Below are 55,993 nucleotides of genomic sequence, written 5' to 3'. Positions count from 1 at the left end.
GTCGCCGCGATCCGTACGCAGTCCCGCCAGAGGTCGAGCGGCGCCGGCGGCGTGGCGGTGAAACCGTGGGTGTAGGCGAGCAGCTCACGGGCGCGCACGGCCGCGTCGGTGACCAGCTGCTCCAGCGGGTCGGCCCCGGCCGAGGACGCGTCCTGGCGCACGGGCGGCCCGGGCAGCGGCGGCAGCTCGGGTAGCGCCGCCGGCTCACGGCCGAAGACCTCCTCGGCGGGAGTGCCGTCCGGCAGCTGCGCCGCGGCGGCCTGCGAACCGGCCTCGGCTTCCTCCTCCGCCCCGTCGGCGTCCTCGTCCCCGAGACCGCCGACGATCGCCTGCATCAGCAGGACGGACCGGAGTTCCTCCCGCGCCTCCTGCGCGCCGCACCCCCGCAACAGGAGCAGCAGCATCGCGTCCTCGTCCAGCAGCCAGGACGCCTGGTAGCAGAGCGCAGCCGCGTGCTTGCAGGGGTGCTCGAACGCGTCACAGTCGCAGTCCGCCTCCAAGTCGCCGTAGCCGGGCAGCAGCCGCACCCGTGCGTCCTCCGCGGCCTCCAGCAGGTCGGGCGGCAGTTGCCCGGCGAGCAGCTCCTCGGCGACGTCCGGCCGCTCGGCGGCCTTCTCCCAGAGCGACTCCCACTCGTCCTCGTCGAGCTCCTCCAGGGTGAGCACCGTCTTGAATGGGGTGTCACCTTCATAGCTGGCGGTGGAGAGGCGACCGGGGCTGACCGTGATCGGCCCGAGCCGGCCGGTGCGCGCGAAGGCCCGGCCCTTCTTCAGCGTCTCCTCGTCCAGGGAGGTGTCCTCCAGCGCGTCCGCCCAGGCCTTGCCCCACCAGGACTGGCCGCGTGCCCGGCTGCCCCGGCGCGCGGCAAAGGCCGGAAAGCCCCGCGCGCCCGTCTCTTCCCCGCTCATCCCGCGCTCCTCAGTTCGACCAGGTTGGCCAGCTCGTCGTTGGTCAGCTGCGTCAGTGCCTGCTCCCCGGAGCCCAGCACGGCGTCCGCCAGGCCCTGCTTCGCCTCGAGCAGGACGGCGATGCGGTCCTCGACCGTACCCTCGGCGATCATCCGGTGCACCTGGACGGTGCGCGTCTGCCCGATGCGATAGGCGCGGTCGGTGGCCTGGGCCTCCACCGCCGGGTTCCACCAGCGGTCGTAGTGCACGACGTGGTCGGCGCGGGTGAGGTTGAGTCCGGTGCCGGCGGCCTTGAGGGACAGCAGGAAGACGGGCACCTCCCCGTCCTGGAACTGACGGACCATCTCCTCGCGGCGCGGCACCGGGGTGCCGCCGTGCAGCAGCAGCGTGGGGACGCCGCGCTCGCGCAGGTGCGCCTCCAACAGCCGTGCCATGGTGACGTACTGGGTGAAGACCAGCACGGCCCCGTCCTCGGAGATGATGGTGTCCAGCAGTTCGTCGAGCAGTTCCAGCTTGCCGGAACGGCCGGCCAGCCGGGCGCCTTCCGCCTCCTTGAGGAACTGCGCGGGGTGGTTGCAGATCTGCTTCAGACCGGTGAGCAGCTTGAGCACCAGACCGCTCCGGGCGATGCCCTTGGTGGCCTTGATCTGCGCCATGACCTCACGGACCTGGGTCTCGTACAGGGTCCGCTGCTCAGGGGTGAGGCAGACCGGGCGGTCCGTCTCGGTCTTCGGCGGGAGTTCGGGGGCGATGCCCGGGTCCGACTTCTTGCGGCGGAGCATGAACGGCCGGACCAGTTCGGCCAGTCGATGTGCGGTGGGGCCGTACTCCCCCTCCTCCCCCGGCGGCGGTCCGAACTCCGCGCGTTCCTTGCGTTCGGCCTCGATGGCGGCGATCCAGCGGCTGCGGAAGTGGCCGTGGCCGCCGAGGAGTCCGGGGGTGGTCCAGTCGAGGACGGCCCAGAGTTCGGAGAGGTTGTTCTCGACCGGGGTGCCGGTCAGGGCGATCCTGGCGTCGGCGGGGATCAGCCGCAGCGCCTTCGCGGTGCTGGAGTGCGGGTTCTTGACGTGCTGGGCCTCATCGGCGACGACCGCGCTCCAGCGGTGCGCGCCGAGCCGCTCGGCGTCCAGGCGCATGGTGCCGTAGGTGGTCAGGACGAAGCCCGAGTCGGCGCCGTCCAGGGTGCGGTCGGGGCCGTGGTAGCGGCGCACGGGCGTGCCGGGGGCGAACTTGCCGACCTCGCGCTGCCAGTTACCCAGCAGAGAGGCGGGGCAGACGACGAGGGTGGGGCCGGCGCTGTCCGGGTGCTCCTGGCGCAGCAGGTGCAGCGAGATCAGCTGGACGGTCTTGCCCAGGCCCATGTCGTCGGCGAGGCAGCCGCCGAGACCGAGCGAGGTAAGGCGGTCCATCCAGCGCAGGCCGCGCAGTTGGTAGTCGCGCAGGGTGGCCGCGAGCGCGGCGGGCTGCTCGACCGCTTCGCTGCTGCCGTCGGGTTCGGCCAGGCGCCGGCGCAGGGCGAGCAGCCAGTCGCTGGACGCGACCCGCACCTGTTTGCCGCCGATCTCGGTGTACCCGGTGAGGGCGACGGCGAGCGCCTCGATGGCGGTGAGCGGTTTGAGGTCGCGTTCGGCGGCCTTGCGGGCGAGGTCGGCGCCGATGAACACCCACTGCCCGCGCAGCAGGACCAGCGGCTGGTCGGCGGCGGCGATCTCGGCCGTCTCCTGCTCGGTGAGGGCTTCCCCGTCGAGCTCGAGCTGCCAGCGCAGGTCGACCGTGGCGCCACCGCCGAAGAAGGACCGCAGGTCGATGGGCGGGGTCCGCTCGCCGCCGACGACGGCACGGCTGGTGAGGGAACGGATGGCCTCCGCGGGCCAGAGCACCTCGACGCCGTGGGCGGCGAGCCGGCCGGCGGTTTCGCCGAGCAGGTCCTGGACCTCGTGGTCGGCGAGGTCCAGTGCGGAGGGCACCGGCAGCAGGCGGGAAAGGGGCTGCCAGACGTCGGCGGCCCGCCGTACGGCGAGGACGGTGTCGGCCTGGGCCCGCGGCCCGAACCCGGCTGCCTCGGCCGTGGCGAACAGCTCGTCGGCGTCGGCGCTGAGGGTCGGGTCGGCCAGGCTGGACACCTGGGGCACCAGGCGCAGGGCGGGCCGCCCGCCGTCGCCGGCGGCGGGCACCAGGTCCAGGCGCAGGGCCAGCCGCACGCCCGAGTCGAGGCCGGCGGAGATCTCCTCGGCCCAGGCGCGCAGCTGGGGGACGTACTGGGGTTCGACGGCGGCGAAGGCCGGGCGGCCGGTGGCGGCGGGTGCGGCGGCGGTGCGCGGCAGGGTGTCGGCGACCGCGTCGACGAAGGAGCGCAGCAGGGCGGCGGCGTCGGGCAGCAGCAGCGGGCCGCCCGGCGGGACGGGCAGCGGGACGGCGAGCGCCTCGGCCGGTGCCGCGGCGGCCAGCTCGCGCATGCGCCGGACGTCCTCCGGGGCGAGCGGGCCGGCGCGCCAGGTGTCGTAGCCGGTGGCGGAGACGCCGGGGAGCAGCCGTTCGCGGGCGGCGAGGTGCAGGCCGAGGGCGGTGGCGGCGCCCCAGAACGCGGCGGACGGGCTGGGGGTGACATCCGCGGTGCCGTTCGCGCTCCCGTCGGCGTTCGCTTCGGTGTGGAGCCGGCGGGCCAGGGTGAGGGTGGGCAGTGCCTGGGCGACGGTCAGGCGCAGAACCGGGCAGCGGCGTATGGCGAGGGTGCCGCCGTCGGCGGTGACCAGGTCGGCTTCGCCGGGTTCTCCGAAGGGCGGCTGTGCGGCGAGGCCGGGGCCGGCCGAGCCGTCGGGGTACCGGAACACGAGCCTTCCGGTACGCGCCGGATCGCCCGGCTCGAAGGCTACCGCGCACTGCGCCAGCAGGTCGGCCTGCTCACGCGACATCCACACCATCTGTTCCGCCCCCTGGTTCGTCGTCCGGTCAACGTCCGCCGTCCACACGGCGTTTCGCCCAGTTCTGTGCGTAGGCGTACCACAGAGGGGCGGTGCGGTGCACATTGAGGCTGTGTCCGGTGGCCGGAACGGCGAGGGCTTCCAGCCGGGCCTCGGGTCCGTACAGGGGGGCGGCGGAGGCCTTCAGCGCGGCCGAGCTGGAGCAGTCGGAACCCTGGCCACCGCAGATGAGCTTGTCGTCCTGGCCGACGACGACGAGTACGGGGACGCGGATCCGCTGGTTGAGGGAGATGTCGCCATAGGCCGGGTCGGCGGGGTAGACATCCGGTTCGGTGGTGAGTTCGTCGTGCAGCAGCACGTACGGTTCGGTGGTCCGGCGGTCGTAGAACCAGGCGGCCTTGCCGCCGGGCCGCAGGGCGAGGTAGCCGTCGTCGAGACCGCGCCGGGCCAGCAGCGGGTGCTGTCCGGCGGGCACGTACAGGTGTCCCATCTGCTCGAACGCCGCGGTGTTGGGCGGGGTGCCCTCGCCGGTGAGGATGAGTCCGTCGACGGCGTCGGGGTGCTTGACCGCGACCATGCGGGCCACCGTCGAGCCGAAGGAGTGGCCGACCAGGACGACCTTCCGGTAGCCGCGGTCGCGCAGCGTGCGGATGAGCTGGAGGGTCACCAGCTCGTGGGTGCTGTCGGTGAAGCGGGAGCTGTGCGGAGCGGAGCTGGCCCCGGTGCCCAGCCGGTCGAACGCCAGGACGGCGTGGCCGGCCCCGGCGGCGGCCTCCACGTAGGAGGGGCCGCCGGTCCGGCCGTGCACGGTCCAGTAGTCCCGGTTGTAGGTGCCGCCGTGCAGCAGCAGTTGGACCGTGGTGGCACGTGCGGCGCGCGGGGTGCAGAGCGTGCCGGCGATCCGTTGGTCGGCGGGGGCGCCCTCGGCGACGGCCACCTGGGAGGTGAACGGCGCGCAGTTCGCCCCGGTCGGCCCGCCGGAGTGGGCGGCTGATGCGGTGGAGGCTGCTGCGGGGCTTCCGAGCAGGGGCAGCAGAAGTGCGCCGGCAGCGGCTGTCGCCAGGGCTCGGAAGCTCAGGGCCATCTGATTCTCCTGGAAGGTCGGTGCGGGTGGTGCGGGCATGCCGAGGGTCGGCCGGTGGCCCGCTCGACCACGGCCGACTCGCTCGATTCCACGTCCGGTTCCTTTCGTACGGATGCGGATCAGTACGGTCCGCTGAACCCGGCGTCCACCCCGGTCAGTACGGGCACGGCGGCCCCGCCCCAGCCCACCAGGTCGAGACAGGCTTCGGCGATCTTCGCGGCGCTGGGGTGGAACGCCTCCTCCAGCGGCCAGGACACCGGAGCGGGGCAGTCGGGGGGAGTGATCCTGCGGACCGGGGCGCGCAGCTCGCCCGGGATGCGCTCGGCGATCACCGCGGCCACCTCGGCCGAGAAGCCGTAGCGTGCCCAGCTCGTGTCGGCCACCACGACGCGGCCGGTCCGGGCGACCGACTCGCAGATGATGTCCTCGTCCAGCGGCCGGATGCTGCGCACGTCCACCACCTCGACGCTGACGCCCCGCCCGGCGAGCAGGTCGGCGGCGCGCTCCGCCTCGTGGACCATCAAGGAGGCGGCCACCACGGTCACGTCGGTGCCGTGACGGACGATGCGGCCCACGCCGAAGGGCACGGGCGCGAGTTCCTCGGGCACCTCGCCCTCGATCGGGTAGAGCGAGCGGTTCTCCATCAGCACCACGGGGGTGTCCGCCTCCAGGGCGGCGGCCAGCAGGCCCTTGGCGTCGGCCGGGGAGGCCGGGGCGGCGACGTACAGACCGGGGAAGTGGCCGAACGTCGCGTGCAGGCTCTGCGAGTGGGTGGCACCCTGGCCCCAGCCGCGGCCGACGACACCGCGCATGACGACCGGCACACCGCCCTTGTCCCCGTACATGTAGCGCCACTTGGACGCCAGGTTGATCATCGCGTCCATGGCCAGGAACATGAAGTCGGCCCGGGTGTGCACCACGAGGGGGCGCAGGCCCTGGTCGGCTGCGCCGATGCAGATGCCGGCGACGGCGTTCTCGCTGTTGGGGGTGTCGATCACCCGCTGGGCGCCGAAGCGTTCGAAGGCCGGGCCGGTGGTGCCGTAGGAGCCCTTGTGGTCGTCGACGTTCTGCCCGGCGATGATGATGCCCGGGTCGGCCTCCATGGCCTGGACGGTGCCCTCGGCGATCGCCTGCCAGTACGTGAGCTTCCGTGTCATCGTGATCTCCTGTCAGCTCGCGTCAACCGGGCGCCCGTAGGCCCCGTCGGTCAGCCGGTCCGCACCGGGGAAGGGCGCCGCCTTGGCAGCGGTGACCGCGAGCCGCGTCTCGTCGCGGAACTCCTGGTCCCAGCTGGCGACTTGCTCTTCGATGTCCGGTACGTCGGCGCGCAGTGCCGCCGTGCTCCGGCGGACCGGGCAGCGCTCCAGCCAGCCCTCCACCTCGGACTCGGGGCGGTCGATCCCGGTGTCGAAGCCCGGGCCGACGTGCTCGCGCCAGCGGTAAGTGTCCAGCTCCAGGAGGTAGGGACCCTGGCCGGCCCGGCAGTGGGCGGTGGCCCGCAGCATGGCCTCGTGGACGAGGGACACGTCGTTGCCGTCGACGCGCTCGGCGGCGATCCCGTACGCCCGGGCCCGCTCGGTGATCCCGGTGGTCGCGGAGTTCGCCGGCTGGCGGGCGCTGAGCGGGGAGGAGATCGAGTAGGAGTTGTTCTCACAGACGAAGACGACCGGGATCCGCTGGACCGCGGCGAAGTTGAGGGACTCGTGGAAGACGCCCTCCTCGCTGGCTCCGTCCCCAAAAAAGGTGGCCACGACCTGCGAGGAGCCCTGCTTGGCCAGAGCCCACGCGGCACCGGTGGCCACGGAGATCATCTCGCCGAGGATCGCGGCCGATCCGGCGAAGCCGACGGCCCGGTCGGTCAGGTGCACGGACCCGCCGCGCCCGCCCGAGCAGCCCGTTTCCTTGCCGTAGAGTTCGGCGACCATGCCGGTGAGGTCCCCGCCCTTGGCGAGGTAGGCGGCGTGGCTGCGGTGCCCGGTGTAGACGAGGTCGTCCTCGCGCAGGGCGGCGCAGACCCCGACGGCGGCGGCCTCCTGACCTACCGAGAAGTGCACCGGGGTGCGCATCTCCTGCTCGTCGCGGTAGAGGTCCGCCAGCTCCTCCTCGATGCGGCGGATGCGCACCATGCCTCGGAGCAGCGCGGCTGGATCCGCCACCGGGTCCTCGGATGTGTTGGGGTTCGGCACGACCGACCCACCTCCAGGATCGACTGAACAACGGAGGATGATCATCCCCGCGCCTGGTCAAGCTCCCCTGGAGCCGGAGCGGAGCGGCGGGCGGGGCCCGCGCTCGACCGATCCTCCGCTGTGCCCGCCTAGCCTGCGCGGTGCCCGCGGCGCGGACGCGCCCGCGAGGGAGAGGGGAGCCGTAGATGGTTGTGGCGGAGAAGGAGCTGGGCCGCCGGCTCCAGCTCGTCCAGGGAATCCACTGGTTGTACGGGGCGCAGGGCGACCCGTACGCCGCACTGCTGCGCGGGCACCACGGCCCGGACCCGCGGGAGCCGTACGCCCTCAACCGGGAGGCCGGGCCGCTGTGGCGCAGTCGTCTGGGCACCTGGGTGGCCGCCCGGTACGCCACCGCCGCCGAGCTGCTGGCCCTGCCGGTGCCGGAGGGCGGCCCGCTGCCCGCGGCCGTGGCCCAGCCGCAGGTGGCCGTGGCCTGGAACCAGGGGCTGCCCGCCCCGGATCCTGCGGACCGGCCCGGCGCCGACCGGGTACGGGCCCTGGCGGGGCCGGCCTGCGAGCGGCTCCTGGCAGGGCTGCGCGGGAAGGTGGACCTGGTCGCCGAGGTCGCCGCCCGGGTCCCTGTCGAGGTGCTGGCGGACCTGCACGGTCTGACCGGGGCGGACCGCGAGCGGCTGGCCGAGGCCTGCGCGGCGGCCGCCCCCGCGCTCGATGCGGCGCTGGCGCCGCCGTCGTACGGGGACGCCGCCCGGCTGCCGGCCGCCGTCGCCGCCCTGCGCGGGCTGCTGGGCGAGGCGGCCGTGCTGCGGGTGGTGGTGGAGGTGCGCGCCGCGCAGGAACTCGTCGCCGGGGCGCTGCACGCGCTGGTCGCCGGGCCGGGGCAGTGGGAGCTGCTCGCCGACCGGGGGCCGGACGGGGCGGCCGCGGTGGTGGCGGAGACACTGCGTCACGACCCGCCGGTGAAGGTGCACGTGTTCACCGCGGCGGCGGACACGGAGGCGGCCGGGCAGCGGATCGCGGCCGGGGAGCAGGTTGCCGTCCTGATCGGTGCGGCCAACCGGGACCCGGAGGTCTTCGACCGGCCTGACGTCTTCGACCCGCGCCGGGCCGAGAGGGCCGGCGCCGACCCGCGGCTGCTGGTCCCCGCGCCGTACGGGGTGCCGCTGGAGCCGTTCGCCGGGATCGTCGCCGAGACGGTGGTGGTGGCGCTCGCCGCGGCCCGTCCCGGGCTGCGTGCGGCCGGCTCCGCGGTGCGGCGCCCGCGGACGCCGGTGACGGGGGGTCTGCTAACGGTCCCCGCCCTGTTCTGACCGCCGCCCCGGACAGATGCCGAGGGCCCCTGCGGTGGCGGATTCAAGGAATCGCGGCAGCACACGACCGGTGTGACAGACGCTCGGCCGGCGTTTCTCAGCCGAGCGTCTTGCGTGGGCGGCTGTCGGGGTCGGCGGCGCCGGCCCGGACGCCGGCGTTCTCCCGGAGGCGGTCGGCGACGTGGATGCGCCCGGTCTCGCTCGGACATCGCGATGAGACCGGCGGTTCGGACACAGGCAGCGGCGCCACCGGGTTGGCTGGTGGCGCCGCTCTGTTCTTCGTTGCGAGGAGGCTGCGGCCGTTGCGCCGTCGCTTGCCCGTGTGCTCGTCGACACCCGCGAGGCGGGCAGCTTCGATGCAGCCGGTTCCTTCGAGATCCCCGACAGGGTCAAGCTCGGGCGACGCGCTCGTACAGCGGGATGTAGAGGTTCGGGTCACTGGTGCTGAGCGCCTGCAGCGCCGCGCGGTGGGCGACGAACTCGGGCTTCTGCAGGGCCTTGCGGAAGGACTCCTCGTCCTCCCATTCGGCCAGGTTGGCGTACGCGTTGGGGTCGTCGGTGTGCCGCATCAGGCGGTGGCGGACGAACCCCGGCTGGGCGGTGAAGAACTCGGAAGTCTTGTCGAAGGCCTGCTCGAACTCCTCGGTCGGTCCGGTGACCGTGAAGCGGTTGATGAAGGTGATCAAGGTGTGGTCCTTTCTTCGGTATGGGTGGCCGGCCGGGTCAGCGGGCCGCGGAGGTCGGCTCGGCCGCGGACCGCACCAAAGGGCCGTCGGCGGCGGGGACGGCGCCGCGCCGCGGGATCCGGGCGAGCACCACGCCAGCCAGGATGATCGCCATGCCCAGCACCTCGCGGCCGGTGGGCTGGTGGTTCTCCATCACGACCATGCCCAGGGTGAGGACCACGGGCACGACGTACAGCACGCTGGAGGCCTTGGCCGCGCCCTCGTCGCGGATCAGCTGGGCGAAGCACATGTACACCAGCCCGGTGTTGAGGATGCCGAGCACGAGGAGCGCGCCGATGACGGCCGCGGAGAACTGCGGGGCGCGGTCGAAGCCGCCGTTGGGCAGGTTGATCGCGGCCCAGCCGACCCCGATGACCGCCTGCGAGGTGGCCAGCACCAAGGGGGGCATGTCCTGGCCGTCCTCGGCGGCCGGCTTCATCAGCTTCTCCATCAGCAGCATGGACCAGCCGTAGGCCAGCGCCGCGACGGCGTTGACGGCCGCGGCCGCCGAGAGCCACTGGGCACCCGCGTTCCAGGGCGCGTACAGGACCAGGACGCCGGCGAAGCCGACGAGCAGGCCCGCCACCAGCGTGGCCGGGATGCGGCCGGCGCGGCGGCGCACCAGGCAGAGCGCGACCACACACAGCGGCACACTCGCGTTGAACACCGAGACCATGCCCGTGTCGGTGCCCAGGGCGTCGTCCACGAGCTCGACCAGCAGCACGGGCAGCGCGTTGGCCAGGAAGGCGATGAACACCAGCCGGCCCCAGACGGAGGGCCGGCGCGGCAGCCGGGTGCCGCTGACCAGCAGCACGCCGAGCATGGCCACGGCACCGACCAGGATCCGGAAGAAGCTGAACTGCGCCGAGTTCAGGCCCTGGAAGACGACTTTGATCCAGAAGTAGCTAATGCCCCACATCAGGCCGACGACGCCGAAGCGCGCCATGGAGCCGAACCGCACGGCTGTTTCTCCTTTCTGTCAGGAGTCCGCGGTGCGCGCGGCGGCGGCACCGGAAGGTCGGATGAACAAGGCGGCAAGGAACGCGGCCACGGCGAGGCCGGCGCCGGCCACGAAGCCGGCCGACATGCTCTCCATGAACACGTGGCCTGCGGCCTCCTCGGCCGGGGCCCCGGCCGGCAGGGCCTGCTCGGCGCCGCGGCCGGCGTTGGTGCCGGCGGTCACCAGGATCGCGAGCCCCAGCGAGGCGCCGACCGTCTGCAGCGCGTTCTGCACGCTTGAGGCGGCACCGGCTTCGTCGCTGTGCAGCCCGGAGGTGGCGAGGATGGTGGACGGGACGACGCACAAGGCCATGCCGCAGCCGAACAGCAGCAGCGCCGGTAGCACGTCCTCCCCGTAGCCGAAGTCCGGGGTCAGGCGGGAGAGCCAGAGGTTCGAGACGATCAGCAGCACGGCGCCGGTCAGCAGCAGATTGCGCGGCCCGAACCGGCGCTCCAGCCAGACCGCCGCACCCGACATGGAGATCATCGCGGCGGTCACCGGGGTCAGGGCCACAGCCGAGAGCAGCGGGCTGTAGCCGGCGAACTGCGGGAAGAACTGGATGAGGAGGAAGCCCGTGCCGATCAAAGCGCCCTGGACGGCGAAGGTGCCGACGTACGCCCAGATCCGGCTCCGGTCGTCGAACAACCGCAGCACCACGATGGGCTGCTGGGCCCCGCGCTCGATGACGATGAAGACGAGCAGCAGCGCCACGCCGGCGGCGGCCGGGCCGGCGACGGTCACATCCGTCCACGGGTGTTCGGCGGCCCGGGTCAGGCCGAGGACCAGACCGACGGCGCCCAGGGTGGACATCAGCGCGCCCGGCAGGTCGAACCGGCCGCGGCTCGGCCTGGTCTCCTCGACCACCAGCGGCGCCAGCAGCAGGATCAGCAGGCCGAGCGGCACGTTCAGCAACAGCACCCAGCGCCAGGAGCTGACCGCGGAGAGCATGCCCGCCAGCAGCAGCCCGCCGGCGGTGCTGGCGGCGCCGACCGCCGTGTAGACGGCGATCGCCCGCTTCCGCAGGGCCCCTTCGCCGAACATGCTCAGGACCAGGGCCAGCGCACTGGGCGCGGCCAGGGCGGAGCCGACGCCCTGCAGGGCCCGCACGGCGATCAGGAAATCTCCGGAGGTCGCCGCCCCGCGCAGCGCCGCGGCCACCGTGAACAGGGCGACACCGGCGAGGAAGACCCTGCGGCGGCCCAGTAGGTCGCCCATCCGTCCGCCGAGCAGCAGCAGTCCGCCGAAGGCCAGCAGGTAAGCACTGATGACCCAGCCGAGGCCGACGGGGGTGAGGCCGAGGTCCTGGCTCATACCGGGCAGGGCGATCTGCACCATCGACTCATCGAGCAGGACCATCGCATTGCAGCCGGCAAGCAGTCCGAGGGCAACGCCCGCGTGTACCGCACCGCGCCCGGGTGGCGCCGGCGCCGAGAGTTCAGACGTGTGCACGGACATGCCTTGCCTCCTGAGAGAGTCGACAGGGGACCGCCCGGAATCGGCGGAGCGCGGATGAGTGAGACGGGCGCCGGGGCTCCCAGGGGGCCGGACGCACGGGGGTGCAATCCGGCCGGTGCTTTGCCCGGACACCTTCCCAACGGGCACTAGAGCCGCCGTTGAGTACAGGTGGCTAGCGTCCGTGGGTATGACGCATTCCCCCAGCAGTGGTGCGGTACGGCGCACGGTCGTCGTCACCGGGGGCGGTACGGGCATCGGGCGGGCGACCGCGCGGGCCTTCGCCGCCGACGGTGCCGAGGTCCTGGTCGTGGGGCGCACCGCCGAGACCCTCGCGCAGACGGCCGCCGGGCACGTCGGCATCCGGACCCTGACGGCCGACATCACGGCACCGGACGCCGCGGAGCACATCGTGGCCGCGGCGGTGGAGTCCTCTGGCCGGATCGACGTGCTCGTGCATAACGCCGCGGCCGTGCTGCCCGAGCCGGCCGGTTCCCTCACCCGCGGGCACGCGCGGACCCAGTTGGAGACGAACCTCCTCGCGCCGCTGTTCCTGACGCAGGCGGCGCTGCCCGCCCTGGAGGCTGCCGGCGGCACGGTGGTGTGCGTGAGCACCGCGGCCACGCTGGGCCGCCGGGCGTTCCCGGGCCTGTCCGTGTACGGGGCCACCAAGGTCGCGCTGGACTTCCTGGTCCGCACCTGGGCGGTGGAGCTGGCGCCGCGCGGGATCCGCGCCGTGGGCGTCGCCCCGGGCGAGACCGACACGGGGATCGGCGAGCGCATGGGCTGGAGCGCCGAGGACATCGCCCGCCACCAGGCGGAGTCGGCCGCCCGCACGCCCTCGGGCCGGGTGGGCCGGCCCGAGGACGTGGCGTGGTGGATCGTACGGCTGGCACGACCCGAGGCGGGCTACACCAGCGGCACGGTGGTGGCGGTCGACGGCGCCGCCTCGGTCGTCTGACGGGCCGAGGCCACCAGCCGCTCCAGGACCGGCACGATGTCGTTCGGCGTCGGCTCGGCGAGGACCTCGGCGCGGACCTTCGCCGCCACCTCGGTGAACGAGGGTTCCTCCAGCAGCCGAAGGACCGCGGCGCGCAGCCCGTCCACGGTCAGCTCGTGGGCGGGCAGGCACAGCCCGTACCTCAGTTCCTCCACCCGGCGGGCTTTGGCGACCGTGTCCCAGCCGTAGGGGAGCACGATCTGGGGCACGCCGTGGAGTTCGGCGGTGGAGCGGGTGCCGATGCCGCCGTGGTGGACGACGGCCGAGCAGGTCGGCAGCAGGTCGTTGAGCGGTACGAAGTCCACCAGGCGGGCGTTGCCGGGAATCGTGCCGAGCTCTTCGCGGGCCTGCGCGCCGAGCGTGGCGACGATCTCGGCGTCCACGTCGGCGAGCGCGTCGAGCACCGAGCCGAAGGAGAAGGAGGCGTGGTCGATCTCGCCGGAGACCCCCAGCGTCAGGCAGACCCGGCGCCGCTCGGCCGTCGCCCGCAGCCAGTCCGGCACCACGGAGGCGCCGTTGTGCGGGACGTAGCGCACGCCGACCGTGCGCAGGCCGAGGTCGAAGCGGGAGCTGGGCGGGGTGATGTCCACGGTCCACTGCCCGGTGACCATCTCCTCGTCGAAGCCGAGTCCGGGCGCGTAACGGTCCATCACCCGGCCCAGCCACTCCGCGGTGGGGTCCTGGGCGGTGCCCGGCGGCAGCGCCGCGTTCAGCCGCAGGAACTCCTGCCGGGCCCGGACCGTGATGTCCATGCCGTGCAGCAGGCGGGCGTGCGCGGCTCCCACGGCGCGGGCGACGACCGAGCCGGCGAAGGTGTGCTGCTCCCAGACGACCAGGTCGGGGCCCCAGTGCCGGGCGTAGGCGACGAGGTCGTCGAGCATCGGGTCGTTGCTCACCGAGGCGTACAGGGCGGGTACCGCGACGGCCTCCAGGGCCAGCAGCGACTCGTGGGTCCACTGGGAGCGGTCCTCGCCGGTGAAGTCGAAGCCCTGCACGAGGTCGGAGCCCTCTTCGAGGATCTGGCCGAGGAGTTCGGGCGCCCACGGGTCGTCGATGTACCAGCCGGCGACGCCGACCGGCACGGCGGTCAGGCCGGCCGCGGTGATGTGGTCGATCAGGTCGGGGTGGCTCGCCACCCGGACCTCGTGGCCCGCGGTGCGCAGCGCGGAGGCCAGCGGAACCATCGAGAAGTAGTGGGTGTTGTGCGGGAAGGAGACGAACAGCACCTTCAACGGACGTGCTCCGCCCTGACGGACAGCGTGTGGCTGAAGACGTTGCGGGGATCCCAGGTGGCCTTGATGCGCTGGAGCCGCGGGTAGGCGTCCTTGTAGTAGAGGCGGTGCCAGGGCACTCCGGTGGTGTTCCACTGCGGGTCGGCCATGTCGACGTCGGGGTAGTTGATGTAGCAGCCGTCGCTGTCGCGGCCCGGCATCGGGACGCCGCCGCTCGCCCCGAACACGTCGCGGTACAGGCGGCGCAGCCAGTCGACGGCCGCAGGGTCGGCGTCGGGGTCGTGCCAGGTGTTCATGTAGAGCGCCATGAGGACCGAGTCGCGGTGCGAGGAGGCGGTGGCGCCGTCCGCGACCGTGTTGATCCGGCCGCCGTAGGACTGGAAGGACACCGAGGCGGAGTCGTGCCGGTTGCCGGTGCTGTTGAGGTACGTGTAGAGGACGTCGGCCTGGGCGTCGCTGTGGCCGCGGCGCAGGTACGCCGACTTGATCTTGTGGCGGCCGGCGTCGCTGTCCTGGGCCGCGGACAGGTGCTCGGCCGCGGTGAGCCAGGGCTGGTCGCTGATCTCGGAGAACTGCGGGAAGGCGCCCACGCCGTCGGCGACGGCGCGCAGGTAGTCCCGCAGCAGCCGCCCGGCGTCCGGCCGGGTGCCGTCCATGTGGGCGAAGCAGTTGGCCGCCGGGCCCGGGTCACCGGTTTCGGGGCGGCCGTAGAGGACCAGCCCGCCGAACAGTCCGGCGTACGGGGAGCCGGCGTCGCTGTTGTGCTCGTGCCAGCGGCCGTGGTTGCGGATCAGGCGGCGGAACGACGCCCGGTCCATGCCCTCGCGCGGGAAGCGGACCCGGGCGGCCAGGACGTTGCCCGGCGGGCGCGGCAGCAGCCGGGACGGGTCGGTGCAGGAGCGGGGGGCGTCCGGCGAGCGGAACCAGTAGCGGGTGACGACGCCGAAGTTGCCGCCGCCGCCTCCGGTGTGGGCCCACCACAGGTCGTGGCAGGGATCCGTTCGCTCCCGGGTCGCGACGACCCTGCGGGCCCGGCCGGCCGCATCGACGACGACCACCTCGACGGCGTACAGGTGGTCCGCGGCCAGGCCGAAGGCGCGCGACAGCGCGCCGTAGCCGCCGCCGGTGACGTGGCCGCCCATGCCCACGGTCGCGCTGGCGCCGCCGGGCAGGGTCACGCCCCAGCCGTAGTGGAGCTTCTCGTAGACGTCCATCAGCTGGGCGCCGGCCTCGACCATGAAGGCGCGGCGGCGGGCATCGTAGGTGACGGCGTTCATCCCGCCGAGGTCGAGGACGAGCCGCACGGCCGGGTCGCCGACGACGTTCTCGTAGCAGTGGCCTCCGCTGCGGACCGCGATCCGCTTGCCCGCGCGGACGGCGTCGCCGACCGCGCGCGCCACCTCCTCGGTGGTGGTGACGAGCCGGAAGGCGTCCGGTCGCGCGGTGAACCGCTTGTTGCTGCCACGTGTCGACAGGGCCGCGTACCGCGGGTCCTGCGGGGTGACGAGCGACCCGCCGCCCCCGGGCTCTGGGGGTTGTCCGGGGGCGGGGGTGTCCTGGGCGTGGGCGGGGGCGATGCCGACGGCGGCGAGCCCGGCGGCGGCGCCCGCCGTGAGCGTGCCGGCGACGAAGCTCCGGCGGCTGGGAACGGTCATCGTTCACCTTTCTCGGTGGCTGATCCGATGGCGGCGCGCACCCCGCCCGCGTACTGCCGCCGATGCTCGGGGCACCGGCCGCAGTACGGCTCGGGTACCGCTGGAGCCACCGGGCCTGCGCCGGCGTCGACCGGGGCTCAAGAGCAGTTCCCCACACTGTGGCGGACCGCAGCCACACCGAACACCCCTTGCCAGGAGGACAGATGAAGACCGACGGGCGCACCGCCCTGGACACCGCCGCCCCGATCACCGCGCGGGCGCTGAAGGTCGAGGGCGCCTTCGAGTTCACGCCGCGGGTGCACGGTGACGAGCGCGGGATATTCCTCTCCCCGCTCCAGGGCGAGGAGTTCACCCGGGCCGTGGGCCACCCGATGCCCGTCGTACAGACCAACTACAACCGGTCGGCGCGGGGGGTGCTGCGCGGGGTGCACTTCACCACCACCCCGCCCGGACAGGCTAAGTACGTGCACTGCGCCCGGGGCCGGGCGATGGACTTCGTGATCGACCTCCGGCTGGGCTCCCCCACGTTCGGCGTCTGGGACACGGTGGCGATGGACACCGAGTCCTTCCACGCCGTTTACCTCCCGGTCGGGGTGGGACACGCATTCCTGGCCCTGGAGGACGACACCGTCATGTCCTACCTGGTGTCGTCCCCCTACCGGCCGGGCCTGGAGCAGTCCCTCGACCCGTTCGATCCGGCCCTGGCCCTGCCCTGGCCGAAGGGCCTCCCGCTGACCCGGTCGGAGCGGGACACCCACGCCGTCAAACTGGCCGAGGCCCAGGCGCGGGGCATGCTCCCGCGCTACGAGGACTGTCTGGCGGTCACCGACACCTACCGGTGATCCGGCACCGCCCCGGCCAGGGCCCGCTCGCGGCCCGCGGCCGGGGCGGCGGGCTGGAAGCCGAGCAGGGCGAGCAGGGTGCGCGCCTCCACGTTGAGGTGGCTGCCGTGCCGGACGAACCCGATGAGCTGACGCACCGTCATCCAGGTGAACTGCGGCGGCACCTGGAGCGGGAAGTCCTCGTCCGTCTCGACGAGCATGTAGCGGATCCGGGCGTGGTAGAAGCGCCCGCCCTCCTCGGACTGCACGGTGTCGAACCGGATCCGGTCGGGCCCGGCGGACAGCACCGTGTCCAGGAACACCGGCGCCGGTCCCGGACCGTAGTCGGCGGGCTGGCACTGCACGGTCGGGGCCAGCTCGACGCGGGCCAGCGCCCCGGTCTCCACGCGTGCCTGCACCAGCAGGTGCAGCACCCCGTTCACCCGCTTCGCCAGGAAGGCCGCCACACCCTGGCTGTTCGGCATGAACATGGGCTGGGACCAGCCGGACACCTCCCGGTTGGAGGCCTGCACCCGTACGCCGAGCACGGTGAAGTGGCGGCCCTCGTCGTGGACGACGACCCCGTCGCGCGTCAACCAGTGCGCGGTGTCCGCCAGCGGGACGACCTCGCGGGTGAGGGTGCAGCGCTCCTTGGCCAGCGCCAGGTGCCGCAGCAGTTCGGTGGTGCCGTTCAGGCGCCATCCCTGCGGCTCCCACGAGGCGGCCAGCGCGCCCTGGAACGAGTCCGGGTCGGGCCCGGCGCCCACGGCCCCGGCGGGCCGGCGCAGGCCGACGGCCCCGGAGAGCACCGTACGGGTGTCCATGTTGATCAGGTCGTCGGTCTGCAGCAGTTCGGCGATCTGGTCGAAGGACAGCCAGCAGAACTCGTCCAGGAGCGGGATGTCCTCGTCGGTCTGCACGACCATGTTGCGGTTGCGCTTGGCGAGGAACCAGGACGCCTGCTCGGACTGGAGGGCGTCGGACAGGACCCGGCCGCGACCCGGCGTCAGGAAGTACTCCAGGTAGGGCACCGGGCGGCCGCCGTGCACGCCGGTGTAGTTGCTCCGGGTGGCCTGCACGGTCGGCGAGAGCTGGACCAGGACGGCGTTGCCCGGCTCCATCTTCGCCTGGAGCAGGCAGTGCGGCACTCCGTCGAACTCCTTGACCAGGATGCCGAGGACGCCCTGTTCCGGCTGGACGATGATCGGCTGCTGCCAGGCGTCCACGGCGCGGCCCGAACGCGTGACGGCGAGGCCCTGGACGGAGAAGAACCGCCCGCTGCGGTGGACCAGGTTCCCGGTCCCCTCCTCCCGCGACCAGCCGTCCAGCCGGTCCACGGGCACCCTCGTCACCTCGTACGTCTGCGCCGCGCAGACCTGCTCGAACCAGCGGTGGAATGCCGTCGTGCTGGAGAACATGGGGTCCCCTCGTCGGATCGTCCGGACCCCCTGACGGGGCCCGTGCGGGGTCGGCCGCGACAGCCGCAGCGGCCATCAGCAGCCTCACCGATGCCGCTCGCCCCCTTCTTGACCCGGGATCGAGCCAGGACCGAGCCGCCCCGGCCACCGTTGGCGCGTTTGAGCCCGACCGAGGACGACTGGAGTCCCGTCATGCCTGTTCCCTCCCACGGCACCCCGGCCGCGTCGCCCGCACGCGGGACGGGCCCGGCCGCCGACCCGGTACTGCGCCTGGGCGTGCTCGGCTGCGCCGGGATCGCGCGCCGCCGGATGCTGCCCGCGATGGCCGCCCATCACGCCGTGGAACTGCGCGCCGTCGCCAGCCGGTCGGCCGACCGGGCCGCGGCCACGGCCGTGCCCTACGGGGCCCGGCCCGTCACCGGGTACGCGGAGCTGCTCGCCGATCCCTCGCTGGACGCCGTCTACCTGCCGCTGCCGGCCGCGCTGCACGCCCGATGGGTCGCGGCGGCCCTGGACGCCGGCAAGCACGTCCTGGCCGAGAAACCGCTGACCACGGACCCGGCGCGGACCCGCGCGCTGCTGGAGCGGGCCCGGGCCCTGGGCTTGGTGCTGCGCGAGAACACGATGTTCGTCCACCACGGCCAGCATGCGGCGGTGCGCCGACTGCTGGCCGACGGGGCGATCGGGGAGCCGCGCGTGCTGCACGCCGCGTTCACCGTGCCCGCGCCCCCGGAGGGGGACATCCGCTACGACCCGGAGCTGGACGGCGGCTGCCTCGCCGACATCGGCCTGTACCCGGTACGGGCCGCGGTGCACCTGCTCGGCACGGAGCTCGACGTGGCCGGCGCGGTGCTGTCGGCCACCCCCGGGCGGCGGGTGGAGACCTCCGGTGCCGCGCTGCTGCGCCGGGCCGACGGCGTCAGCGCGCAGCTGACCTTCGGCATGGAGCACGCCTACCGGTCGCGGTACGAGCTGTGGGGCAGCGAGGGACGGATCACGGTGGACCGGGCGTTCACCCCGGCCCCCGACCACCGCCCCCGGCTCCTTCTCGAACGGGCCTCGGGCACCGAGACGGTGACCCTGCCGGCCGAGGACCAGGCAGCGGCGACTCTCACCGCGTTCGCCGCCGCCGTCCACGGCCGGCCGGGCGGCGCCGGCGACGAGGTGGAGTTGCTGGCCCAGGCGGACCTGCTCGCGCGGATCCGGCGTACGGCGACCTCCGGGTCCGGCCGCTGAACCGGCCCCGGAGGCCGCCCCCGGTCAGGGCGATCAGGACGGCGGGGGCGAGCCCGAGGGGCGCCTCCTGAGGCAGGTAGGTCACGTCGAGGCCGAACGCCGACCCGTCGCCGACGGCCGCGCGGATCTCCGCGGCAGTCTCTCCCACCACGATGCCGACATCGGTGATGCCGCCTCCGCGACGGCTTCCAGCACGCCTGGGTCGTGCCGCGGTGGACGCCCGACGGCGCGTGGCCGCTGCCCGCACGTGCCGGGGCGGCGGGCAGGGGCCGCCCCGCGCCCGGGACCTCAGGCGAGGCAGCAGGGAAGCCCGCCGTTGCACTCGATCATCTCGCGCAGCGCTGTCTCCATGACGGGCATCGCCAGCGCCTGCGCGGCCCCGGTGCCGGCCAGTTCCGCATAGGCGCGGTGCAGGTTGGGCACCAGGCGCTCGGGGTCGAGGAGACCGGCGTACGGCCCGAGGTCACTCTCCCGGGCGGTCTCGACCGGGGTGAGGCCCGCGGCGCGGCCCTGCTCGGCCAGATCCCGGACCAGCCGCAGGTACCCCTCCACGGTGTCGAAGACCTCGGGGCCCGAGACCGGGCCGTGGCCGGGCACGACCGTGGTCGCGCCGAACGCGCGGAGCCGCTCCAGGGCGGCCAGGGAGCCGGCGATCGATCCCATCAGGCAGAACGGGGTCACCCCCGCCATCACCAGGTCCCCGGTGAACAGGACCCGCTGCTCGGGCAACCACACGACGGAGTCGTTGGAGGTGTGGGCGCGCGGCCCCACGTGCACCACCTCGGCACGGAGCGATCCGACGTGCAGGGTGAGGGCGTCCCGGTAGGTGACGGCCGGCGGCACCAGCTCGATGGCGCCCCAGTCCACGTCGGGCCACAGACCCGTCAGGTGCAGGCCCGAGGCGATCATCTCCGAGCGGGTGCGCTCGTGACCGACGACCAGCGCCTCGGGGAAGAGGAAGTTGCCGAAGGCGTGGTCGCCGTGGAAGTGGGTGTTGACGACGGCCTTCGGGGCGGCCGGGTTCAGGCGCAGCACGGCCTTCCGCAGGGCGCGGGCCCGGGACTCGGTCGCGACGGTGTCGACGAGGACGCTCAGGCCCTCGGAGACGATCACGCCTGCGTTGTTCAGGCACCATCCGCCGGGCGGCTGGACAAAGGCGTGGACGCCGTCGGCGATCTCCGCCGTCCGGGCGGGCGGCGGAGCGGGGGCAACGACGGGGGCGGTGGTGCGTGACGGCACGGCCGGTCTCCTCACACGGGTTCGGCGGACGCACCGAGTCTGTCCGCGCCGGCTCGCGGCTCGGTCGAAGGTCCGCTGAGGAACGGTGGGCGGGCCGGGCCCGCCGGAAGGTTCCGTGTGCCGTCCGGCTCCACCGGGGCTCCGGCGTACCTCCACGGGGCGCGAAGAGGCTCGATCCGATCGGACGTGTAACGACTGCTACCCGATGGGGGTTTCGCAAGATGACTTCGGCTCTTCAGGAAGCGGTGCAGGGCGCGGCTGACCGCCTGGTCGCGGCGGGCGCGGCGGGCGTCCAGTTCCGGGTCGCCCGGGGCGACGACGCGTTCGTCGTGACCTCGGGCGTCGCCGAGCTGGGCACCGACCGGCCGGTGCCGGCCGACGGCCGCTTCCGAGTCTCGTGCCTCACCAAGCCGTTCGTGTCGGTGGTGGTGCTCCAGCTGGTCGCGGCGGGCAAGATCGTCCTCGACAACACGGTGGAGAGCTACCTGCCCGGCCTGCTGCCGTACGGCGAGAAGATCACCATCCGCAACCTGATGCAGCACACCAGCGGCCTGTACAACTACTCGGACTCGTTCCAGAAGCCGGGCGACCGGTTCCTGCGCGACCGCTACAAGCACTATGAGCCGGCCGACCTGATCGCCATCGCCGCGGCCAAGCCGCTGGAGTTCGAGCCCGGCTCCAAGTTCGCGTACTGCAACACCAACTACTTCGTCATCGGCCTGCTCATCGAGAAGGTCACCGGCCGCTCCTACCGCACCGAGATCACCGAGCGGGTGCTGGAGCCGCTGAAGCTGACCGAGACGGTGCTGCCGGGCGACGACCCGAACATCCCCGGCCCGCACGCCCGCGGCTACATGCAGATCGGCGGCGAGCCGGTGGACGTCACGCTGATGAACCCCTCCGAGGCCGGCTGCGCCGGGGAGATCATCTCCACCACCCGCGACCTGGACACCTTCTTCTCGGCCCTGTTCAGCGGAAAGCTGCTGGACGAGCCGGAGTTGACCGAGATGACCACGGCGCTGCCCGAGGACATGATCGAGAACCTTCCGATGGGCATCGGCTACGGCCTGGGCATCATGAAGCTGGCGAACGACGCCGGCCTCGACCTGTGGGGCCACGGCGCTGGCATCCCCGGTTACGCCACCTTCGCGGCCACCACCCGCGACCTGTCGGCCCGCGTCCAGCTGTCGTTCACCATCGGTGACAAGGACTTCGGCCCGGAGGCCGAGCAGGCCGTCATCCGCGGTGTCAACACCGCCCTGTGCTCCTGAGGGTGATGATGACGCAGGCGGCGCATTTCGAGGGCAAGTGCGTGATCGTCACCGGCGGCGGCACCGGGATCGGTGCGGCGAGTGCCCGGGCGTTCGCCGAGGACGGCGCCCGGGTGCTGGTCGTCGGCCGGACCGAGGCGAGGCTGAAGGAGACCGCGGCCGGCCACGAGCGGATCCGGACGCTGGTGGCGGACGTCGACGACCAGGACGCGCCCCGGCTGATCGTGGAGCGGGCGCTGGAGGAGTTCGGCCGGATCGACGTGCTGGTCAACAACGCGGCCGTCACCGGGTTCGTCGCCCTTGACGGCCTGGAGCGGGACACGGTCCGGGCCCAGCTCGGCACGAACCTGCTGGCCCCGGTCTTCCTCACACAGGCCGCCCTGGGGGCCCTGAAGGAGACCAGGGGCGTGGTGGTCAATGTCAGTTCGGCCGGCTCGCTGGGCCGCCGGGCCTGGCCGCAGAACTCCGTCTACGGCATGGCCAAGGTGGCGCTGGACTTCCTCACCCGTACCTGGGCGGTGGAACTGGCGCCGCGCGGCATCCGCTGCGTGGGCGTCGCGCCCGGTGTCGTGGACACCGGACTCGGCGTCCGGGCCGGGATGCCCGAGGAGGCCTACCGGGACTTCCTGGAGCAGATGGCCGGGCGGATCCCGTCCGGCCGGGTGGGCCGCCCCGAGGAGATCGCCTGGTGGATCGTGCAGCTGGCACGCTCCGAGGCGGCGTACGCCAACGGCACCGTCCTCGCGGTGGACGGCGCCCTGTCGGTGGTCTGAGGCCGTCGACGACGTACGGAACGGCGCCCGGTCGGGACATCCCGGCCGGGCGCCTTTCCGTGCGCTCCGCTCCCCGCCTTCCTCGTCCGGCGTGTCAGCGGGCAACGGTGGCCGTCACGTAGCGGACGGGGACCTCGATGTGAACGGGGTCGCCGTTCTCGCGCAGGGCGTCGAGGGCGGCGATGAGCCGCGTGCGCAGGGCGGCGGCCTCGTCCTCGGGCAGATGCTGCCACAGCAGCCGCATGCCCTGCGTGTGCGACCAGTCCACCCAGGCCTCGCCGGACACCGCGGTCATGTGGACGTTCTCGTCGGTGATCCGCACATCGGTGAAGCCGGCCTTGTCCAGGGCGGCCGTGAGGTCCGCGGGAGCCTCCAGCCAGGAGTGCAGCTGCTGGTGCAGCTGCTCCGGGTGCCAGGCCGCCGGCAGGTGCTCCAGCAGGGACATCGGGATCAGCTCGGTGAACATCGGGGGCAGGAAGGGGAAGGTGTCCCGGGTGAAGACGGGGCTGGTGAAGGCGATCCGGCCGCCGTCGCGCAGCAACCCGGCGTAGCGGGCGAGCGCCGCCCGGGCGTTCGGCAGGAAGATCACGCTGTAGCTGCCGAGCACCAGGTCGAAGGAGCGGGCCGGCAGGTCGGGGTGCTCGCCGTCCATCACGCGCAGTTCGACGTTGCGGATCCCCTGGCGCTCGGCCTCCCGGCCGGCCTCCTCGACCATCGCCTCCGCGATGTCGATGCCCAGTGCGGTGCCGTTCGGACCGATCCGCGAGGCGGCGGGCAGCAGGGTGGCGCCGAGGCCGCACCCGATGTCCAGGAGCCGCTGGCCCGGCTGCGGAGCGGCCAGTTCCACCAGCCTGCGGCCCATCGGCGTGAAGAACTCCACGCCCAGCCGGTCGTAGGTCGCCGCGGCCTCATTGAAGGCGTCGGTGACTTTCGTCTTGTACAGCGCGCTGTCCACATTCAACTCCGGGTGGTCGTTTTCGGGTTGGGTGCCCACGGGCGGGGAACCACTGCTGGCCCCATCCTGCGGACCGCAGCACGGGGCGTACTGGAGCGTTCGTCGAGGGGCGGTCGATGCCGCGCGGAGCTCAGGCGCGGGCCTGGTCCAGCCGCGCGCACCATGCCGTCAGGCTGGGCGCGCGCAGCAGGCCGGTGCCGATCAGCAGGCCGTGGAACCCAGCGTCCAGCAGCCGGGCGGCCCGGACCGGGTCGGCGATGCCGCTGGCGCTCACCGCGCAGCGGGTACCGGTGCGCAGGACTGCGGGCAGCAGGTCCGTGCTGCGGTCCGGGTCTCCGGGGAGCCGTTCGCGGGTGGCGATGTCCTTGTTGTTGACGGCGACCACGCAGTGGGGTCCGCGCGGCACCGCGGCGGCCTCCGCCTCGTCGGCGATCTCCACGAAGGGGGTCAGCCCGAGCTCCAGGGCGTGTCCGGCCAGCCGGGCCAAGACACCGGCGGGCAGCAGTTTCGCAGTCAGCAGCACCGCCGAGGCGCCGAGCTCGCGGGTGCGGGCGAGCTGGCTGCGGCTGGTGACGAAGTCCTTGCGGAGCAGGGGCAGGTCGGTGAGCGCGGCGACCTCGGCGAGCAGCTCCTCGGTGCCACCGAACCAGTGTCCGGTGACCACCGAGATGCAGGGCGCACCCGCCTCCTCGTAGCGGGCGACGACCTCGGCGACCGACCGGCCGCCCAGCAGGTCGTTGCCGTCGGCGTCCTGCCGTTTGACCTCCATGATCAGGGGGCGGTCGGCGGAGGTGAGCGCTTCGGTGAAGGTCAAGGTGTCTTCCAGGCGCGGACCAGGTCCGCCGTCCGCGCTCCGTCGAGCAGGCCAGCGTCGCCCCGGACGGCGGAATCCACGTCGATGCCGAGGAATCCGGGGTGCGCGAGAGTCGCGCCGAACCGGTCCCGGTTGTCCGGGCGCAGGCCGCCTGCGAGCAGGAAAGAGCGTTCCATGCGGTCGGCCAGGGCGGCCGCCGTGGTGTCGTCCAGAGTGTGCGCGGTGCTGCCGACCCGCCCGTCGGCGGTGACCGAGTCCAGCAGGAACAGGTCGGTTCCGGCCCGTTCGTAGGCTCGGATCAGGCTCGCCTCCGGGCATGAACCTCCGCGGACGTGCAGCACCTTGACGATGTGCACCCGCTCGGGGAGTTCCGCGCGCAGGGCGCGGACCAGGGCGGGCCGCTGGTAGCCGTGGAGCTGGACCCAGTCGGTGCCGGCACCGGCGGCGCTCCGGGCCAGGGCCGTGGGGTCGGAGCCGAAGGTGACCAGTACGGACCGCAGCCGGCCGGTGGCCCGGGCCTCTGCGGCCAGCTCGGCCAGCCGCCCGGCGGGCAGGTCCGCGCGGCCGCGGGAGACGCCGTGCCACAGGCCGAGGAGGTCCGCGCCGGCATCTGCGACGGCCCGGACCTCCTCGGCGGTGGTCGCACCGCAGATCTTGACGAACACTAGGCCCTCACCGCCGTGTCGTGGGCGTCCCGAGCGAGGGAGCCGCCGACGAACCGGGGGCTCTCGCCCTCGAACAGTCCCGGGTGCGCGGCCCGCAGGTCGGCGATGACCCGCTCGTAGGGCAGGTCGTCGAACTCGCCGTGGAAGCGCAGGAACTCCATCTGCTGGCGCCCCTCCTCGTCGAAGGGGTGGTGGAGGCTGTCGGCCGTACCGTCGAACTCCAGCGGGGCCATCCGGTACAGCCGGCACAGCGTCCGGTTGAAGACCGGGGTCGCCTTCACCCAGCGGTCCTGCAGGTACACGGCAGCCAGGCCATGCTGGTGGAACACGTCGCCGCCGAGCAGCCGTTTGAGCCGGTCGGAGGCGAGGTGGTTGCGCACGTCGGTGAGGACCAGGCGGGCGGGGATCCCCAGCGAGCGCAGGCCGGCGGTGTATAGCACCGACTTGTGCAGGCACATGCCGGAGCCCGTGGTCGCCACCCGGCTCGCGCGCAGTCCCTCGCGGGACAGGTCTGCTCCGTACACCTCGTAGCGGATGCCGTCGCGCACGGCGTAGTACAGCGCCACCGCCTGCTCGGTGGGGGGGGTGGCGCTCGCCGGGACGCGGTCGCGGACGAAGGCGCGGACCTCGGGGCTGTCGTGGTCGATGAACTCGGTCGCGGCCAGGGCCTCGGTGGCCACGGCTGCGGATCCGGATCCGGCTCCGGACTGGAGGTTCATGGTGGCGTGATCCGCTTTCGTTCGGGGTCGGGTTCAGAGGCCGAGAATCGAGGCGATGCGGTTGCGCTGGATCTCTGAGGTCCCGGAGTAGATGGTTCCGCCGACCGAGTTGCGCAGCTCCTTCTCGATGCCGTACTCGGCCATGTAGCCGTTGCCGCCGAAGATCTGCACGGCGGCGAGCGCGGAGGCGAGGTTCGCCTCGCTGGTGACGAGTTTGGCGATGGCCACGTCCTTGGCGGCGTTCTCGCCAGTGACGATCTTGCGAGCGGCGGAGAACAGCCAGTGGCGGGCGGTCTCCACACCGATCTCCATGTCCACGATCTTGTGGGAGACGGCCTGGTAGGAGCCGATCGGCTTGCCGGACTGGGTACGCGTGCGGGCGTACTCGACGCACCGTTCGACACGGTCGCGCATCTCCCCCGCGTTGACGGCGAAGGAGCAGAGGATCTCCCAGCGCATCACGTGGTCCAGGACGAGGAAGCCGCCGCCCGGCCGGCCGAGCACCCGCGAGGCGGGGATGCGGCAGTCGTCGAAAAACAGCTCGCTCAGCGGCGAGGTGCGCAGCCCCATCTTGGGGATCGGCTTGCCGACCGTCAGGCCGGGGGTGTCGCGGTCCACCAGGAAAGCGGTGGTGCTCAGCGGGCCCGGGCGGTCGCTGGTCCGGGCGTAGACGGTGATCAGGTCGGCGACGGGCCCGTTGCTGACGAAGGCCTTGCTGCCGTTCAGGACGAAGGAGTCGCCGTCGCGGACCGCCCGGGTGTGCATGGCCAGGGCGTCCGAGCCGCTTTCCGACTCGCTGATGGCGTGTGCGCCGATGAGCTCCCCGGAGCACAGGCGCGGCAGGTGGCGTTCCTTCAGCTCATCCGATCCGAACCGCTGAAGCGGGACACCGGTGCTGACGATGTGGCTGGTCACGGAGAAGTTCAGCCCGGCGTCGCGGCTGCCCTGTCCCAGGCCTTCCAGGACGTACAGGGTGGTCACCAGGTCCTGGCCGAGCCCTCCCCAGCGTTCCTCGAAGGGCAGGCCGAGGATTCCCGTCGCGCGCAACAGGTCCCACTGCTCCCAGGGGAAGACCGCCTCGGCGTCGCGTTCGACGTGCCCTTCGCTGATCTTGCCGAGCAGCGGCTGCAGACCCTCCCGCAGCCGCTGCTGGTCATCGGTCCAGGTGGTCATCAGTACTGCGAGAACTCGGGGGATTCGAGGTTGTGGACCTCGTCGCCGCGCAGCGCCGGGGTGAACATGCAGACCAGGCGCAGGTCTTCGTGCGGACTGGCGACCAGCCAGTGCGCGTCGTGCTCGTTGAGGGCGTAGAGGGTGCCCGGGGTGATGGGGTGCGAGTCGCCGGCGGTGTCCACGACCTCGCCGCTGCCCTCGATGCAGTAGCAGGCCTCCAGGTGGCGGCGGTACTCCAGGCGGGACTTGGTGCCGGCCCGGACGATGGTGTCGGTGACGGTGTAGCCGAGGCCGTCGGACTCGGTGAGGAACCGGCGGCTGAGGCCGTTGCCCCAGTCGACGCTGCGGACCTCGTCGAGCTTGCGGATGATCATGATGGGTTTCCTTTCGCAGGGTGTTCAGGGGACGGGCGGAGCAGCTCTCGTACGAAGGAGGCGAACTCCTCGACGGGGTCGCGCCCTTCGGTGAGGGCTTGTTCGATGCGGGCGACGCCGGCGCTGCCGACGACCGCCGCGTCCGCGCCGAGGTCCTCCAACGTCGCGATGTCGGCCCGGGTGCGGATGCCGAAGCCGACCGCGACCGGGGCCGTGGCCTCGGCGCGCAGCGCGGTCAGCGCTGCGGCCAGGCGGTGCGGGTCGGCCGCCGCGCTCGTGCCGCTGCGGCCGTAGTGGGCGACCAGGTAGACGTAGGCGGAGGCGTGCCTGGCGGCCTCGGACACGGTCTGCGGGTCCGAGACCGCGTAGCAGGTGGTGACGAGCGGCAGTTTGGCGGCGCGCGCCGCCGCGTAGTGGGCGGCGCGGAGCCGGGGCGGCAGCCCGTGCAGCAGCAGTGCGTCGCAGCCCGCGTCTGCGACGGACCGCGCCACGTCCCCCAGATCGGTGCCCTTGACGCTGTGGCTCCAGTCCACGAGCAGGGCGATGCGCAGCCGGCGCAGGCCCGGCCGGACGGCGGCCACCGCGTCGAGGACGGAGTCCGGCGTGACACCGCCGGCCAGCGCGCGGTCGGCAGAGCGGCGGATCACCGGCCCGTCGGTGACGGATCCGGGGAACGGGACGGCGAGTTCCAGGCAGTCGACACCGTTCTCGTCGAGCATCGCGGTGAATTCCGGCAGCGCGGCAAGGGGCGGGTCGCCGGCGTTGGCGAACACGGCCAGTCCCGCCCGCCCCGGGCTCCGCCCGGCGAAGAAGCCGGGACGGGCATCGGGACGCGGGGCCGTGACGGGCCTGGCATCAGGCATGCGCGGCCTCCGGAGACCGCAGTCGTTCGACCCGGGAGAGGGCCGAGCCGTCCCGCAGCGCCGCGTCGGCGGCTGCCAGCGCCTCGTGCCAGTCGCCGGTCAGCCGGCCGGCCACGGCGAGCGCCGCGGCGTTGAGGCAGACCGTCTCGCGGACCGTCGGGCTGCACCGCCCGGCGAGTACGTCGAGGAACAGCTCGGCGGCCCGGTCCACGCCGCCTTCGGGGACGGCGAGGTCGGCCAGGCGGCCGCTGCCGAGCCCGAGCTCGCCGGGGGTCAGCGCGAACTCGCTCTCGACCCCGTCCTCGTAGGCCCGGACCTGGTTGGCGGTGAACCCGAGCAGTTCGTCGGCGCCGGCGTCGTTGACGGCCAGCCAGACGGACCGGCCGGTGGCGTGCGAGACGTACTCGGCGGCGTGCCGCAACCCCTCCACGTGCCGGGGCCGGGAGACGCCTGTCACCTGCGCGCGGACCGGCATGTCGGCGAGGAAGGGCCCGAGCGTGTTGACGAAGGAGCCCAGTTGGCGTATCTCCAGCGGCGCCACTGCCCGGGCGAGGAGGGTGACCTCCTGCGGGTAGACGAAGAACCCGGCGAAGGCGATGCCGCAGCGCTCCATGACCTCCTGGGTGTGCTCGTACGAGGTGGTCGGCGTGATGCCGAGCCGTTCGAGCAGGTCGATGGAGCCGAAGCGGCTCGTGTAGGCCCGGGAGCCGGTCTTGACGACGGGGACGCCCATGGCCGCGGCGACGAAGGCCGCCGCCGTGGAGATGTTGAAGGTGGCCGGGCCGCCGCCGGCGCCGACGATGTTGACGGCAGCCGCGAAGGCGTCGGCGGGGCGCGGCGACCGGCGCTCGTCCAGAGACTCCAGCAGCCCGTGCAGGGTGTCGCGGCCGGGCATCCGGGTGGACAGCGAGGCGAGGAGGGCCGCGGCTTCACCCCGGAGCATGCCACCGGCGTGCAGCCGGTCCCAGAACGAGCGCCACACCGGCAGTTCCACCGGGCGGTCGCGGCTGATGAGCGAGACGACGGCCTCGTGCATGGCTACGCGGCCCCCGCGGTCTCGGGCGCGGACTCCTCGATGAACGCGGCGATCGTCGCGACCGTGGTGAAGGACTCCGGGTCGAGGTCGACGGTGTCGGCGTCGATCCCGTAGCGGTCTTCCAGCCAGGCGATCACCTTGAGCAGCCCGAGGCTGTCCACGATGCCGTTCTCCAGGAGGTCGAGGTCGTCGGCCAGTTCGCCGACGGGCACGTCGGGCAGGAACTCCTCGACGATGAATGCCTTGACAGCCTGGACGTGGGTCATGTCAGTTCTCCTTGGCGAGATGGGCCTTGGCGGCGAGGTCGCGGTCAACCTTGCCGGTCGAGGTCCTGGGAAGCGGATCGTCGGTGATCCGCAGAGTTGAGGGGACGGCCGCGCGCGGCAGCCGAGCCGCCAGGTGCCCGCGCAACGTCAGGCTGTTGAGAGCGGAGCCGGTGGCGCGCCGTACGACGGCGTGCAGCAGGCGTCCGGCGACGGGGTCGGGCAGGGCCAGCACGGCCGCCTCGGTGACGTCCGGGTGGGCGAGCAGGACGCTCTCCGCTTCCCCGGCGTTGACCCGGACCCCGCGCACCTTGACCTGGAAGTCGGTGCGCCCCTCCAGGGTGAGCGAGCCGTCCTGGTGCCGGCGTACGAGGTCGCCGCTGCGGAAGTACCGGCGCGCTCCCCCGCCCGACGGATGCGGTACGAAAACCTGTGCGGCAGCGGCCGTCCCGAGGTAGCCGTCGGTCTGGAAGGGCGTGGAGACGAGGAGTTCGCCGGTGCCCGGTCCCTCCAGGACACGCCCGTCACCGTCGGCGAGGAAGTGGTCGACGCCGGCCAGCGGGCGGCCGAGCGGCATCGGGGTGGCGGCCTCGGCCCGGGCGTCGGTCACCTCGTACCAGAAGCTGTCGTTGGTCTCGGTGCACCCGTAGACGTTGTGCAGCCGGGCGGCGGGCATCAGGTGCGGCAGCCGGGCGAGCACCGGCCCGGGCAGGGCGTCGCCGGTGAAGACGGCGTGGCGTACGGACGACAGGACCGACCCGGTGTCCTGTGCGGCGTCGGTGATCAGCCGGAAGAACATGGGTACGCCCTGGACCACCTCCGCTCGGTGGCGGTCGAGCAGGGCGAGCAGGCGGGGGCCGTTCAGCGCCTGGTCGGGGTCGACGAGGACGACCCGGCCGCCGTGGGCGAGGGTGGTCCAGACGTCGAGCAGGCATAGGTCGAAGTTGAGCGGCGCGTAGTTGAGGACGGTGGAGCCGGGACCGATGCCGAAGACGTCGGCGGCCCAGTGGACGAACGCGTCGACGGCCTCCACGCCCAGCGGCACGATCTTGGGGAGTCCGGTGGAGCCGGAAGTGGTCAGCAGCAGGGCGGGTCGCCCGGAGGGAGGCGCGGGCGCTTTCCCCGGGCCGGTGTCCGCGTGGTCCGGTTCGTCGTCCGCGTCCGGGCCGGCGGCCTCCGCCGGATCCAGCACCTCGCACACGCCGGCCTCGCCGTACAGCCGCTCCAGGGCGTCGGCGCCGAGGGTGACCGAGGGCAGCAGGACCGGCCGGCGCTCCAGCAGACAGGCGAGGACCAGCGCGACGGTGTCGGGCGACTTCACGGCGGGGACGCCGACCGGCCCGTCGCCGGTCAGCCGGTCGAGGCGGGCACGCCGCGCCTGGGCGCGCCGCAGCAGGGTCCCGTAGTCGATCTCCTCGTCGCGCCAGACCAGGGCCGTCGCATGCGGGCTCCGGCGGGCGTGGGCGAGGAATCCGTCGACCAGGCTGCGGTAGTGTCCCGAGGGCCCGCCCGGCACGCCCGGGAAGTCCGGAGCCACCTGAGCGGCCTCCGCGACCCCCGGGGTGTCCGGTACCGTGTCCACGCTGCTGCCCACAGCCCCTCCCCCTTGTTCGTATGCCGGTCTTGTGGATCCGATGGTGGTTTTGCGCTCTTGAGGCCGGATGGAGCCCTGCTGAACCCCTGGGCGGCCGGGGACGGCGGTCGCGGGGCACCGCGAGGCCGAGCGGGCGGCCCCCTCTCCAGGGACGACCGCTCCTCGCCTCACGGGCCGCGGCACGGCGGACGGACGGCCGTACCCGGCGGTCCCCCACCGGTGGCCGTCGATTCCCCGGCCGGAGCTCAGGCGGCGGTGCGCTCGGACAGCGCCCGGTTGACGAGTTCCAGGTACTGGCGCGGCGTCTCGGCCTCGGAGACGGCCTCATCGTCCAGGAGCACCCCCCATTCCCGCTCGACACGGCCCGTGGTCTGGAGCATGGCCAGCGAGTCGTAGCCGAGATCGGCGAACGAGACGTCCTGGATGTCGCCGTCCAGGTCCACGCCCTCGTTCTCGCCTGCGGACTCGCGCAGCAGGACGGTCAGGTCGGTGAGTTCGAACCGGGTCACGTCATACCTCGTATTCCTCTTGTACGGACGTGTGAGCGTCCATGGCGGTGTGCTTCGGTACGGCGGGGTTGCGGCGGCGTGGTTCAGGCGCGGACCACGGCGGCGGCGTTGAAACCGCCCCGGCCGCGCGCCAGTACCAGCGCCGTCCGCAGCTCCACACCAGTGCGCGGGGTGCCGATCACCAGGTCCAGAGGGCAGTCCTCGGCCGGGCGCTCGGTACCGATGGTGGGCGGGATCACCTGGTCGCGGAGCGAGAACAGCGCCGCGGCCAGGTCGAGGGAGGACCCTCCGGCGGAAAGCCGGCCGGTCATGCTCTTGGGTGCGGTGACGGGCACGCCCCGCTCACCGAACAGCTCGGAGATCGCCCGCGCCTCGGCACGGTCGGCCTCCCGCTCGCCGGCGGCGTCGGCGAAGACCACGTCGACCTGGTCGGGCCGCACCCCGGCGTCGGCCAGGGCGAGTGCGGCCGCGGCGCCGAGCCGACAGCCGCCGGACTCCGGGGACGGGTCGAAGGTCGCGGCGTAGCCGGCGACCGACCCGTACACCCGGGCTCCGCGGGCCCGGGCGGCCTCGGCGTCCTCCAGCACCAGGAGGGCGCCGCCCTCACCCGGCACGTACCCGCAGGCGCCCGCCGAGAAGGGCAGGAAGGCGCGGTCCGGATCCTCGTCGGCGCTCATGCGCCCCTCGGCAACGTGCGCGACCCAGCCCCACGGGCACAGGGCGGAGTCGACGCCGCCGGTGACGACGAGCGAGGACCCCTTGCGTAGCTGGCGGCGGGCCTGGGCCACAGCGTCGAGCCCGCCCGCCTGTTCGGTCACCAGCACCCCGCTGGCGCCCCGCAGCCCGTGCAGGATGGAGATCTGGCCGGTGTTGACGGCATAGAACCAGGCGAAGGACTGGTAGGCGCTGACGTACTGGCCGCCCTGGCTCCAGAGGGCCTGGAGCTCGCGCTGGCCGAACTCGAAGCCGCCGGCCGAGCTGGAGGTGACCACCCCGGCCGCGTACTCCGGGAGTTCGGCCGGGTCCGCCCCGGCGTCGTCCAGCGCCTCCTTGGCGACCGCCAGGGACAGCCGGGTCACCCGGTCGGTCTGGGCCATCAGCCGGCTGCGCACGTGGTCCTCGGGAACGAACCCGGGCACCTCGCCCGCGAGCCGGGCCGGATAGCCGGAGGCGTCGAAGCGGGTCAGCGGACCGATGCCGTTCTCGGCCCGCAGCACGGCATCCCACCAGGCGCGGGCACCGAACCCGTTGGGGGCGGCGACGCCGATGCCTGTGACCACGGCCTGCGGGCGGCGGGTCGCGCCCGGGCCGTCTTCACGGGGGCGGTCGAGGGTGGACGTGGCGCTCACGCGGCCGCTCCCAGGTGCGGTCGGGTCAGGATCATGGCGCTCTGGAACCCGCCGAAACCGCTGCCCACGGTGAGCACCGTGTCGGTCTGCTGCTCGCGGGCCACGAGCGGGGTGTAGTCCAGGTCGCACGCGGGGTCGGCTTCGTGCAGGTTGGCCGTGGGCGGCACGGTGTTGTGCGCGATGGCCAGGGCACTGGCGACCACCTCCAGGGAGCCGATCGCGCCGAGGGAGTGGCCGATCATCGACTTGATGGAGCTGACCGGCACCTCGTAGGCGTGCTGTCCGAGGCCGCGCTTGAACGCCGCCGTCTCGTGGCGGTCGTTCTGCTTGGTGCCCGAGCCGTGGGCGTTGATGTAGTCGACGGCCTCGGGGTTGAGCCTGGCCTCATCCAGGGCGGCGGTGATGGCCTCAGCCATCTCCACGCCGTCCGGCCGCAGACCGGTCATGTGGTAGGCGTTGCTGCGACTGGCGAAGCCCGATATCTCGGCGTAGACCTGCGCTCCGCGGCGACGGGCGTGCTCCAGCTCCTCGATGACCAGGACGGCCGACCCCTCACCGAGCACGAACCCGTTGCGGGTGCGGTCAAAGGGCCGCGAGGCCGTCTCCGGCTCGTCGTTGCGCGGGCTGGTGGCCTTGATCGCGTCGAAGCAGGCCACGGTGATCGGGGAGATCGGCGCCTCGGTGGCGCCCGTGATCATGACGTCGGCGCTGCCTTCGCGGATCAGCTCCACCGCGTGGCCGACGGAGTCCAGGCCCGAGGTGCAGCCGGTGGAGACCAGCGACACCGGGCCCTGGGCCCCGGCCAGGCGGGCGACCTCGGCCGCCATCGAGCTGGGCACGAAGTAGTCGAAGAGATGGCGGACAGCCCTGGTGTGGTCCAGCACCCAGTCCGCGCCGTTGCGGCTGACCTGTGCGTACTGCGCGTCGAGGCCGGTGGTGCAGCCGACCGCGCTGCCCAGGGTGACCCCGGTGCGCAGCGGGTCCAGCTCTGCGGCCAGTCCGCTGTCGGCCAGGGCTTCACGCGCACTGACCAGGGCGAACTGGGTGGCCCGGTCCAGCCGCGCGGCCTCGGCCGGGGTGAATCCCTGAGCGGCGGGGTCGAAGTCCGCCTCCGCGGCGATACGCGAACGGAACTGCGCCGGGTCGAACAGGGTGATGCCTCGGGTGGCGGTACGGCCGGAGGTGAGCACCGACCAGAACTCCTTGGTGCCCACGCCGCCGGGTGCGACCACTCCGATTCCGGTGATCACAACCCGCCTCATCGGCTTTCCTTCACAGTTGTCCTCCAGAGAGTCACGACGACAGCGCGGATCGCCGCCGCGCGCGGGACGCAACCACCGCACGTGATTTCGAGCCTCGCCGACCTTCCTGGAGAACCGCTCGAACAGCCCCTTTCTCCCACTGGACGGGACGCGACCACGACCGGCACGCCCCGTTTCGGGATGCCGACCGTCTGAACCCGCGTCACCCGCCACCCGGCGCCGGGACTCGCCCTGCCCGCCCTCGTCGAACGGCGCCACCCCGCCGGCAGGGCCGGCGGGGTGGCATGGGTGTGAGGAGGGGGGTGGGGTCTCAGCGGGCCGGGGCAGCGGTCTCCGCGAACTGCTTGGCGAGTTTGAGGGTGGCGCCGGAGTTCCGGCCGAGGGCCTCGCGAATGTAGCGGCGGGCGGCGGCGACGTCCGCGTCCGGTCCGAGGATCCGCTCGATGTTCTCCGGCCGCAGCACGACGCTGTGCTGCGAGGTGGCGGTCACGCCGGTCCCGTCGCGCCTGACGGACCATTCACCGGTGTGGGCGGCCATCAGGGCCGGGGTCGCGGTCTGCTTGTACACGATGCGTACGGCGTCGGGGAAGCACACGCGGACCGATTCGGTGGTGTGGACCGAGCCGTCGGCTGTGCGGGTGTCCATCGACATGACCTGCACACCCGGTGTCTCCTCGACCAGGTCCAGGCGGTCCACGTGCGGGACCCGCTCCGGCCAGTCGCCCACCCGGTACAGGAAGTCGTAAACGAGCTCCGCCGGTCCCTCGACGTGCACCGAGTCCTCAAAGGACAGCACGAGGTCGTCCAGCTCGGTCCAGCGCTCGGCGAGCGCCTTGAGACGGCCCAGTTCGGACTCGCTGTTGGTGTCGGTGGCCCGCAGCACCCACTCGACGTCTTCGGCGCGGTCGTCGGCCACGGTGAAGTCGTGGAGCAGGGTCAGCCGGGTGGAGGTCGCGCCGAGCTCCTCGACGATCCAGGTGCCGCCCATGCCGGTCAGCGGAGCGGCCGGGATCTCCTGGCGGAACTCGATGCGGCGGCGGCCGGGGTCCAGTTCGCGGCGCGAGGTCCAGGTCTTCACCGTGCTGTTGGCGGTCGCCCACATCCGCAGACGCTCATGCCGCCCGTCGCCCTCGAGGCGCTCGACGTGAACGTTCGGCGGGAAGTACAGCGGCCACTTCTCCGTGTCCGCGATGATCCCGTAGACGACCCCCGCGGGTGCGGCGATCTCCACCTCGTGCGACGTACGGTGCACCTGTTCAGCGGACACCTTTCCCACCCTTCGCTGCTTGGCTCTGCGATGGATCCGACGGTGTCCCGGATCACTGGAGGCCGGGCGGAAGGCGGCTGGAGGGTGCGGAACCCCAAGGCCCAAGGGGAGGAACCGGCAGTCGAGGGATCCTCGAAGGGGGTGCGACCCGCGGCGCACAGCATGGGCGCAACCAAGGAACGAAACGGAGACCTCATGACGACCGCGCCCGACCTCGCCCCCGGAACCACGGCCTGGAACGCCCCGCTCCACGCCGAGGTGCAACAGTTCTACGCGCACCAGATGCAACTCCTCGACCTCGCCGAGGCGGAGCGCTGGGCTGCGACCTTCACCGAGGACGCGACCTTCGCCGTGCCGACGCTGCCGGAGCCCGTGCGGGGCCGGGCCGGCCTGATCGCGGCGACGACCCGCAGCCACGCAGAGCTCGCCGCGGCCGGGCAGCGGCACCGGCACTTCATGGGCATGCTGGACGTCCGGCCCCGCCCCGACGGCGCCGTGGCCGTCCGCTCGTACGCCATCGTCTACGCCTCCGAGATCGGCGGCGAGTCCCGGGTGCACCGGGTGTGCGTCTGCGAGGACGTGCTGGTCCGGGGTGAGGGCGGCGAGCTGCAGGTGTCGGCCCGTACGGTCACCCGGGACGACCTAGCCTGAGCCCGGGCGCGTCAGCGCCGGCCAACGGCAGTCCCCCGCGGGAACCCAGGGGTTCCCGCGGGGGCTCGGCCAGCTCAGAGGACGTCGGCGGGGACGAACTCCAGCTTCTTCAGCATCGGCAGATAGTTGAAGACGTCATAGTGCTCGATGATCTGGCCTGCGTCGTTGAAGAGAAGCTCCTCGAGCATGAACCAGCTCACCTTCTTCCCGGTCGGGGCCTTGCCGAAGAACTGGCCGAGGTGGGTGCCGGTCACCGTGATGCGCAGGATGACGCGGTTGCCCTCGGCGACGATGCTCTTGACGTCCAGGCGGAGGTCGGGGAAGGCGGCGAGGCCTCCTTGCATGGCGCCGATCATCTGTTGGGTGTCGACCAAGCGGTCCTCGGAGAAGTGCTTGACGTCCGGGGCCCAGTGCTTGGTGATGCCGTCCAGCTCCCAGCGGTTCCAGGCGGCGGCACAGGCGAGCGCGATCTCCTTGTTGCGCTCCTGCACGCTCTGGCCGGCGGGACGCTCGTTCACCGTTGCGGTCATGGTGGAAATTCCCTCGTCTGGTACAGAGTGGAAAGGCTCAGGGGGTCAGGACGTGTTTGCCGACGCTGCTGCCGTCCAGCAGGGCGCGCACTGCGGCAGCGGCTCCGCCCAGCGGGTGGCGGCCGGCGATGCGGGGAGTCAGGACGCCGGCTGCGGCGAGCCTGCACAGCTGCGCGTAGTCGGTGTTGAAATCCGGGCCTGGCTTGACGTAGTACATGCTCATCCGGCGGCCCCGAGTGAGGCCGAGGAGCCGGGCGAAGAAGCGGGTCACGGTGCGGCGCAGGGCCGGGACATGCGGCCGGAACCACTGTCCGGGGCGGTAGCCCGCCACGGAGGAGTCGAAGGAGACCAGGACGCCGCCGCGGGCGAGCATCATCCAGCCGGCGTCGAGGCCCCGGCCGCCGATGTGGTCGAAGACGGCCTGGACGCCCTGCGGGGCGAGTTCACGCACGGCCGCGACGATGTCGGGGGTGCGGTAGTCGAGCGGCTCCGCACCGAGTTCCCGCACGGTGTCGTGCTTGGCGGGCGAGGCGGTGCCGATGACCCGCAGGCCGTGGTGGACGGCGAGCTGGGTGAGCAGGGCGCCGACGCCCCCGCTCGCTCCGTGTACCAGGACGGGCCGGCCCGGCCGCAGGCGGGCGAGGCGGTGCAGCATCTGGTAGGCGGTGACCCCGTTGGCGACCAGGGCCACGGCCACGGCCGCGTCCAGCTCCTCGGGGACGGCGGCCAGGGTCTTGGCGGGCAGTTCGACGAATCGCTGCCAGGCGCCCTTGCGGGGCATGGCGGCGACCCGGTCGCCGCTCTTCCAACCGGTGACGCCGGGGCCGACCTCGACGATCCGCCCGACCAGGTCGTAGCCGGGAACGAAGGGGAACTTGGGAGGGAACGGGTGGAGGTGCTGGAGCATCTGCACCTCGGCGTAGGACACGCCGGCTGCCTCCACCTCGACCAGGACGCTGCCCTTGCCGGCGGTGGGCCGGGTGCCCTCGGCGGCGTGGATCCGCTCCTCGGGTTCGCCGCTGCCGGTCATCCGCACCAGCGCGTTGGCGCCGGTGCTGGGCGTCCCGTCAGCGGTGCCGGATGCGGGGTGCTCGACGGAGTCCAGGCTCATGCCGTGTTCTCCAGCGACTGCGGGGCGAAGTCGACGGCGTGGTCGGCGGCCCAACGGGCGAAGGTCAGTCCGGGGCGGCCGGTGACCTTCTCGACGGTGTCGACCGGGGCGGGCGGGTTGACGACCGCGTCGGCGAGGTAGCGCAAGACCATCTCGACCACCTGCGCGGGCATGACCTGGCCCATGGCCTCCCGGGCCCGGTCCGCGGTGATCTCCTCGAAGGCGACCGGGCGGCCGATGGCCCGGGCGATCTGCCGGACCTGCTCGACCTGGGTGAGGGCCTCCGGTCCGGTGAGCACGTAGGCTCGGCCGGCGTGCTCACCGGACCGGAGGGCGGCCACGGCCACGGCCGCGACGTCGGACTCGTGGATCAGCACCCGCGTCGCGTTGCCGTAGGGGGCGCGCACGAGGCCCTCGGTACGGATGGAGTGGCCCCACTTCCACAGCACGTTGGTGGCGAACTCATCGGGGCGGACGAAGGTCCACTCGATGCCGGACTCCTCCACGGCGCGCTCGACGGCCCGGTGGTACTCACCGCTGTGGTTGTCGCCCGAGGTGTCGAGGACCGAGGAGGAGGAGAGGACCACGATCCGGCGGACGCCGGCCTCCTTGGCCAGAGCGACGACCTCGCGGGCGGTCTCCGGCACCGGGAAGAGGTAGAGGCGGTCCACTCCGGCAAAGGCCGCGCGCAGGCTCTCGGGCTTCTCCAAGTCGCCCTCGAAGACCTCGACCGGCTCCGGCAGAGCCGCGGTGGCCGGGTTGCGCGTCACCGCTCGCACCGACTCACCCGCCGCGACGAGCTGACCGACCACAGGCCGGCCCACGGCCCCCGTCGCTCCAGTCACCAAGATTGTCACGTGCCTGCTCCACCCTGTTCGGCCCGGTTGTCCCGGGGGCTCTCGCTCGGTCGTGCTGCCCAGCCTCGGGCGCGCCGGTGGAGGGGCCTTAGAGGGCGCTTCGAGGACGCGTTGGAAAGTAACTCTCCGTACTGCGTGGACGATCACGCGAGCAGCAACGAAGCGGCAGCGGACCGCGGCCGGCCGCGGTCCGCTCGCCAGGCAGGCGCCTCAGGCCGCGTACAGGTCGAACGTGGATCCCCGCCGGGAGCCTGCAACCACGTCCAGCGCCGGGTCCACCGCCAGCATCGCCTGGTGGAGCCGCTGGAGCTGCGGCGAGGGCTCGACACCGAGTTCGTCGATGAGGCGCACCCGCAGTCTCCGGTAGACGTCCAGTGCGGTGGCCTGGCGGCCGGAGCGGTAGAGCGCCACCATCGCCTGCGAGTGCAGGCTCTCGTGCTGCGGGTGCCGGGCGATGAGCTCGGTGAGCTCGGCGAGGAGCCCGGTGTGTCGGCCCAGCCGCAGGTCGACGTCGATGCGCCGCTCCACGGTCACCAGCCGGCTCTCCTCCAGCCGCATGACATCGATCTCCAGGATCGGGCCCACGCGCACGTCGACCAGGGCCGGGCCCTGCCAGAGCCCGAGCGCCTTCCGCAGCCGGGCGGCGGCCCGCTCGTCGTCGCCCGCCTCGAAGGCGCTCTGGCCCTCGGCGACCAACCGGTCGTACTCGTGGACGTCCACGCTCTCCGGGGCGATCTGGAGCAGGTAGCCGCCGTGCCGGGTGGCGAGCACCTCCTTGGCCCCGCCCGGATCGGCCCTCCCCATGGCCGTACCGAGCCTGCGGCGCAGCTGCAGTATGTAGGTCTGCAGCGTGGTGAGCGCGCTCTGTGGCAGTTCGGTGCCCCAGACCTCCTCCATCAGGGTGGGCACGGGCATCACCCGGCCCGGGTAGAGCGCGAGCAGCGCCAGAATCTGGCGCGGTTTGCTGGCCGTCGGAGCAATCGAGTCCCCGTTGACCTCGGCGTTCAACGGACCCAGGACCTGAATCTTCACGGTTTCTCCGCTCGTCGTCGAGTTCCCATCGATTTCAAGCCTTCACTCGAGTCACAGTAGCGGGGCTCAGGGCAACGACCCAGGTTTCTTGAGTCTGCATCAAGCCCACCTCCAACAAGTGGAGTTCTCCCGTCGCCCGGAGCTGCTGCATTCGACGATTCCCGCCGGAAATGTTTGGCGGGGCCGATGTCATGGGAAGTACGGCGCGGTCACACGTGAGCGGGGTGTCGGAATCCGGCACGCTGGAGCGGAGGTTCTGCCGGTCGCCGTCCGGCACCGGCCCGGGCACCGGCAGCGACCACGGGCCGGACACCCGGCGCGGGCCCGCGCAACGGGGCCGGCGGTCGGCGGGTTAGTACTCCAGTGTGACTTCGTGATCTAGCCGGTCGAGAGGTTGACGAGCGGTCGCCGAACGTAGTTGCGGTGAGTCGCAAATCTCGATGGCGCCGCGGTGGCGGTGCTGCCAGGGTGTCCCTCGTGTTGAAGAAGTTACTTTTTATGACCCTAACTGGGCACGGGCACATCAACCCGATGTGCCGTTGGTCGAGGAACTCGTACGGCGCGGACACCAGGTGGACTACGCCACCGGAGCAGACCACGCCGCCGCGGTCACCGGTGCCGGCGCACGCTGGTTGGAACTACCGTCGCTGGAGCCATTCACACCACCATCAAAGATCGGCCCAGAGGCCGTAGCCAGCTGGTTGCGCCACTACTTCGCGGCAATGAGTGCGACCTACCCGGTGTTACAGAAGTACTGCGTCTCGGAGCCGGTAGACGCAATCTGTTACGACACGACGAACTGGCCTGCCCGGATCGCCGCCAGGACGCTGGGCATCCCCGCCGTGCAGTGCTTCCCTCACCTCGCCTCGAACGAGGCGTACTCACTGGACCGGCAGTTGACCGCAGGGATCGACGCCGACGATCCGGCGATGGCCTTGCTTGCCGCCGACTGTGCGGCTTTCTCCACCGAGTGCGGCGTCCCGCTCGGTATCGCCGACACCATGACGATGGCGGACGAGCTCAACCTCGTCTTCGTCCCGCGAGAGTTCCAGCCGGCCGCTGACAGCTTCGACGAACGTTTTCACTTCATCGGCCCCTCAATGGGCAGGCGCGAGCAGGCTGAGGACTGGTCACCGCCCGACCCCGACGCACCACTGCTGTATGTCTCACTGGGAACGGTCTTCAACGGCAGCTCGGAGTTCTACCGCGCCTGCATAGAAGCCGTCGCCGACGGGCCGTGGCAGTTGGCGATGACCGTGGGCGATACGGACGCCGCCGTACTGGGCGCCGTCCCGAGCCGGGTGGACGTCCGCTCGCGGTTCCCGCAACTGGCGGTACTCCGCCATGCCACCGCCTTCGTATCGCATGCCGGTATGAACTCCGTTATGGAGGCGCTGCATTACGGGGTCGGCCTCATCGCCGTCCCCCGGACACCCGAGCAGGCTGCCAACGCCGCGCGCCTGGAGGAGCTCGGGCTCGGTGAACGCCTGGACGCCGGCACGGTGAGCGCCGAAGCACTGCGGGCGGCGATCAGCAGGGTTGCCTCAGACCCGGCAGTGCGCGTCAACCTTGCGGGAATGCGCCAAGCCATCCTGCGAAGTGGTGGAGTCACCCGCGGCGCGGACATGATCGAGCAGTATCTCCGTTAGTACTCCCGTGTGACTGCGTGCTCTTGCGTCGCCCTGGCTGAAAGCGGGAGCGGCCACCGCGTGATCATCAAGGGTTATGTGGACTCCTGAAGATCGTGCGGTGGCCGCAGGTCACAGCATAGAAGTCGCCCGCTGGCGGGCAATGTTCGACCAGTTCATGGCCCGGATCGCGGGCCGGTTCAAGCGGGTGGAGCCGCGTTCCACGGCTCGTGCCTTCGTGCTCGGGCTGCTGTCCGGCGTCGAGCGGAAGAACTGCTGGCGGCTCGCCGAGCAAGCCGGTCACGCCCGCCCCGGGCCGATGCAGCAACTGCTGCGAAGCGCCCACTGGGACGCGGACGCGGTCCGCGACGACGTACGCGCCTACGTTCTCGAGCATCTCGGCACCGACGACGGCGTCCTGGTCGTCGACGAGACAGGCTTCCTGAAGAAGGGCGCCGCCTCGGCCGGCGTGCAGCGGCAGTACACCGGCACCGCAGGCCGGATCGAGAATAGCCAGGTCGGCGTGTTCCTCGCCTACGCCTCCAGCAAGGGGCGGGCGTTGATCGACCGTCGACTCTACTTGCCCGACGCTTCGTGGTGCCAGGATGTCGAGCGCCGGTCCCGCGCCGGGGTGCCTGACCACGTGGAATTCGCGACCAAGCCCACGCTGGCCGGGCAGATGATCACGGCAGCACTGGAGGCCGGGATCAGCGCCTCCTGGCTGACCGGCGACGAGGCCTACGGCCAAGACCCCGGCCTGCGCGCACTGTTGGAGTCCCGCCGGATCAGCTACGTCCTGGCCGTCGCCTGCAGCACCCGGGTGTCGGGGGCAGCAATCTCAGCCGGCGCGGAGGAGTCGCTCACCGTTGGTCCCCGCCGCCCCCACGGGGCAGTCGGGGCCGGCCATGAGGATCGAACGCTGCAGCCTGCGCAGTGCGGCCGAAGGTTCGAGCCCGAGCTCGCGCACCAGGGTCTGGTGCAGCCGCTGGTAGACGTCGAGGGCCTCGCCCCTACGGCCGGAGCGGTGCAAGGCCAGCATGAACTGGCCGTGCAGGTTCTCGTGGGTGCGGTACCGGCTGACCAGCACGGTCAGTTCTGCCAGCAGCTCCCGGTGCCGCCCGATCCGCAGATCGGCCTCGATGCGCTGGTCGAGGGCGCACAGCCGGGTCTCTTCCAGCCGCCGCGTCTCCGTGTCCAGCTGGATGCCGCCGTTCACGTCGGCGAAGGCCGGCCCCGACCACAGGGACAGCGCCTCACGCAGCAGCCGGGCGGCGCCCGGGAAGTCACCCGCGTCCATGGCCCGGTAGCCCCTGCCGGCGAGCCGGTCGAACTCGCGGACGTCGCTGGTGCCGTTACCGGTGTCGAGCAGGTAGCCGCCGGGCACCGTGACCAGCACGTCCTTGGCCGTACGCCGGCCTGCGCCGCCTCCCGCGCCCTCGCCATCGCCCTGCTCCAGGGCCGTCGCGATGAGGGCCCTCAGCTGCAGCACGTAGGTCTGCAGCGTCGTGCGGGCGCTGCGCGGCGGTGTTCCCGCCCACAGCTCCTCGATCAGAGCCGAGATCGGAACGACCTGGTCGGCATGAAGTGCCAGCAGCGCCAGCACCTGGCGCGGCTTGGGGGCGGTAGGTGTGATGGAGCGCCCCTGCTCCCGAACCGCCAGAGTGCCCAGTAATTCGATGTCCACGCTGTACTACTCCCCCTGTCCGCGGATTGGCCGAGCTCAGTCAATCCGGCCTCAGTAAAAAGGCGGAACGCTCCGCCGCAGGGCAGGGACCCCCGGTGGTGGTCCGGGAGGTCCATGTCCTGGGTGCTGATCATGTCGCCGAGCTGCCTGCCTTCCCGGTCGGCCGCCGGCAGGCCGCTGAACACCACCCGCAAGGCGTCGAGTTCGGGTACCGGCCGCATCAGCGCGAGCTGCGCCTGCGTGTTGCCGGTGACCCGCTGGGCCACGGGCCGGCGCTCCGGGTCACAGGTGTCGAGCAGCCCTGCGCCCGCCGCTCCGTGCACCGCGGGCGCCGACTTCCAACCCGGGTTGAGCGCGTCCAGCATCCCGGCACCGAGGCCGGTGCGGGCCCTCGGCCTCGAACCGGACCCCGCCGCCCTCCTAAACGACCTCGATCACCCGGTGCTCACGCAGGATCCGCGCCCCGGCCGCCCGGGCCCGCACCTCGGAAGGTCTTTCAAGCTCCGCCTGACGGCATCTCAAAACCGGCCCCGGTTCCCGTCCGGGGGCCGTGATCACCAGGCCGGGCAGACCCGCGAAGCGGAAGGGGCGTCTGGCCGCGGCGCGGGCGCACGGGGCCGCCCGTCCAGGCAGACGACCTCGCCGAACCGGGCACTGCACCGACCGCGCGTGCAGTGCGGTCGCCTTCGGCCGCTCGGACACGCTGGCCTCCGATTCGAGGAGCGCGGTATCGACTTCGTACGCGGCCGACTCGGACGCCACGAGCATCCCGACGGGCGGCCCGCCGATCAGCGCCGCCTGCGTCCGCATACGATGCTCCGCCTGCACAGCAGCGCCCTTTCCGTTGGACCAAACCGCCTGGGAGTAAAGAAATATATCGGGAGAACCATTTCTTTACCATCCCCTTGACAAACAAAAAGATCTCCTGGCGCATGCACGCCGAGCTCACGTCGCCGGACCGTGCCGGAGGAACGGGACGGCTTGGCCGTCGGCCCCAGCAGGACGTACCCGACCATCCGGCCGTCGCGGTGGTACGCCGGCCTGCCGCGCCGGGTCGGCAACCGGTGTTCGCCCTCAGTAGTGGAGGTCCTCGGGATGGGGCTCAGTGGCGAACGGGTTCGGCTCGCCCTCCGCGAGCACCCCCACGAACGGTTCGCCCTCCCCCGCGAAGGTGTATGCGCCGCCCTCGATCCGCCCGATCAGGCTGTGCGTCCATTCCGCCTCGCTGTCGGCCGAGTGCACCCACATGTTCATGATCTCGCCGATGTGCCCGAGCTGTTCGGGGCCATTCTGCGGCATGTAGTACTCCGTGACCCCGGCTCGCCACCGTTCGAGCCCCGCGATCCGCTCCTTGAGGAGCGCGACGGCCTCATCCCGCGGCAGGTCGACGATGAACCCGAGCCCGGCCGAGAGCATGTCTATCTTCTGGTCGTACGAGGTCAAGGCCTCGCGCAGCAGATCGAAGTACTCCGCGGTGCCCTTGTCGGTGATCTCGTACTCGACGCGGGGCGGGCCGCCGACGGCGCTCGGTGCGACCTCGTGCGCGACGAGGAGTCCCTGCTTCGCCATCTGCTTGAGCGCGTGGTAGATCGAGCCCGGCTTGGCGGTGGACCACTCGTGGGCCCCCCAGAACTCCAGGTCGTTGCGCACCTGGTAGCCGTGCGCCCGTCCGTGCTGACGGACGGCGCCGAGGACCAGTAGCCGGATCGCAGACATGAGTGGATCCTTCCTCATCAAGTCAGAGTAATCAAATTTGACCAGCCGCGGGAAACGAGCTACCTTCCTAGCTTAGTCAAGTTTGATTAGTGGCTGGAGGGGAAGGCTTTGACTGACCACGATCTGGCGATCGTCGTCGAGGGCCTGCGGAAGAAGTATGGGGACAAGCAGGCTCTCGACGGCCTCGACCTCACCGTCCGCAGCGGAACCGTCCAGGGGATTCTCGGCCCGAACGGCGCCGGCAAGACCACGACCGTCCGCATCATGTCCACGCTGCTGCGCCCTGACGAGGGCCGGGTCGAGGTGGCGGGGATCGACGCCAGGACCCGCGCCGGCGAGGTGCGCTCGCAGATCGGGCTGCTCGGCCAGAACGCCGCCGTCGACGAGGAGCTCAGCGGCCGGCAGAACCTGGAGATGTTCGGCCGCCTCTACCACCTGGGCGCGCGCCGCGCGAGCACCCGGGCCGAGGAGCTCCTCACCCGGTTCGGACTCGAAGACACCGGAACGAAGGCCATCAAGCAGTACAGCGGCGGGATGCGGCGACGCCTCGACCTGGCGGCCTCCCTCATCTCCGAACCGCAGGTGCTCTTCCTGGACGAGCCCACGACCGGGCTCGATCCCCGCGGCCGCACGGAGGTGTGGAACGCGGTGCGCTCGCTGGTCAGCGGCGGCACGACCGTGCTGCTGACCACGCAGTACCTGGAGGAGGCCGATCAGCTGGCCGACCAGATCGCGGTGATCAACCACGGGAAGGTCATCGCCCAGGGCACGGCGGACGAGCTGAAGACCAGGACGGGCGGCGACCGCATCGACGTGGTCCTGCACGACACGGGCCAGCTGGCCCGGGCGGCCTCGCTGCTGCCCGGGGAGGCGACCGTGGACGAGGACCGTCGGCTGGTGAGCGCCTCGGTCAACGACCGGATCGCGGCGCTGACCGAGACCGTGCGGGCACTGGAGGCGGCCGGAATCGTGGCGGAGGACATCGCGGTGCGGCGGCCGACGCTCGACGAGGTCTTCATGCACCTGACGAAGACGGAGGCGGACGCGGCATGACCACGGTCCAGAGCATGAAGGCGACCCGCGGTACGGAAACCGCCGGCGGCACGGGTTCGAAGCTGGGCTGGGCGGCAGCCGACTCCTGGACGATGACCAGGCGCGAGCTGGCCCACTGGGCACGGCAGCCCGTGCAGGTGGTCGTCGGGCTGGTCTTCCCGGTGATGATGCTGCTGATGTTCAGCTACCTGATCGGTGGCGGCCGGGGCATCGAGGGGAACTTCAAGGACTACCTGGTGCCCGGCATGCTCACCATGACGATGGCCTTCGGCCTCGAGTCCACGATGCTCTCCGTCACCCAGGACCTGGGCAAGGGGATCATCGACCGGTTCCGCTCGATGCCGATGGCCTCCGGTGCGGTCCTGGTCGGGCGGAGCATCGCGGACATGCTCCAGTCGGTGGTCGGGCTGATCGTGATGATCGCGGTCGGCTACGCGATCGGATGGCGCTGGCACGGGGATTTCTCCTCGTTCCTGGGCGCGGTGGGACTGCTGTTGCTGCTGCGGTTCGCGATGCTGTGGGTCGGCATCCACCTGGCCATGGTCGCGGGCAAGCCGGAGATGGTGCAGGCGGTGCAGATCCTGGTGTGGCCCGTCAGCTTCCTCTCCAACGCCATCGCCACCCCGGGGTCGATGCCGTCCTGGCTGGGCGCGATCGTGGAGTGGAACCCGATGTCGGCGACGGCCACAGCGGTGCGCGGCCTGTTCGGCAACCCGGGCGCGGCGGGTGACTCCTGGGCCGCGACGCACGCGGAACTGCTCGCGGCGGTGTGGCCGGTGGCCCTGGTGGCGGTGTTCTTCCCGCTGGCAGTGGGTCGGTTCAGGGGCCTGAGCCGCTAGCGGACACGGCTCCGTCCCCGGGCCGAGGCGTTTCGGCCGGGCACGGAGCCTCCCCGTGGTCTGCGGTGATCCGGTTCCTCGGCTGCACCGCGGACCACGGGGAGCCGGAGAGCGCAGAAACAACCGCGCCGCGACGCGACGGCGGCCCGGGCGGCCTCGCGCGAACGTCACGGCCGCGATCCGTACAACAGTTTTGGAGAGACCACGAGCATGGCCCCGAGGACGCACACCCCCCACGCGCAGTCGTCTGCGCCGCACGCTGCCGACAGCCACGACCTGATCCGCGTGCTCGGCGCGCGGGAGAACAACCTCAAGGACGTCAGCATCGAGATCCCCAAGCGTCGGCTGACGGTGTTCACCGGCGTCTCCGGCTCGGGCAAGAGCTCGCTGGTGTTCGCCACCATCGCCGCGGAGTCCCAGCGGCTGATCAACGAGACCTACAGCACGTTCGTGCAGGGCATGATGCCCACCCAGGCGCGCCCCGAGGTCGACGTCCTCGAAGGGCTGACGGCCGCGATCATTGTCGGCCAACAGCGGATGGGCTCCGACCCGCGCTCCACCGTCGGCACGGCCACCGACGCCAATGCCATGCTGCGCATCCTCTTCAGCCGCCTCGGCACCCCGCGCGTCGGCCCGCCCAGCGCCTTCTCCTTCAACGTCCCCACGATGAAGGGGAGCGCTTCGATCACCGTCGAGGGCGGCAACAAGAAGGCGGTCCAGGCCGACTTCAACCGCACCGGCGGCATGTGCGCCCGGTGCGAGGGCCGCGGCTCGGTCTCCGACATCGACCTCACCCAGCTCTACGACGACGGCAAGTCGATCTCCGAGGGCGCGTTCACCATCCCCGGCTGGAAGACCGACAGCTGGTGGACGGTCGGCGTCTACGCCAACTCGGGCTTCCTCGACCCGGACAAGCCGATCTGCAAGTACACCGAGGAGGAGATGCAGGACTTCCTGTACCGGGAGCCGACCAAGGTCAAGGTCAACGGCGTCAACGTCACCTACGAGGGCCTGATCCCCAAGATCCAGAAGTCCATGCTGTCCAAGGACAAGGACGCGCTGCAGCCGCACATCCGGGCATTCGTGGACCGGGCGGTCACCTTCACCACCTGCCCCGACTGCGAGGGCACCCGGCTCAGTGAAGGAGCACGCTCCTCGAAGATCGCGGGCATCAGCATCGCCGACGCCTGCACGCTGGAGATCCGGGACCTGGCGGAATGGGTCCGCGGCCTGGACGAGCCCTCGGTGGCCCCGCTGCTCGCCTCGCTCCAGCAGACCCTCGACTCGTTCGTCGAGATCGGCCTCGGCTACCTCTCGCTGGACCGCCCCTCCGGCACGCTCTCCGGCGGCGAGGCGCAGCGGGTCAAGATGATCCGCCACCTCGGCTCCTCGCTCACCGACGTCACGTACGTGTTCGACGAACCCACCACCGGCCTGCACCCGCACGACATCCAGCGGATGAACGACCTGCTGCTGCGCCTGCGTGACAAGGGCAACACGGTGCTGGTGGTGGAGCACAAACCGGAGGCCATCGCCATCGCCGACCACGTGGTCGACCTCGGCCCCGGCGCCGGCACGGCGGGCGGCACCGTCTGCTTCGAAGGAACCCTGGACGGACTCCGCGCCTCCGACACCGTCACCGGCCACCACCTCGACGACCGGGCCGTCCTCAAGGACCAGGTCCGCAAGCGCACTGGCGTGCTGGAGATCCGCGGCGCCACGTCGCACAACCTCCGCGAGGTCGACGTCGACATCCCGCTCGGCGTGCTCACCGTCGTCACCGGTGTCGCCGGCGCCGGAAAGAGCTCGCTCGTCCACGGGTCGATCCCTGCGCGCGAGGGCGTGGTCTCGATCGACCAGAGCCCGATCCGCGGTTCGCGCCGCAGCAACCCGGCGACTTACACGGGCCTGCTCGAACCGATCCGCAAGGTCTTCGCCAAGGCCAACGGTGTGAAGCCCGCGCTGTTCAGCGCCAACTCCGAGGGCGCGTGCCCCACCTGCAACGGCGTGGGCGTCATCTTCACCGACCTGGGCGTGGTGGCCGGGGTCTCCAACCCTTGCGAGGACTGCAACGGGAAGCGGTTCCAGGCTTCGGTGCTGGAGTACCGTCTCGGCGGCCGTGACATCAGCGAGGTGCTCGCGATGTCGGTGACCGAGGCGGAGAGGTTCTTCGGCTCGGGCGAGGCTCGCACCCCGGCCGCGCACAAGATCCTGGAACGCCTCGCGGACGTCGGCCTCGGCTACCTCACCCTCGGCCAGCCCCTCAACACCTTGTCCGGCGGCGAGCGCCAACGCCTCAAGCTGGCAACGCACATGGGCGACAAGGGCGGCGTCTACGTCCTCGACGAGCCGACCACCGGCCTGCACCTCGCGGACGTCGAGCAGCTCCTCGGCCTGCTCGACCGGCTCGTCGACTCCGGCAAGTCGGTCATCGTCATCGAGCACCACCAGGCGGTCATGGCACACGCCGACTGGATCATCGACCTCGGCCCCGGCGCGGGCCACGACGGCGGCCGGGTGGTCTTCGAAGGCACCCCCGCCGACCTGGTCGCCGCCCGCTCCACCCTCACGGGCGAGCACCTGGCGGACTACGTCGGAGCCTGAGGGACGCCGCTGCATGACCCTGTCCCCTCACACATGCCGGCCCAAGGTGCGGACCCACCGCTCCCACAGCCGGGTCACGGGGTGATGGGGTTGTCCGACGGGCGGCCGAGCCCCTGGTGCGGCCGCCCGTCACCCTCGCCCTCGGCTCCACGGCCTACGACCTCGGCGTCCGGGCCCTCCGGCGCCGGAACATCTGACGGCGGACTACCAGCACAGGGAATCCGTCCGACACTGCTGGCGCACCCTGGTCACCACCCCCCAACTCCCCAACTGACGCTGGGCCAGCTCGCGCGGCTCACCGAGCGCGGAGTCGCGTGGCGTAGCCGCCCGGCCCAGCCGGGCGTTGTCGTCAGCCGACGGTAGGCTGCCGAAGCCCTGAGAAAGCACTGGAAGGCCGTCACCTACGGGTGGCGGCCTTCCGGCTTCTACCGCGTCGCGTTCCTCAGCAGGCCCGCCGCGTTCGCGGTGTGAACGGTCAGCGCCGCGGGGCCGACGGCGTCATCCGCGTGCAGAAGCGTGGCGCGGGTGAGTTCGGCGCCCTGCTTGTGCTCCTCGCTGAACAGGGCAGTGAGGCCGGCTGGTGCCTTGTCCCAGTGGTAGCGCAGGCCGATGGGGGCGGCCAGGTCGCTCCCGCAGCGGATTGTCCGCAACCAGGGTGGAGAGCTCCGGGACGAGGGGGCGGTGACGGCCGAGCTGCAGTCGCAGCCCGGCCTATTCCTCGTGGACGTCCAAGCGCAGTTCCTCCAGCCAGCCGGCTTCCTGCTCGACACGGGGACCGGTGACTCCCTCTAGGGCAGGGCCACGCCAGAGCGAGAGCGCCTCGTATGCGTCGCAGACCTCTGTGTTTTTGCCGCTGCGGGCCAGCTCGCGGGCCTGGCCAACCGTGTTGTCGAAGGCAACCACGTCGATGCGGTGTCCGAACGGGTTGAGGGCGTAGCCAGGGTGGTGCGTGGTGATCAGCGCACTGTCTCCCGCAACCCCCTTGAACGCCTTGCGCAGACCGGCGATGCAGATAGCGATCTGGTTACGGGCCGTAGTGGGTGCGCCGGAGGGCCAGACCAGACGGCGTCGATGACGCTATCCACGGACACGATCCGGCCGGACGACAGCAACAGCATGGTGGGCACCGTCCGCTGACGTGCTCCGCCGAGGTGACCGGAGCTCCGTCAATCTGTACATCGAGTGGCCCCAACAAACTGAACAGGACCTCTCGCATTGGTTTGCCCCCTGAGATTGCCGACAGCGCGCCCCCTGCGCGCCTGTCCATAAGATCACGCACAACCTCGGCGGCTCAACTTTGCACAACATGAGGGATCACTTGAACTTTCCATGACTCGACGATCTGGCGCTCTCGCCAGACCGTCGCCACTGTCGGCGGTAGTCCTTCTGCTTGCTGATCTCCCGACTTCGCGGAGAAACTTTATCCCCCCATGGGTCCGATCTGTCCGGTTTGTGCGTGTTTGAGTGCGAAGTATTCGGCCGTCAGCGATTGCGATCCGGTCAACTCCGAGGGCGGCGTTGAAGATCATGCCAGTTCGTCAGCTGCCAGGTCCTGCCGGTTCCTACGATCGCCTGCATATAGTGGTTCGAGGGGGAATCGAGGGGGAATATTGTGGCCTGCACGCCTGAACAACGACACAGCTCCGCTGGCGGCCGTCAGATGCGATGTGTCAGGCCGAACGCCTTGCCGTCGGCAGCAGCGGCCTTCGTGGCTGTGATCGGGACACCGTCGGCCGCCGACATGTGTGCGGGTACTTGTCTCTACGGTCAGATGGGCAGTCACTCGGTCCACATGGGCTGCACGCCCACGGCCGCAGCCCGAATGCGGCCGTGGGCGCCAGGACGGGAGCAGGCCGAAGCGCCGCTCGAACCTGCGGCAACGGACAAGGTACTGCGCATGGCAGCTGGTTCTCTCCTGTCGCGGGAAGGCCTTGAGGGTAGCCCCGAGGTGTCCGCGGCTCCGGCATTCGTCATGGAGATAGCAGAACAGCGCGAAGGAGGGCAAATGCCGCCGCAGGCTTGATGGGCCAGTAGGCAGGGGCACGCCCTGAAAACGGCCTTACCAATGCGGACAGTCCCTAGGCTCACTTGGTGCCCCAGGGCACCACACCAGTCCAGAAAATGCGAAAGCGGCCCAAGATTGGCGTCTTCGGGGCCGCTATCGCTTCCAGCACTGCATCGTCACGACGGTACCAGCCATACCCGTCCACAGGCGAGAGACACTCGCTACTCGTCCTGGTTGGCCGATTCCTGCTAGCCGCCACGTGACGGCGCTCCATCCGAGAGGTAGCGCCAGTTTGTTTGGCTTCGTTACACCGCTTGCCGAGCGTGTCACCCCGCTCTTCACCGTCCCCATCACGGCTGCCATCCAGGCCGGCCTGGTCCTGGTGCCCGCCACCGGATCGGAGGTGGCTCGTTGAGTTTCCTGCCCGTCGAGTGGGCCGCGGAGCACTCACCCGTGTCGGACCCGTACGAGCGCCTAATCCTGATCGCCCTGGCCCGTCGCGCGAACAGCGACGGGACTGACGCCTACCCGTCGCGCAACACGCTGGCGCGGTCCGGTCTGTGCGATAAGTCGACGGTGACCCGCCGCCTGAACGCGATGGAGGCCCGTGGCCTTATCCGCGAAGGCGACCAGCGGGCCGCGTTCCGGATTGCCGAGGACTTCCGACCCAAGGTCTACGACCTGATGATCCCCTTCTCCTTCTACAGCCCCGACCAGATGGAGAAGGTAAACCAGGAGCGCATCGACCGAGGCCTGGCCCCGCTGCGCGCCAAGGACCGGCCGGATCTGGGGCCCGCACCGGCTAAGAAGACCCGAGCAGACAAGGGAACGAAACGGCCCAAGAGGGCTGCGCGGAACCCCCCTTTGAGCATCGCGAGTGAGGAGGGGGGTGCTTCAAGCACCCCCCTCCTCGAAAGGCCCTGTTTGACCGAGTTTGCCCCAGGTGCTTCAAGCACCCAGGTGCTTGAAGCACCTACCCCGGGTGCTTCAAGCACCCCAACTCTGTCCTTTAACTCTGTCCCCTCTACTTCTCCTGACGCTCTGGCGAATGAGACCGCCCCAGAGGCTTCCGCTGAGACGGAGAAGAAGAAGATCCACGACAGAAACAGCACCAACGACCAGGCCGCGCCCCGGGACGAGTCCGCTTCGGCTGCTCCGGCCGACGAGCTGTCGCAGGAGGTTCGCCAGATCATGGCGGCTTGGTCTGAAGCCCGTATGGCTGCCGGAGTCGGTCCACACCGTCGGTCGGGCGCATTGGGGGAGTTCCAGGCGTCGGCGGCTGCTCTGGTGCGGGCCGGTAAGTCGGTGGAGTGGTTGATCGCGGTGGCGCGGTGGATGGCTGCAGAGAAGCCCGCCTGGGTGGGCCTGGGGGAGGCGTCGAAGGCGCAGTACGCCGGTGCCCCGGCCGAACCGATGGTGCGGTCCGTGCCGCGTCAGCCGGTGGATCCATGTCCGTCGCACCCGAGTCTGGAGGCCAACGGATGCCGCCATTGTGCGGCGGACGAGATCATCGACCGGCAGCGTCGTGAGCTGGACGCGCAGCGCGGTATCGACGACGAGTCCGCCCGCCAGGCCCTGGCCGCATTAATCCAGCGGGGCAAGAAGCCGCGGACGGTCGCTGACCGCAGCCGGGACGCGGCGCTCCATCAGGCCGAGGAGGCCCGCCGGCAGTCCGCCAGGCGGGCCGAGTTCCTGGCCGGCTGACTACTTCCGGACAGCGCGACGGCCGCCGGGTCAACCCTGCCAGGCCCCGGCGGCCGTCCGATCCCAAAGAGAGATCACGTTGAACGTACCCGACGAGAACACCAGGAGTCCCGAGTCGGCACCGCAGGTAGTCGCGGCCGGGATGGACGAGCACGACTGGATCCACCTCGAGCCCGATGACGACTTCGGGCCGGCCCCCGAGTCCTCCGTCCCCGCACCTCGTGCCGGGTTCGGAGGCCCCGGCCCGCGCCGCGGCCGCGCCCGCCGTCCCCGCTCCCACAGCCGGACCGTCGCCGACGGCGGCACCAAGAACGAGGGCGAGAACAGCGCGGACGAGTTCGAAAGGGTTCCCCCGCAGGACCTGGCGGCCGAGCAGTCCGTTCTCGGCGGCATGCTGCTGTCCGAGGACGCGATCGCCGACGTGATCGAGGTGCTCAAGCCGACCAGCTACTACCGGCCCGCCCACGAGCTGATCCACTGCGCGATCCTCGACCTGTACGGGCGCGGTGAGCCCGCTGACCCCATCACCGTGGCCGGCGAGCTCACCAAGCGCGGCGAACTCGCCCGGGTCGGCGGCCCCGGATACCTGCATACCCTGGTCAACGCCGTTCCCACCGCGGCCAACGCCGAGTACTACGCCCAGATCGTCCACGAGAGCGCCGTGCTGCGCCGCCTGGTCGAGGCCGGCACCCGGATCGCCGGCATGGGCTACGCCGCCGAGGGCGACGTGGACGAGATCGTCAACGCCGCCCAGGCCGAGGTCATGGCCTTGGCCGACCAGGCCTCCGACGACGGCGCAGCGCCGCTGATGGACGGCATGGACGTCACCATGACCAAGGTCGAGGACCGCAAGCATAACAAGGGCCGCATCACCGGCGTGCCCACCGGCTTCGCCGACCTCGACCAGCTCACCCAAGGCCTCCAGGCCGGCCAGATGATCGTCATCGCCGCCCGTCCGGCCGTCGGGAAATCCACGCTAGCCCTGGACATCGCCCGCTCCGCCAGCATCACCCACCGCCTCACCACCGCCCTGTTCTCCCTCGAGATGGGCCGCGAGGAGATCCAGCTGCGTGCCGTCTCCGCCGAAGGCCGCGTGGCGCTGCACCACCTGCGCTCCGGCGAGATGACCGACGACGACTGGGTGCGCTCCGGCCGCGCAATCAGCCGCATGACCGACGCCCCGCTGCTGATCGACGACAACCCCGTGCAGTCCGCTCTGTCCATCGCCGCCCGCTGCCGCAAGATCAAGCAGCGCCGCGGCCTGGACCTGGTCATCGTCGACTACCTCCAGCTGCTCCAGGGCGCCGGCCGCCGCGCGGAGAACCGCCAGCAGGAGGTCAGCGACATGTCCCGCAACCTCAAACTGCTCACCAAGCAGCTCGGCGTGCCGGTCATCGCCCTTTCCCAGCTCAACCGCGGACCCGAACAGCGCGCCGACAAGCGCCCGATGATCTCCGACCTGCGCGAGTCCGGATCCATCGAGCAGGACGCCGACGTCGTGATCCTGCTGCACCGGGAGGACGCCTACGAGAAGGACTCCAAGCGCTCGGGAGAGGCCGATCTGATCGTGGCCAAGCACAGGAACGGGCCGACAGCCACGATCACCACTGCCTTCCAGGGCCACTACAGCCGGTTCGTCGACATGACCCGCGACGACGAAGTCGGTCGGCGCTTCGAAGGCGAGGCGTACGATCCGGACTTCGCCCCCATCGGCGCCATCGACACCCGGCTCGCCAATGACGCCAGGTGGAGCCCGACTACCAACCTGTTCGGCTGCTCCGGCCGACGAGCTGTCGCAGGAGGTTCGCCAGATCATGGCGGCTGGGTCTGTCCGCCAACGGCTCTGTCCCGTAATCGGTGGTAACGAAGGGTGGCGGTCGTCGTTGTTGTTACGTGCGAGATGGCAACGAGCTTGTGAGCATAGTGTTTTCAGGACTTTCGGCGCTGGCCGTCCAGGACGTGGTGGACGAGGGCGAGGTCATCCGGGTGTCAGCCCGGACCCAGGACGAGCCTGCGCCATGCCCAGCGTGCGGGCAGCCGACGCCGCACGTGCATGGCTTCCACCATCGAGTGGTCGCGGATGTGCCGGTGGACGGTCGGCGGGTCGTGGTGTCGGTGCGAGTCCGACGCCTGAGCTGCCCGGTTCTGGGTTGCCCGCGCCAGACGTTCCATGAGCAGGTCCCCGGCCTGATCGAACGCTACCAGCGGCGCACGCGCCGTCTCGCCGATTAACTCGGTGAGATCGTGAAGGAGTTAGCGGGCCGGGCGGGCGCCCGCCTCTCCCGCGTCCTGGCTGCGACGGTCTCCCGCTCGACCGCCCTGCGCGTGCTCATGCGCCAGTCGGTGCCGCGGCTGCGCGTCCCGCGCGTGCTGGGCGTCGACGACTCCGTGTAGGCGGGACACTGCTCGGTGTGCCAGATCTCGCTGAGGCTCAGGTCGCGCTCGACCGCGGTGATGCGGATGTTCTCGCGGTCCGGTTCGGCATGGCAGTCCTCGCAGTCGAGGCGCCGGAGGATGTTGGGGCGATCGGCGTGGGGGTCGGTCACAGGGCACCGTTCCTCCCTGTGCGACGGGCGGGTTTGTGGGGACCGGCCCGGGAGCGCCATCCAACGCCCGCCGAACGGCAAGGGTCAACACCTGCGAGGCACTCGCCGCCAGCTGCCGCCTCACCGGGCATTGCTTGGGCCTCGGCGGCTCGCTTGCGCCCGCAACTGGAGGGGGCCCCACAGTTCTCACTTTTCGTGCACATGATCTTCGCGCGGGTGCGATGCTCAATTACCTGCCTACTCAAGGCAGATCGTTGCGAGAGAAGGAGAACAATGAAGCTCCGCCGTTCTATCGCACTCGGCGCATCCGCACTCGCCCTCGCCGCTGGCGCCATCGGGTCCACCGGCACGGCCGAGGCAACCGTTGCGCAACCCCTCTGGTTCACCTATGAGGGCTGCCAGACCGGCCCGCAGGACTACCTGAGTTGGACTCTGCAGGCTTGCCTGCGGTTCTACGATGACGGCAGCGTGACGGGCACGGTCTATGGCACGGCCCCGTCCACCAGCACCGATGTGCGGCTCTACGTGGAGCTGTACAAGAACTGCGGGAACGGGTGGACTTGGGTGACCTCCGATACTTCATGGGGCGGAGTGCATGCCTACCCGCCGAGCGGCTGGGACCAGACGCCAGGGCCGAATGCGGCTGGCTGTCACTGGCAGAGCCACGCATGGCTGACTGAGTCCGGTGTCACTCGCGATAACAGGTGGTCGAGCGTCGTCTGATAGGTCGTGCTGCGCTCCGGCCTGACCGCGTGTCGGAAAGGCCGGTCCCACGTGATAGGCGAGCGCCACCAGTGGGTGAGCGGGCTGCGCGGTTAGAAAGCCACGGCCCGGGTCGCCGGTTCTTGTCCCGCTTGCCCGGCTGTTTGTCGGCGGCGGCTGAATTCGGGCCGGTATCGACGGTTGAGTTGTGGGCCAGTCGTGGTCTCGCTGGATGGTGTGTGTCAGTCGTTGTCGTTCGT

50 protein-coding genes and 4 pseudogenes (1 of these 54 cut by a window edge) are annotated in these 55,993 nt (G+C 71.5%); 16 read left to right on the top strand and 38 right to left on the bottom strand.

Annotated elements, in window-relative coordinates:
• The 5 genes from ACH4J0_RS34925 to ACH4J0_RS34905 form a co-directional block, all read right to left on the bottom strand.
• On the bottom strand, positions 1-908 hold the 5' portion of the coding sequence (locus ACH4J0_RS34925) for an SWIM zinc finger family protein (RefSeq protein ID WP_396245105.1). 370 nt of this gene lie to the left of the window's left edge; 908 of the gene's 1,278 nt are visible here — the first part of the coding sequence; its start codon is at positions 906-908; its stop codon lies beyond the left edge, outside the window.
• The gene (locus ACH4J0_RS34920) at positions 905-3,829 is read right to left on the bottom strand and encodes a DEAD/DEAH box helicase (RefSeq protein ID WP_396245104.1); all 2,925 of its coding nucleotides are present in this window, start codon (positions 3,827-3,829) and stop codon (positions 905-907) included. Before ACH4J0_RS34920 ends, ACH4J0_RS34925 begins: the two co-directional genes overlap by 4 nt.
• A gap of 28 nt (positions 3,830-3,857) precedes the next feature.
• Positions 3,858-4,913, bottom strand: a complete 1,056-nt coding sequence (locus ACH4J0_RS34915) for an alpha/beta hydrolase (RefSeq protein WP_396245103.1) — start codon at positions 4,911-4,913, stop codon at positions 3,858-3,860.
• A gap of 119 nt (positions 4,914-5,032) precedes the next feature.
• Positions 5,033-6,070, bottom strand: a complete 1,038-nt coding sequence (locus ACH4J0_RS34910; RefSeq protein WP_396245102.1) for an alpha-ketoacid dehydrogenase subunit beta — start codon at positions 6,068-6,070, stop codon at positions 5,033-5,035.
• Between the two features lie 12 nt (positions 6,071-6,082).
• Complete coding sequence (locus tag ACH4J0_RS34905; protein WP_396245101.1) at positions 6,083-7,099, bottom strand: thiamine pyrophosphate-dependent dehydrogenase E1 component subunit alpha; 1,017 nt, start codon at positions 7,097-7,099, stop codon at positions 6,083-6,085.
• 185 nt (positions 7,100-7,284) lie between these two features.
• Here ACH4J0_RS34905 and ACH4J0_RS34900 point away from each other — a divergent pair, with 185 nt between their 5' ends.
• The gene (locus tag ACH4J0_RS34900; protein ID WP_396245099.1) at positions 7,285-8,406 is read left to right on the top strand and encodes a P450-derived glycosyltransferase activator; all 1,122 of its coding nucleotides are present in this window, start codon (positions 7,285-7,287) and stop codon (positions 8,404-8,406) included.
• 389 nt (positions 8,407-8,795) lie between these two features.
• Here ACH4J0_RS34900 and ACH4J0_RS34895 read toward each other — a convergent pair whose 3' ends face one another.
• Genes ACH4J0_RS34895 through ACH4J0_RS34885 form a run of 3 tightly spaced genes read right to left on the bottom strand, consistent with a single transcriptional unit; the run spans position 8,796 to position 11,586 of the window.
• Positions 8,796-9,092 carry an antibiotic biosynthesis monooxygenase family protein gene (locus ACH4J0_RS34895; RefSeq protein WP_396245098.1) on the bottom strand — a complete coding sequence of 99 codons (297 nt, stop codon included), beginning with the start codon at positions 9,090-9,092 and terminating at the stop codon, positions 8,796-8,798.
• Between the two features lie 37 nt (positions 9,093-9,129).
• Positions 9,130-10,092 (bottom strand): DMT family transporter, encoded by a 963-nt coding sequence (locus ACH4J0_RS34890; protein ID WP_396245097.1) that lies wholly within the window; start codon positions 10,090-10,092, stop codon positions 9,130-9,132.
• 18 nt (positions 10,093-10,110) lie between these two features.
• Complete coding sequence (locus ACH4J0_RS34885) at positions 10,111-11,586, bottom strand: MFS transporter (RefSeq protein WP_396245095.1); 1,476 nt, start codon at positions 11,584-11,586, stop codon at positions 10,111-10,113.
• A 187-nt stretch (positions 11,587-11,773) separates the two neighbouring features.
• On the opposite strand from ACH4J0_RS34885, the gene ACH4J0_RS34880 reads away from it, so the two are divergent.
• A complete protein-coding gene (locus ACH4J0_RS34880; RefSeq protein ID WP_360463491.1) occupies positions 11,774-12,544 on the top strand; it encodes an SDR family oxidoreductase in 771 nt (256 codons plus the stop codon).
• Here ACH4J0_RS34880 and ACH4J0_RS34875 read toward each other — a convergent pair.
• Positions 12,493-13,809: an activator-dependent family glycosyltransferase gene (locus ACH4J0_RS34875; protein ID WP_396245122.1), complete on the bottom strand. Its 1,317-nt coding sequence runs from the start codon at positions 13,807-13,809 to the stop codon at positions 12,493-12,495. The genes ACH4J0_RS34880 and ACH4J0_RS34875 overlap by 52 nt on opposite strands.
• 2 nt (positions 13,810-13,811) lie before the next feature.
• Positions 13,812-15,470, bottom strand: coding sequence for an FAD-binding oxidoreductase (locus tag ACH4J0_RS34870; RefSeq protein WP_396245094.1), 1,659 nt, complete (start codon positions 15,468-15,470; stop codon positions 13,812-13,814).
• A gap of 203 nt (positions 15,471-15,673) precedes the next feature.
• Between ACH4J0_RS34870 and ACH4J0_RS34865 the strand changes: the two genes are divergently transcribed.
• A complete protein-coding gene (locus ACH4J0_RS34865) occupies positions 15,674-16,312 on the top strand; it encodes a dTDP-4-dehydrorhamnose 3,5-epimerase family protein (RefSeq protein WP_360463497.1) in 639 nt (212 codons plus the stop codon).
• On the opposite strand, the gene ACH4J0_RS34860 is transcribed toward ACH4J0_RS34865, so the two are convergent.
• Positions 16,303-17,709: an NDP-hexose 2,3-dehydratase family protein gene (locus ACH4J0_RS34860; protein ID WP_396245092.1), complete on the bottom strand. Its 1,407-nt coding sequence runs from the start codon at positions 17,707-17,709 to the stop codon at positions 16,303-16,305. The two genes, ACH4J0_RS34865 and ACH4J0_RS34860, sit on opposite strands and share 10 nt — an antisense overlap.
• A gap of 309 nt (positions 17,710-18,018) precedes the next feature.
• Between ACH4J0_RS34860 and ACH4J0_RS34855 the strand changes: the two genes are divergently transcribed.
• A complete protein-coding gene (locus tag ACH4J0_RS34855) occupies positions 18,019-18,945 on the top strand; it encodes a Gfo/Idh/MocA family protein (RefSeq protein WP_396245120.1) in 927 nt (308 codons plus the stop codon).
• 28 nt (positions 18,946-18,973) lie between these two features.
• Here the strand turns inward: ACH4J0_RS34855 and ACH4J0_RS34850 are convergent.
• Together ACH4J0_RS34850 and ACH4J0_RS34845 are read right to left on the bottom strand one after the other, a co-directional pair.
• Positions 18,974-19,114, bottom strand: a pseudogene (locus ACH4J0_RS34850) (glucose-1-phosphate thymidylyltransferase); the annotation flags it as partial.
• A 119-nt stretch (positions 19,115-19,233) separates the two neighbouring features.
• Complete coding sequence (locus ACH4J0_RS34845; protein WP_396245090.1) at positions 19,234-20,184, bottom strand: MBL fold metallo-hydrolase; 951 nt, start codon at positions 20,182-20,184, stop codon at positions 19,234-19,236.
• Between the two features lie 221 nt (positions 20,185-20,405).
• Between ACH4J0_RS34845 and ACH4J0_RS34840 the strand changes: the two genes are divergently transcribed.
• Both ACH4J0_RS34840 and ACH4J0_RS34835 read left to right on the top strand, forming a co-directional pair.
• Entirely contained in the window at positions 20,406-21,455 is a 1,050-nt protein-coding gene (locus tag ACH4J0_RS34840; protein WP_396245089.1) for a serine hydrolase domain-containing protein, read from the top strand.
• Between the two features lie 5 nt (positions 21,456-21,460).
• Positions 21,461-22,228 (top strand): SDR family NAD(P)-dependent oxidoreductase, encoded by a 768-nt coding sequence (locus ACH4J0_RS34835; RefSeq protein WP_396245118.1) that lies wholly within the window; start codon positions 21,461-21,463, stop codon positions 22,226-22,228.
• Between the two features lie 94 nt (positions 22,229-22,322).
• Here the strand turns inward: ACH4J0_RS34835 and ACH4J0_RS34830 are convergent, their stop codons facing one another.
• From ACH4J0_RS34830 to ACH4J0_RS34765, 14 genes are all read right to left on the bottom strand, one after another.
• Positions 22,323-23,183 carry a class I SAM-dependent methyltransferase gene (locus ACH4J0_RS34830; RefSeq protein ID WP_396245087.1) on the bottom strand — a complete coding sequence of 287 codons (861 nt, stop codon included), beginning with the start codon at positions 23,181-23,183 and terminating at the stop codon, positions 22,323-22,325.
• A gap of 130 nt (positions 23,184-23,313) precedes the next feature.
• Positions 23,314-23,997 (bottom strand): indole-3-glycerol-phosphate synthase, encoded by a 684-nt coding sequence (locus tag ACH4J0_RS34825; RefSeq protein ID WP_396245086.1) that lies wholly within the window; start codon positions 23,995-23,997, stop codon positions 23,314-23,316.
• Positions 23,994-24,662: an N-(5'-phosphoribosyl)anthranilate isomerase gene (locus ACH4J0_RS34820; protein WP_396245085.1), complete on the bottom strand. Its 669-nt coding sequence runs from the start codon at positions 24,660-24,662 to the stop codon at positions 23,994-23,996. The genes ACH4J0_RS34825 and ACH4J0_RS34820 overlap by 4 nt, the downstream gene beginning before the upstream one ends.
• Positions 24,662-25,381, bottom strand: a complete 720-nt coding sequence (locus tag ACH4J0_RS34815) for a transglutaminase family protein (protein ID WP_396245083.1) — start codon at positions 25,379-25,381, stop codon at positions 24,662-24,664. Before ACH4J0_RS34815 ends, ACH4J0_RS34820 begins: the two co-directional genes overlap by 1 nt.
• A gap of 33 nt (positions 25,382-25,414) precedes the next feature.
• Complete coding sequence (locus tag ACH4J0_RS34810; protein WP_396245082.1) at positions 25,415-26,554, bottom strand: acyl-CoA dehydrogenase family protein; 1,140 nt, start codon at positions 26,552-26,554, stop codon at positions 25,415-25,417.
• Positions 26,554-26,928: an ectoine synthase gene (locus ACH4J0_RS34805; protein ID WP_360463527.1), complete on the bottom strand. Its 375-nt coding sequence runs from the start codon at positions 26,926-26,928 to the stop codon at positions 26,554-26,556. Before ACH4J0_RS34805 ends, ACH4J0_RS34810 begins: the two co-directional genes overlap by 1 nt.
• Positions 26,925-27,791 carry a tryptophan synthase subunit alpha gene (gene trpA, locus ACH4J0_RS34800; RefSeq protein WP_396245080.1) on the bottom strand — a complete coding sequence of 289 codons (867 nt, stop codon included), beginning with the start codon at positions 27,789-27,791 and terminating at the stop codon, positions 26,925-26,927. The genes ACH4J0_RS34805 and trpA overlap by 4 nt, the downstream gene beginning before the upstream one ends.
• Positions 27,784-28,827, bottom strand: a complete 1,044-nt coding sequence (locus ACH4J0_RS34795) for an anthranilate phosphoribosyltransferase (RefSeq protein ID WP_396245079.1) — start codon at positions 28,825-28,827, stop codon at positions 27,784-27,786. The genes trpA and ACH4J0_RS34795 overlap by 8 nt, the downstream gene beginning before the upstream one ends.
• Before the next feature lie 2 nt (positions 28,828-28,829).
• Positions 28,830-29,093 (bottom strand): phosphopantetheine-binding protein, encoded by a 264-nt coding sequence (locus ACH4J0_RS34790; protein ID WP_350515545.1) that lies wholly within the window; start codon positions 29,091-29,093, stop codon positions 28,830-28,832.
• 1 nt (position 29,094) lies between these two features.
• Complete coding sequence (locus ACH4J0_RS34785) at positions 29,095-30,684, bottom strand: AMP-binding protein (RefSeq protein ID WP_396245077.1); 1,590 nt, start codon at positions 30,682-30,684, stop codon at positions 29,095-29,097.
• A 245-nt stretch (positions 30,685-30,929) separates the two neighbouring features.
• Positions 30,930-31,193: an acyl carrier protein gene (locus ACH4J0_RS34780; protein WP_360463539.1), complete on the bottom strand. Its 264-nt coding sequence runs from the start codon at positions 31,191-31,193 to the stop codon at positions 30,930-30,932.
• Positions 31,194-31,276: 83 nt separating this feature from the next.
• Complete coding sequence (locus ACH4J0_RS34775) at positions 31,277-32,542, bottom strand: ketosynthase chain-length factor (RefSeq protein WP_396245075.1); 1,266 nt, start codon at positions 32,540-32,542, stop codon at positions 31,277-31,279.
• Positions 32,539-33,804, bottom strand: a complete 1,266-nt coding sequence (locus ACH4J0_RS34770) for a beta-ketoacyl-[acyl-carrier-protein] synthase family protein (RefSeq protein WP_396245073.1) — start codon at positions 33,802-33,804, stop codon at positions 32,539-32,541. Before ACH4J0_RS34770 ends, ACH4J0_RS34775 begins: the two co-directional genes overlap by 4 nt.
• Before the next feature lie 310 nt (positions 33,805-34,114).
• Positions 34,115-35,071, bottom strand: a complete 957-nt coding sequence (locus tag ACH4J0_RS34765; protein ID WP_396245072.1) for an aromatase/cyclase — start codon at positions 35,069-35,071, stop codon at positions 34,115-34,117.
• 195 nt (positions 35,072-35,266) lie between these two features.
• On the opposite strand from ACH4J0_RS34765, the gene ACH4J0_RS34760 reads away from it, so the two are divergent.
• On the top strand, positions 35,267-35,722 hold the full coding sequence (locus ACH4J0_RS34760) for a nuclear transport factor 2 family protein (protein WP_396245070.1): 456 nt from the start codon (positions 35,267-35,269) through the stop codon (positions 35,720-35,722).
• Positions 35,723-35,796: 74 nt separating this feature from the next.
• Here ACH4J0_RS34760 and ACH4J0_RS34755 read toward each other — a convergent pair whose 3' ends face one another.
• The 4 genes from ACH4J0_RS34755 to ACH4J0_RS34740 form a co-directional block, all read right to left on the bottom strand.
• Positions 35,797-36,252: an ester cyclase gene (locus ACH4J0_RS34755; protein WP_396245069.1), complete on the bottom strand. Its 456-nt coding sequence runs from the start codon at positions 36,250-36,252 to the stop codon at positions 35,797-35,799.
• Positions 36,253-36,289: 37 nt separating this feature from the next.
• Complete coding sequence (locus tag ACH4J0_RS34750) at positions 36,290-37,363, bottom strand: alcohol dehydrogenase catalytic domain-containing protein (protein ID WP_396245068.1); 1,074 nt, start codon at positions 37,361-37,363, stop codon at positions 36,290-36,292.
• Positions 37,360-38,208, bottom strand: coding sequence for an NAD(P)H-binding protein (locus ACH4J0_RS34745; protein WP_396245116.1), 849 nt, complete (start codon positions 38,206-38,208; stop codon positions 37,360-37,362). Before ACH4J0_RS34745 ends, ACH4J0_RS34750 begins: the two co-directional genes overlap by 4 nt.
• Positions 38,209-38,430: 222 nt before the next feature.
• Positions 38,431-39,252: a BTAD domain-containing putative transcriptional regulator gene (locus ACH4J0_RS34740; protein WP_396245066.1), complete on the bottom strand. Its 822-nt coding sequence runs from the start codon at positions 39,250-39,252 to the stop codon at positions 38,431-38,433.
• A gap of 572 nt (positions 39,253-39,824) precedes the next feature.
• Between ACH4J0_RS34740 and ACH4J0_RS34735 the strand changes: the two genes are divergently transcribed.
• Positions 39,825-40,901, top strand: a complete 1,077-nt coding sequence (locus tag ACH4J0_RS34735; RefSeq protein WP_396245064.1) for a macrolide family glycosyltransferase — start codon at positions 39,825-39,827, stop codon at positions 40,899-40,901.
• 76 nt (positions 40,902-40,977) lie between these two features.
• Positions 40,978-41,784, top strand: a pseudogene (locus ACH4J0_RS34730) (IS701 family transposase); the annotation flags it as partial.
• Here the strand turns inward: ACH4J0_RS34730 and ACH4J0_RS34725 are convergent.
• The 5 genes and pseudogenes from ACH4J0_RS34725 to ACH4J0_RS34705 form a co-directional block, all read right to left on the bottom strand.
• Positions 41,719-42,540: a BTAD domain-containing putative transcriptional regulator gene (locus tag ACH4J0_RS34725; protein ID WP_396245114.1), complete on the bottom strand. Its 822-nt coding sequence runs from the start codon at positions 42,538-42,540 to the stop codon at positions 41,719-41,721. The pseudogene ACH4J0_RS34730 and the gene ACH4J0_RS34725 overlap by 66 nt on opposite strands.
• Entirely contained in the window at positions 42,429-42,929 is a 501-nt protein-coding gene (locus tag ACH4J0_RS34720; protein WP_396245063.1) for a hypothetical protein, read from the bottom strand. The genes ACH4J0_RS34725 and ACH4J0_RS34720 overlap by 112 nt, the downstream gene beginning before the upstream one ends.
• A gap of 55 nt (positions 42,930-42,984) precedes the next feature.
• The gene (locus tag ACH4J0_RS34715) at positions 42,985-43,374 is read right to left on the bottom strand and encodes an FAD-dependent monooxygenase (RefSeq protein ID WP_396245062.1); all 390 of its coding nucleotides are present in this window, start codon (positions 43,372-43,374) and stop codon (positions 42,985-42,987) included.
• 137 nt (positions 43,375-43,511) lie between these two features.
• Positions 43,512-43,628, bottom strand: a pseudogene (locus ACH4J0_RS34710) (DUF6009 family protein); the annotation flags it as partial.
• A 10-nt stretch (positions 43,629-43,638) separates the two neighbouring features.
• A complete protein-coding gene (locus ACH4J0_RS34705) occupies positions 43,639-44,280 on the bottom strand; it encodes a PadR family transcriptional regulator (protein WP_360466327.1) in 642 nt (213 codons plus the stop codon).
• A 108-nt stretch (positions 44,281-44,388) separates the two neighbouring features.
• Here ACH4J0_RS34705 and ACH4J0_RS34700 point away from each other — a divergent pair, with 108 nt between their 5' ends.
• The 3 genes from ACH4J0_RS34700 to ACH4J0_RS34690 all read left to right on the top strand — a co-directional run bounded on the left by ACH4J0_RS34700 (position 44,389) and on the right by ACH4J0_RS34690 (position 48,776).
• Positions 44,389-45,333, top strand: a complete 945-nt coding sequence (locus ACH4J0_RS34700; protein ID WP_396245060.1) for an ATP-binding cassette domain-containing protein — start codon at positions 44,389-44,391, stop codon at positions 45,331-45,333.
• Positions 45,330-46,172, top strand: a complete 843-nt coding sequence (locus ACH4J0_RS34695) for an ABC transporter permease (RefSeq protein WP_396245059.1) — start codon at positions 45,330-45,332, stop codon at positions 46,170-46,172. The genes ACH4J0_RS34700 and ACH4J0_RS34695 overlap by 4 nt, the downstream gene beginning before the upstream one ends.
• A 210-nt stretch (positions 46,173-46,382) precedes the next feature.
• Positions 46,383-48,776 carry an ATP-binding cassette domain-containing protein gene (locus ACH4J0_RS34690; protein ID WP_396245057.1) on the top strand — a complete coding sequence of 798 codons (2,394 nt, stop codon included), beginning with the start codon at positions 46,383-46,385 and terminating at the stop codon, positions 48,774-48,776.
• A gap of 425 nt (positions 48,777-49,201) precedes the next feature.
• Here ACH4J0_RS34690 and ACH4J0_RS34685 read toward each other — a convergent pair whose 3' ends face one another.
• Both ACH4J0_RS34685 and ACH4J0_RS34680 read right to left on the bottom strand, forming a co-directional pair.
• Entirely contained in the window at positions 49,202-49,426 is a 225-nt protein-coding gene (locus tag ACH4J0_RS34685) for a hypothetical protein (protein ID WP_396245055.1), read from the bottom strand.
• Between the two features lie 61 nt (positions 49,427-49,487).
• Positions 49,488-49,679 carry a BTAD domain-containing putative transcriptional regulator gene (locus ACH4J0_RS34680; RefSeq protein ID WP_396245054.1) on the bottom strand — a complete coding sequence of 64 codons (192 nt, stop codon included), beginning with the start codon at positions 49,677-49,679 and terminating at the stop codon, positions 49,488-49,490.
• Between the two features lie 1,513 nt (positions 49,680-51,192).
• Between ACH4J0_RS34680 and ACH4J0_RS34675 the strand changes: the two genes are divergently transcribed.
• From ACH4J0_RS34675 to ACH4J0_RS34660, 4 genes and pseudogenes are all read left to right on the top strand, one after another.
• On the top strand, positions 51,193-52,485 hold the full coding sequence (locus ACH4J0_RS34675) for a helix-turn-helix domain-containing protein (RefSeq protein WP_396245053.1): 1,293 nt from the start codon (positions 51,193-51,195) through the stop codon (positions 52,483-52,485).
• A gap of 142 nt (positions 52,486-52,627) precedes the next feature.
• Positions 52,628-54,349 carry a replicative DNA helicase gene (gene dnaB, locus ACH4J0_RS34670; protein ID WP_396245112.1) on the top strand — a complete coding sequence of 574 codons (1,722 nt, stop codon included), beginning with the start codon at positions 52,628-52,630 and terminating at the stop codon, positions 54,347-54,349.
• Between the two features lie 59 nt (positions 54,350-54,408).
• Positions 54,409-54,870 (top strand): annotated as a pseudogene (locus tag ACH4J0_RS34665) (transposase family protein); the annotation flags it as partial.
• Between the two features lie 434 nt (positions 54,871-55,304).
• The gene (locus tag ACH4J0_RS34660; protein WP_396245051.1) at positions 55,305-55,754 is read left to right on the top strand and encodes a hypothetical protein; all 450 of its coding nucleotides are present in this window, start codon (positions 55,305-55,307) and stop codon (positions 55,752-55,754) included.
• Positions 55,755-55,993 lie beyond the last annotated feature (239 nt).

The sequence above is a fragment of the Kitasatospora sp. NPDC017646 genome (assembly GCF_044329365.1).
GTDB lineage: Bacteria > Actinomycetota > Actinomycetes > Streptomycetales > Streptomycetaceae > Kitasatospora.
This window is presented reverse-complemented; position numbering and strand designations above follow the sequence as displayed.

Coding starts and splice junctions, on each gene's coding strand:
- ACH4J0_RS34920 (WP_396245104.1), bottom strand. CDS start 3,829: ATGGTGTGGATGTCGCGTGAGCAGGCCGACCTGCTGGCGCAGTGCGCG.
- ACH4J0_RS34915 (WP_396245103.1), bottom strand. CDS start 4,913: ATGGCCCTGAGCTTCCGAGCCCTGGCGACAGCCGCTGCCGGCGCACTT.
- ACH4J0_RS34910 (WP_396245102.1), bottom strand. CDS start 6,070: ATGACACGGAAGCTCACGTACTGGCAGGCGATCGCCGAGGGCACCGTC.
- ACH4J0_RS34900 (WP_396245099.1), top strand. CDS start 7,285: ATGGTTGTGGCGGAGAAGGAGCTGGGCCGCCGGCTCCAGCTCGTCCAG.
- ACH4J0_RS34885 (WP_396245095.1), bottom strand. CDS start 11,586: ATGTCCGTGCACACGTCTGAACTCTCGGCGCCGGCGCCACCCGGGCGC.
- ACH4J0_RS34880 (WP_360463491.1), top strand. CDS start 11,774: ATGACGCATTCCCCCAGCAGTGGTGCGGTACGGCGCACGGTCGTCGTC.
- ACH4J0_RS34870 (WP_396245094.1), bottom strand. CDS start 15,470: ATGACCGTTCCCAGCCGCCGGAGCTTCGTCGCCGGCACGCTCACGGCG.
- ACH4J0_RS34865 (WP_360463497.1), top strand. CDS start 15,674: ATGAAGACCGACGGGCGCACCGCCCTGGACACCGCCGCCCCGATCACC.
- ACH4J0_RS34860 (WP_396245092.1), bottom strand. CDS start 17,709: ATGTTCTCCAGCACGACGGCATTCCACCGCTGGTTCGAGCAGGTCTGC.
- ACH4J0_RS34855 (WP_396245120.1), top strand. CDS start 18,019: ATGCTGCCCGCGATGGCCGCCCATCACGCCGTGGAACTGCGCGCCGTC.
- ACH4J0_RS34840 (WP_396245089.1), top strand. CDS start 20,406: ATGACTTCGGCTCTTCAGGAAGCGGTGCAGGGCGCGGCTGACCGCCTG.
- ACH4J0_RS34835 (WP_396245118.1), top strand. CDS start 21,461: ATGATGACGCAGGCGGCGCATTTCGAGGGCAAGTGCGTGATCGTCACC.
- ACH4J0_RS34815 (WP_396245083.1), bottom strand. CDS start 25,381: ATGAACCTCCAGTCCGGAGCCGGATCCGGATCCGCAGCCGTGGCCACC.
- ACH4J0_RS34810 (WP_396245082.1), bottom strand. CDS start 26,554: ATGACCACCTGGACCGATGACCAGCAGCGGCTGCGGGAGGGTCTGCAG.
- ACH4J0_RS34805 (WP_360463527.1), bottom strand. CDS start 26,928: ATGATCATCCGCAAGCTCGACGAGGTCCGCAGCGTCGACTGGGGCAAC.
- trpA (WP_396245080.1), bottom strand. CDS start 27,791: ATGCCTGATGCCAGGCCCGTCACGGCCCCGCGTCCCGATGCCCGTCCC.
- ACH4J0_RS34795 (WP_396245079.1), bottom strand. CDS start 28,827: ATGCACGAGGCCGTCGTCTCGCTCATCAGCCGCGACCGCCCGGTGGAA.
- ACH4J0_RS34790 (WP_350515545.1), bottom strand. CDS start 29,093: ATGACCCACGTCCAGGCTGTCAAGGCATTCATCGTCGAGGAGTTCCTG.
- ACH4J0_RS34770 (WP_396245073.1), bottom strand. CDS start 33,804: ATGAGGCGGGTTGTGATCACCGGAATCGGAGTGGTCGCACCCGGCGGC.
- ACH4J0_RS34760 (WP_396245070.1), top strand. CDS start 35,267: ATGACGACCGCGCCCGACCTCGCCCCCGGAACCACGGCCTGGAACGCC.
- ACH4J0_RS34755 (WP_396245069.1), bottom strand. CDS start 36,252: ATGACCGCAACGGTGAACGAGCGTCCCGCCGGCCAGAGCGTGCAGGAG.
- ACH4J0_RS34750 (WP_396245068.1), bottom strand. CDS start 37,363: ATGAGCCTGGACTCCGTCGAGCACCCCGCATCCGGCACCGCTGACGGG.
- ACH4J0_RS34720 (WP_396245063.1), bottom strand. CDS start 42,929: ATGCTGGACGCGCTCAACCCGGGTTGGAAGTCGGCGCCCGCGGTGCAC.
- ACH4J0_RS34715 (WP_396245062.1), bottom strand. CDS start 43,374: ATGCGGACGCAGGCGGCGCTGATCGGCGGGCCGCCCGTCGGGATGCTC.
- ACH4J0_RS34705 (WP_360466327.1), bottom strand. CDS start 44,280: ATGTCTGCGATCCGGCTACTGGTCCTCGGCGCCGTCCGTCAGCACGGA.
- ACH4J0_RS34695 (WP_396245059.1), top strand. CDS start 45,330: ATGACCACGGTCCAGAGCATGAAGGCGACCCGCGGTACGGAAACCGCC.
- ACH4J0_RS34690 (WP_396245057.1), top strand. CDS start 46,383: ATGGCCCCGAGGACGCACACCCCCCACGCGCAGTCGTCTGCGCCGCAC.
- dnaB (WP_396245112.1), top strand. CDS start 52,628: ATGGACGAGCACGACTGGATCCACCTCGAGCCCGATGACGACTTCGGG.
- ACH4J0_RS34660 (WP_396245051.1), top strand. CDS start 55,305: ATGAAGCTCCGCCGTTCTATCGCACTCGGCGCATCCGCACTCGCCCTC.